The following is a 56489-nucleotide window of genomic DNA, read 5'->3' as shown; positions in this document are numbered from 1 at the left end:
ACTCGCGCAAAAACTTCTTGCCCGTCATACGCATGCCCCAGCGCAGCGGCGGCTTGAACGCGCCGGCGAACTGCTTGAGCGGCGCGTCGCCGCGGAACAGGTACATCGGGTTGACCAGCGAGCTGCCCGCGGTCAATTCGATCGCGTCCAGCCCGCCGTCTTCCTCCAGCCACTTGGCGGTCCTCAGCGATTCCTCCGTGCTGATGCCACCGCGAACGCCGTCGGCCATGTTCAGCTTGGCGGTCACCGCGATCGGTGTGCCTTCCTTTTCGACCGCGCGCCGGACGGCCATCACCATGCCGCGGGCGACCTTCGCCCGGTTCTGCAGCGATCCGCCGAACTCGTCGTCGCGGCGATTGATCAGCGGGGACAAAAACGAACTCGCCAAGTAGTTGTGGCCCAAATGGATTTCGACGGCGTCGAAGCCGGCTTCGATGGCCAGCCGCGCGGCGTTGGCGTGCCCGGCGATGACCTCGTCGATGTCCTCGCGGGTTGCCTTCTTGGCGAACCGCATTCCGATCGGGTTGAAGAACCGCACCGGCGCCAGCGCCTTGGCTTTGTTCGACTTAGCGTTGGCCACCGGGCCGGCGTGGCCGATCTGCGCGCTGACCGCCGCGCCCTCGGCGTGGATCGCGTCGGTGAGCCGGCGGAACCCCGGCACCGCCTCCGGCCGCATCCAGATCCCGTTGCCCTCGGTGCGCCCGCCGGGGGAGACGGCGCAGTAGGCGACGGTCGTCATGCCGACCCCGCCGGCGGCCGGCAGCCGGTGGTATTCGATGAGGTCGTCGGTCACCAGCGCGTCCGGCGTGCGCGCCTCGAACGTGGCGGACTTGATAGTGCGGTTACGCAGCGTGATCGGACCGAGCTTCGCGGGGCTGAAGACGTCCGGAGGGGTAGACATACCGGGAGCCTAATGGCGATCGCAAGCGCGGCGAAGCCGGGCGCGGCGGGTCGCCATCATCGATCTAATGGCGATCGCGAGCGCGGCGTAGCCGGGCGCGGCGGGTCGCCATCATCGATATCTGCCAGACTGTCAGCGTGGGAGCAATCACGCTGGACGGCAAGGCCACCCGCGACGAAATCTTCGTCGACCTCAAACAGCGCGTGGCCGCACTCACCGCATCGGGACGCACCCCCGGATTGGGCACCATCCTGGTGGGCGAGGACCCGGGTTCGCAGGCTTACGTGCGGGGCAAGCACGCCGACTGCGCCAAGGTCGGGATCACCTCGATTCGCCGCGACCTGCCCGCCGACATCAGCACCGCCGCGCTCAACGACACCATCGACGAGCTGAACGCGAACCCCGACTGCACCGGTTATATCGTGCAGTTGCCGTTGCCCAAGCACCTGGACGAGAACGCGGCGCTGGAGCGGGTCGACCCGAACAAGGACGCCGACGGGCTGCACCCGACCAACCTGGGCCGGCTGGTGCTCAACAATCCGGCCCCGCTGCCGTGCACGCCGCGCGGCATCGTGCATCTGCTGCGCCGCTACGACGTCGAGATCGCCGGGGCGCACGTGGTCGTCATCGGCCGCGGTGTGACGGTCGGTCGCCCGCTGGGGCTGCTGCTGACCCGCCGTTCCGAGAACGCCACGGTGACGTTGTGCCACACCGGGACTCGCGATCTGCCGGCGTTGACCCGGCAGGCCGACATCATCGTGGCGGCCGTCGGGGTTCCGCACCTGCTGACCGCCGACATGGTGCGTCCCGGCGCCGCGGTGCTCGACGTGGGGGTCAGCCGGACCGACGACGGACTCGTCGGCGATGTGCACCCCGATGTGTGGGACGTCGCCGGCCATGTGTCACCCAACCCCGGCGGTGTGGGCCCGTTGACCCGCGCGTTCCTGCTGACCAACGTCGTCGAGCTGGCCGAGCGGGAATGACCGCGCGGACCGTGCTGCGGGCCCAATGGCCGATTCTGTTGGTGGGCCTGATCTTTGCCACGGCGCTGGCCTTGGTGGGGGCCAACTTCTGGCGCCGCGGTTCGCTGTTGATCGGCATCGGCGTGGGCGTGGCCGCGCTGCTGCGACTGGTGCTGTCCGAGGAGCGGGCCGGTCTACTGGTGGTGCGCGGCAAGGGAATCGACTTCATCACCACCGCGGTGGTCGGCGCGGCGATGGTCTACATCGCGTGGACGATCGACCCGCTGGGCACCGTTTAGAAACTCGGCAGCGCCGGAACCTGTCCGGGCAGCTGCCCGGCCATGCCCGGGATCTGGCCCGTCATTCCGGGGACCTGGCCCGCCATGCCCGGGATTTGGCCCGTCATCCCCGGGATCTGACCTGCCATCCCCGGGATCTGTCCGGGCATTCCCGGAACCTGCGGCATGGCGCCGGACAGGTTGCCGCTGGCGATGTTCGCCATCTCCTGGGGGCAATACGTCTGGATCGCGATCGTGGTGAACATGCTGGCCATCTGTGGGGACATGCCCCGGCCGGAGATGCTGGACGCGGCCGCGGCGAAGCTGCCGCCCGGTTGCGAAAGCATCGGGCAGATCGATTCGCCGACGGCCATCGCGTTTCCGGGTTCGCCGAAGTCGATGCCCGCGTGATTGAGCGCGTCGATGAAGTCGTCGCCGTTGCCCTCCGCTTCGGCCGGCGCCGCGAAGGCCGAGGCCACCGTGAGCAGGCCGGCCACCGCGGCGAGCAGGCGAATCGGGAGGGGCTGATGACGCAAAACCCAGATCCCCCGATGAGTTCGTGCAAGTGCCTTCACGCCAGCCTCCCCGTCCGCATGGAGTGCACCGACGGCACTCGAATCACGCTACGAACTCTGATCTATCACTGTCACGTTTACGAAACGGTGCGGTAAAGGTTCGCACAATAAGCGTTTCGTGAGGTCGGTGCGTTCGCGATGGGGCTTATTGAGCGGGCGGTTCGGGCAGGCGGATCGGTGGCCGCCGCGGCTCCGACGACGGTGCGCCGGGCGCGCACGCCAAGCGGTGCAAAGGTTCTCGATGGGCGACTGGGTCAAGTATCGGCGGGCGCACCGTCGGCCTTCTCGCCATTCCGCGGAGGCCACGTCCCGTGGAGTGGTGTAAGTAGCGCCGCCGATTCGCTTGAGCCTCTGCGGTTTCCACCGCCTGCTGTCATCGCGCCCCAGCCGCCACCGTGAGCTGCGCCTAAAGTCTCTTCTCCGAAGTAGTGTGACTCCCGTCGTGGGGCTTGTCGTAGCGCCGTCAGCGGTGCCATCGCTCGGTGTTTGCTGAAGGCCGCCGATAATCCGGCTGATCCACTCGGTGTAAACCCTCGTGATAGGTATTTTCTGGCCGGCTGAAGTAGGTCCACAACAAGATCGCGCGCGGCGACTTAACCTCGCGACCGTTGTAGAGCACGCTGACTTCCGAGCTGTGCAGCGGAGCGTCCCATGCTGGCTTCCAGTCCGGATCGGTGATGCGCGACTCGATCCAGTCGATGAGTTCCGGTATCTCCACGTCGGTGACTATGCAGGCGGCCGAGGCGAGACTGGTGTCGTCGTCGAGCCCGTACCAGTCGAGAACGAAGTACGTCGGACGGTCGTATTCGCCGCCGACGAGGCGCTCGTCTACCTCCTCGATTCTCATATTGACAGTCCTAACCCGGGTAGCGCCCCCGTGGAGTGGTGCAATTCGAGCGGGCGTTTCGCCTGAGGCTCTGCGAGTTTCCACTATGCCGTGATCGCGGCGGGGACGGCAACGGACTCGTCGTTGGAGTCTTGGGCGGGTTTGAGAAGCGCCAGTGTGGTTTCGGAAGCGCGATGCTCCTCTCGGTAGTGATACTTGGTCGATTCACCACAGAGACTCACGCGATGGCCCCTCCACATTCGGGACCGACACGCCGCTGCGATTTACACCACCTTGCTGGACGCAACCCCCGCGGACGCGTTTTCGAATACGGAAAACGCATACCGAAATCCCTTGTTTCACTGCGGTTTCTGTGGTCACATTGCGCCGTTTTTTGTCGGTGTGTGTCGATAGTTTGGCGGTGTGAGTTCCACTGGTCTGCCCGATGTCGACGCGGTGTTCGACGCGCTCGATGCCGACCTGGACCGCGCCTGCGCGTTGGTGCTCGACGCGTTGAACGTCCAGCAGCAGCTGGCGGTGTTGGAGCGCTGTGAGAGGCTGCGCCGGCGCATCCCGGTCATCGAGCATCCGCTGCTCAATTCGCTTGCCCGCCAAGCCCCCTCGCAGGAACTCGGCGGCGGGCTACCCCACGCTTTGACCGAACGCACCCTGATCAGCCGTCACGAGGCGTCTCGGCGCATCAAGGAAGCCCGCGACCTGGGACCCCGCCACGGACTGACCGGTGAACCCCTGCCGCCGGCCCTGCCCGCCACCGCCGCGGCCCAGCGCGTCGGAGACCTGGGCGCCGGTCAGGTGGCCGTGATCCGCAAGTTCTGCCGCCAGCTGCCCGGCTGGGTCGACGCCGCGGCCCGCGAGTTTGCCGAAGCCCAACTGGCCGGGTTCGGAACCCAGTTCGGCCCCGAACACCTCACCGAGCTGGCCCGCGGAATGTCCAATGTCCTCAATCCTGATGGCATCTTCACCGATGAGGACCGGGCCCGTAGCCGTGGCGTGACCCTGGGCCCCCAGCAAGCCGACGGCATGTCGCAGCTGCGTGGCCTGATCACCCCCGAGCTGCGCGCCACCGTCGAAGCCGTGGAAGCCAAACTCGGCGCCCCGGGGATGTGCAACCCTCTCGACGACACCCCGTGTGTCGACGGGACCCCCAGCCAAGCCGCCATCGACCGGGATACGCGCTCGAAGGCTCAACGCGGTCACGACGCCCTGCTGGCCGCACTGCGCGCGCTGCTGGCCTCCGGGGAGTTGGGTCAGCACAACGGGTTACCCGCCTCCATCATCGTCACCACCACCCTGGCCGAGTTGGAGGCCGCCGCCGGGCGCGGCCTGACCGGCGGGGGCACCATCCTGCCGATGAGTGAGGTGATCCGCCTGGGCCGCCACGCGCACCACTACTTGGCGATCTTCGACAAGGGCAAGGCCCTGGCGTTGTATCACACCAAACGGCTGGCTTCCCCGGGGCAGCGGATCGTGTTGTACGCCAAGGACCGCGGCTGCACCGCCCCAGGCTGCGGGGTTAAGGGCTACTACTGCGAAGTGCATCACGTCACCGACTACGCCACCTCCCATACCACCGACATCGACGACCTCACCTTCGCCTGCGGCCCACACCACCGCCTGCTCCAACCCCGCGGCTGGACCACCCGCAAGAACGCCAAAGGCGAGACCGAATGGAAACCACCACCGCACCTCGAGCGCAATCGGCCATGCACCAACACCTTTCACCATCCGGAGAAACTGCTGCGTGACGAGGACGATGACGGGTGGTAACCGGGCTGGGGTACTTCAACGACGGCGATCAGGCTTCCGAGAAGTCGGGCACTGTGATCGCGCCGTCCTCGGCTAGCGCGAACCCAGGGTTGTGGGCGATTTCCCACGCGTGACCATCGGGATCGCGGAACGCGCCCGCGTACCCGCCGTAGAACGTCTCGGCAGCGGCGCGTGTGATGGTGGCTCCGGCATCTGTTGCCGCGGCCAGGATCTCGTCCACCTCGGCGCGCGACCGCACGTTGTGAGCCATGGCGATGCCGCCGAAGCCGTCATCGCCTTGGTCGGCGATGCCGAGATCGGCCGAAAGCTTCTCTCGCGCCCACAGACTCACGGCGAGGCCGCCGGCCTGAAAGAAGACCGTTTCCTGCACCACTTGACCGTGCCAGCCGAGGCGCGCATAGAAGCGGCGGGCGCGATGCAGGTCGGCGACGCCCAGGGTGATGAGACTCAGTCGCTGCTCCATGCGACGAGACACTACGCAAGCGCTCAGCCGGCCAGCGTCGCCCGGGTGCACATGGTGACATAGGGCAGCGCCAGGCCGGTCGCATTCGCCAGCGCCGGATGGGTGGCCAGCAACTCGCGCACCTCGTCGAGCGTCCTGGAGCGAACCTCAGTCGGCGACGTGATGCAGTAACTGCGCGACGCGACGAGGTCGATCAACGCTTGCGGCGTAAGGTAACTCGTCCACTCGACCTGATGCTGCGCGAGGTCGGTAAACGGCTCGGGCAGCTGCACCTGGGTGCGGCCGCCGTCGCCGTCACTGCCGATGATCCGGCCCAGCTCGCGCACCCAGCCCAGCCGTTCGTCGCGGGTGTTCCACACCAGGCCCAGCCGCCCGCCCGGCCGCAGCACGCGGGCCACCTCGGGTATCGCGCGCTCGGGGTCCACCCAATGCCAGGCCTGGGCCACCAGCACCACGTCAACGCTGTTGTCTTCCAACGGAATCTCTTCCGCCGTGCCCAGCAGCGCGCGGGTCTCGGGTAGCGAGGTCCGCAACACTTCCAGCATGCCCGGGATCGGGTCGACGGCCACCACGTCCAGGCCGCGCTCCACCAGCCGGGTCGTCAGCTTGCCGGTGCCCGCACCCAGATCGAGCACCTGGCGCGCGCCGACCGGCAACAGCCAGTCGATCGCCTCCGGGGGATAGGAGGGGCGGCCACGCTCATAGGCCGCGGCCGCCGAGCCGAATGACAAAGAACGGTCCTGCCGCGAGCGGGTCACCGTTGCGACGTGCCTTCCCTGCTGTCCGCGTCGGCCAACACCAGTGTCTTGCGGATCAATTCGCCGACCGCATCGACTTCCACCAGGAAGCCGTCGTGCCCGCAATCGGAGTCGACCACCTGCAGGCCGGTGCAGCCCGGCAGGTGCTCCGCCAGCTCCTCCTGCAGGCGCAGCGGGTACAGCCGGTCGGACGCGATGCCGCCCACCACCACCGGGACCGGGCACCCACCCAGCGCCTGGGCCACCCCGCCGCGCCCCCGGCCGACGTCGTGACTGTTCAGCGCCTCGGTCAACACCACGTAGCTGCCCGCGTCGAAGCGCTCGAGCAGCTTGTCGCCTTGGTACTCCAGGTAGCTCTGCACCGCGTAGCGGCCGCCGTCGGCCGGATCCTCGTCGCCCTGCCCGTCATTGGCGAACCGGGTGTCGAGGTCCACCTCACCGCGGTAGGTCAGATGCGCGAAGCGCCGCGCGATCGCCAGTCCGGTGTCGGGCGCCAGCCCGGTGTCGTGATAGTCGCCACCCTGCCAGTTCGGGTCGGCCTTGATGGCAGCGATCTGCGTGGACTGGGTGCCGATCTGGTCGGCGGTGGCGCGCGCGCCCACGGCCAGCAGCAGCCCGGCCCGGACCCGGTTTGGGTGGCCGACCATCCACTCCAAAGCCCTTGCGCCGCCCATGGATCCACCGACCACCGCGGCGACCTCGTCGATCCCCAGCGCGGCCAGCGCGGCGATGTCGGCCTGCACCTGGTCGCGGATCGAAATCCGCGGGAACCTTGAGCCCCAGGGCTTTCCGTCCCGCCGCCGCGAGCTGGGCCCGGTGGAGCCGCGGCAACCGCCGAGCACGTTGGTGGCCACCGCGCACCAGCGGTCGGTGTCGATCGGCGCGCCCGGGCCGACCATGCCGTCCCACCAGCCGCCGGTGGGATGTCCGGGCCCGGCCGGCCCGGTGATATGCGAGTCACCGGTCAGGGCGTGCAGCACCACCATCACGTTGTCGCGTGTCGGCGACAACTCGCCCCAGCGCTGGATGGCGATGTGCACGTCGTCGATGACCGCGCCGCTCTCGGTGGTCAGCGCGCCGATATGGACGAAGCCGATTTCGCCTTCGTCAGGCAGCGTTTGGGTGGGCACGTCGGAGATCGTCATGGGCAGGATTCCTTTAGAACGCCGCCACGGCCTTCGGATCGGTGCCGGACGCCCCCGCGGCCGCACCGAATCTGGCTGCCGCGGCGAAGCCGAGCTCCAGGTCGGCGAGGATGTCGTCGATCCCCTCGATGCCGACGGCCAGCCGCACCAGCCCCGGGCTGACCCCGGTGCTCAGCTGCTCCTGCGGGGACAGCTGGGCGTGCGTCGTGGACGCCGGATGAATCACCAGCGAACGCACGTCGCCGATGTTGGCGACGTGGCTGTGCAACTTCAGCGCGTTCACGAAGGCCTTGCCGGCATCGACACCGCCGGCCAGTTCGAACGACAGCACCGCCCCGGTTCCCTTGGGCGCCAGCTTCTTTGCCCGTTCATGCCAGGGCGAGCCGGGCAGTCCGGCGTAGTTCACCGACAGCACGCCCTCGTGGCCCGCCAAGAACTCGGCCACGCGTTGCGCGTTGGCGACGTGACGTTCCATGCGCAGGCTCAGCGTCTCGATGCCCTGGGCGACCAGGAACGCGTTGAACGGTGCGGCGGCCGAACCGAGGTCGCGCAGCAGCTGCACGCGCGCCTTGAGCGCGTAGGCCGGCGGGCCGAGCTCGGCGAACACCACGCCGTGGTAGCTCGGGTCGGGTGTGGTGAATCCCGGGAACCGGCCCTGCGTCCAGTCGAAGGTGCCGCCGTCGACGACGACCCCGGCGATCGCCGAGCCGTGGCCGCCGAGGTACTTGGTGGCCGAGTGCACGACGATGTCCGCGCCGTGCCGAAACGGCTGGATCAGGTAGGGCGTGGCGACCGTGTTGTCGACGATCAGCGGGACGCCGTTGTCGTGGGCGACCCCGGCGACGCCGGGGATGTCCAGGATGTCGATCTGCGGGTTGGAAATGGTCTCGGCGAAGAAGGCTTTGGTGTTCGGTTGCGCCGCGGCCCGCCACGAATCCAGATCGTCGGGGTCTTCCACGAAGGTGACCTCGATTCCGAGCTTGGCCAGCGAGTAGTGGAACAGGTTGTAGGTCCCGCCGTAGAGCCTGGGGCTCGAGACGATGTGATCTCCGGCACACGCCAGGTTCAAGATCGCGAACGTCGCCGCCGCCTGGCCGGAGCTCAGGAACAGCGCCGCCACACCGCCCTCGAGCGCGGCGATGCGCTGCTCGACGACGTCGGTGGTCGGGTTGCCGATCCGGGTGTAGATGTTGCCCGGAACCTCCAACCCGAACAGGGCGGCGGCGTGCGTGGTGTCGTCGAAGACGTAGGAGGTGGTCTGGTAGATCGGCAGGGCGCGGGCGTTGGTGGCCGGGTCGGGCTGCTGGCCGGCGTGCACCTGCTTGGTCTCGAACGACCAATGCGCGGTCGGATCCGTGTTGTCGCTGGTAGTACCGTTGTCGGAACTCACGTGGGTTGGCTCTCTCCTGGGATATGGGCTCGGGTCTCAGCGGTCTCTCGGTGGCCGGCCGACTAGCAGCGGCGGACGATTGCGCACATCGGCCGATCCGTAAGGGTGAGCGGAGCCGAAGGAGCTGGACAGAAGCACATCACGTGTCCCCTCTAGTCAGGGGTCCGTTATGGCGGACCCGCGCTTGCCGTGCAGCCTGTGGCTACATAGACCTGGTCATCACCCGGGGCACCCCACCGCGGTTGGAGGGTTGCCGGCCAGCAAGCCGGGGCTTGATGCTGGCGCTCATGACCAATACGAAGATTATCGTACTGTGCCGACCCGCCGCCAACCGTGGCGGTGCACATGCAGGTCGACACCTGTCCAAACACCCTTGATAACGTGGCAGTTAGATTGCTGAGCCCCCCACAGAATTGTCCGATATCGAAGATCTTGCCGCCGGGAGAGAGACCGTGAGCGCCGAACAGCCGACCGTCATCTACACGCTGACCGACGAGGCGCCGCTGCTGGCGACCTACGCGTTCCTGCCGATCGTGCGTGCCTTCGCCGAACCCGCGGGGATCAAGATCAAGACCAGCGACATCTCGGTGGCGGCCCGGATCCTCGCCGAGTTCCCCGAACACCTGACCGAAGAGCAGCGGGTCCCGGACAACCTCGCGGAGCTGGGCCGGCTGACGAAGCTGGCCGACACCAACATCATCAAGCTGCCGAACATCAGCGCCTCGGTGCCCCAGCTGATCGCCGCCGTCAAGGAGCTGCAAGGCAAGGGATTCAAGATTCCGGACTTTCCGCAGAGCCCGAAGACCGACGAGGACAGGGAGATTCGCGACCGCTACGCCAAGTGCCTCGGCAGCGCGGTGAACCCGGTACTGCGACAAGGCAACTCGGACCGGCGCGCACCCAAGGCCGTCAAGGAGTACGCGCGCAAGCACCCGCACAGCATGGCGGAATGGTCGCCGGCGTCACGCACGCACGTCGCGACCATGAAGGGCGGCGACTTCTACCACGGCGAGAAGTCGATGACGCTGGACCGCGCGCGCAACGTGAAGATGGAGCTCGAGACCGAGAGCGGCAAGACGATCGTGCTCAAGCCCATGGTCTCGCTGCGCACGGGCGACGTCATCGACTCCATGTACATGAGCAAGAAGGCCCTCATCGAGTTCTACGAGGAGCAGATGCAGGACGCCTACGAGACGGGCGTGATGTTCTCGCTGCACGTCAAGGCGACGATGATGAAGGTCTCGCACCCCATCGTCTTCGGGCACGCCGTGAAGATCTTCTACAAGGAGGCCTTCGCCAAGCACCAGGAGCTCTTCGACGAACTCGGCGTCGACGTCAACAACGGATTGGTCGACCTGTACAGCAAGATCGAGGCGCTGCCCGCGTCGCTGCACGACGAGATCATCCGCGACCTGCACGCGTGCCACGAGCACCGCCCCGAGCTGGCCATGGTCGATTCGGCCAAGGGCATCACCAACTTTCACTCGCCCAGCGACGTGATCGTCGACGCGTCGATGCCGGCGATGATCCGTGCGGGCGGCAAGATGTGGGGCGCCGACGGGCGGCAGAAGGACACCAAGGCCGTCAACCCGGAGTCCACGTTCTCCCGGATCTACCAAGAGATCATCAACTTCTGCAAGACGCACGGCGCGTTCGATCCCGCGACCATGGGCACGGTCCCCAACGTCGGGCTGATGGCGCAGCAGGCCGAGGAATACGGCTCGCACGACAAGACATTCGAGATCCCCGAGAGCGGCGTCGCCAACATCGTCGACCTCGACACCGGGGAAGTCCTGCTGACCCAGAACGTGGAAACCGGCGACATCTGGCGCATGCCCATCGTCCGCGACGAACCGATCCGCGACTGGGTCAAGCTGGCCGTCAACCGGGCACGCAACTCGGGCATGACCGTGGTCTTCTGGCTGGACACCGAACGCCCGCACGAGGTCGAGCTGCGCAAGAAGGTCAAGGAATACCTGAAGGAGCACGACACCGAGGGCCTGCAGATCCAGATCATGCCGCAGGTGTGGGCCATGCGGTACACGCTCGAGCGCGCGATGCGCGGCCAGGACACCATCGCCGCGACCGGAAACATCCTGCGCGACTACCTCACCGACCTGTTCCCGATCCTGGAGCTGGGCACCAGCGCCAAGATGCTGTCCATCGTGCCGTTGATGGCCGGCGGCGGAATGTACGAGACCGGCGCGGGCGGCTCGGCCCCCAAGCACGTCCATCAACTCGTCGAGGAGAACCACCTGCGCTGGGATTCCCTCGGTGAATTCCTCGCTCTGGGAGCGTGTTTCGAGGACATCGGCATCAAGACCGACAACGAGCGCGCCAAGCTGCTGGGCAAGACGCTGGATTCCGCGATCGGAAAGCTGTTGGACAACAACAAGAGTCCGTCGCGCAAGACGGGTGAACTCGACAACCGGGGCAGCCAGTTCTATCTGGCGCTGTACTGGGCGCAGGAACTCGCCGCGCAAAACGACGACGAGGAGTTGCGCGAGCGCTTCGCCAAGCTGGCCGAGTCGTTGGGCGAGAACGAGGACACCATCGTGGCCGAGCTCGCCGAGGTGCAGGGTGAGACGGTCGACATCGGCGGGTACTACTACCCCGACAGCGAGAAGACGACGGCGGTGATGCGGCCGAGCAAGACGTTCAACGAGGTGCTCGCCGCCGCACAAGGCTGACGCCGCAGGAAGGCACCGATGTCGAGCCCGGGTTCCAAAGAAGCCAAGATCAAGGTCAAGGGCCGCGTGGTCGAGCTCGACGGCGACGAGATGACCCGCGTCATCTGGAAGCTGATCAAGGAGATGTTGATCCTTCCGCACCTCGACATCGATCTGGATTACTACGACCTGGGCATCGAGCACCGCGACCGCACCGACGACCAGGTGACGATCGACGCGGCCTACGCCATCAAGAAGCACGGCGTGGGCGTCAAGTGCGCGACGATCACCCCCGACGAGGCCCGCGTCTCCGAGTTCAACCTCAAGAAGATGTGGCTTTCGCCGAACGGGACGATCCGGAACATCTTGGGCGGCACCATCTTCCGCGAACCGATCGTCATTTCCAACGTGCCGCGCCTGGTTCCGGGCTGGACCAAGCCGATCGTCATCGGCCGCCACGCGTTCGGCGACCAGTACCGCGCGACCAACTTCAAGGTCGACAAGCCCGGCACCGTCGCCATCACGTTCACCCCCGCCGATGGCAGCGAGCCGATGGTGCACGAGATGGTGTCCATCCCCGAGGACGGCGGCGTGGTGATGGGGATGTACAACTTCAAGGACTCCGTGCGCGACTTCGCGCGCGCGTCGTTCAAGTACGGCCTGAACGCGAAATGGCCGGTGTACCTGTCGACCAAGAACACCATCCTCAAGGCCTACGACGGCATGTTCAAGGACGAGTTCCAGCGCATCTACGACGAGGAATTCAAGGAAGACTTCGAGGCCGAGGGCCTGACTTACGAGCACCGGCTGATCGACGACATGGTGGCCGCCTGCCTCAAGTGGGAGGGCGGCTACGTGTGGGCGTGCAAGAACTACGACGGCGACGTGCAGTCCGACGCCATCGCTCAGGGCTACGGCTCGCTGGGGTTGATGACCTCGGTGCTGATGACCGCCGACGGCAAGACGGTCGAGGCCGAGGCCGCGCACGGCACGGTCACCCGGCACTTCCGGCAGTATCAGGCCGGCAAACCGACCTCCACCAACCCGATCGCCTCGATCTTCGCCTGGACGCGCGGGCTGGCGCACCGCGGCAAGCTGGACGACACCCCCGAGGTGATCGAGTTCGCGCAGACGCTGGAAAACGTCATCGTCTCCACCGTCGAGAGCGGGAAGATGACCAAGGACCTCGCCATCCTGATCGGCCCCGATCAACAGTGGCAGCAGAGCGAGGAATTCCTCGACTCGATCGCCGAGAACCTAAAAAAGGAGCTGGCTAACTAGCCGGCGGCCGGTGCCGCTCGGAGAGCCGGTCCGGGCCCGCGGCGCACTCGTCGATGAAGTCGGCGATGGCCGCGGTGATGCGTTCGGGCGCCTCGAACATCGGCACGTGCCCGACGCCGTCGAGCTTGGTGATCTTCGTTCCCTCGGGCAAGAAGTTGGTGAAATGGCGGCTGAACCTGCTCGGCGGCACCACCCGGTCCTTCTCGCACAGCACCAGCTGCACGGGCACCGCGGTCTGCGCCAGCTCCAGCAGCCCGGGCTGCAGCAGCGACTTGATCAGCAGCTGGAAATAGGCCGGGCAGTGCGCGGCGTCATCGACCACGCCGCGCAGTTGCTCCACGCTGACCCCCTCCGGGGTGGCGCTCAGCGGCAGGGTCGCCAGGCGGCGGCTCAGCGGCAGCCGCAGCGCCCGCGGGCCCAGCAGCCGGGCCAGTCCCAGGACCGGCATCCCGGCGATGAACTTGCTGATGACCTCGAATTTGACCGGGCTCCAGCGCGTCCAGCCGCCCGCGGCGCCGACGCCGGTGACGCTGCGCGCCCGCCCGCGGCGCTCGAGCTCGAAGGCCACCCAGCCGCCCAGCGAGTTGCCCACCAGGTGCGCGGACTCCCAGCCGAGTTCGTCGAGCTGACGCTCGACATGGTCGGCCAGCACCGACGAGCTCAGCAGCCAGGTGCCCGCATAGGGTCCGCCGTTGTGCCCGGCCATGGTCGGGGCGAAGACCTCGTAACGGCCGGTGTCGGCGAGCCGCGGCGCCACCGGATCCCACACCGTCTGCGACATCAGGAACCCGTGCAGCAGCACGACCGGCTCTCCGGAACCATCCTCGGGGCCAAGGTGGGTCGGGCGACGGGCCGAAGGCGACGGCGAGTGAGCGGAGCTCACGAGCGAGGAGCCGAGCAGACGAGGTTGCGCATAATCCGACATTAAAGGCGGTACCGCCGGTACCGCAACACGGCCTGATCGCGGGCGCGCGGCTGGCCGCACACTCGGCGCCGAACGTGCGGGTGGCCGCACACTGAGCGCCCGCCGCCGCACGTGAAAAGATCGGTGCATCATGAGCACCGCTACCGGATCCAGCCGCATTTTCTCCGGCGTGCAGCCCACGTCCGATTCGCTTCACCTGGGTAACGCGTTGGGCGCCCTCACCCAGTGGGTCGACCTGCAGGACGACCATGACGCGTACTTCTGCGTGGTCGACCTGCATGCCATCACCGTCGCCCAGGATCCCGAGGCGCTGCGGCGGCGGACCCTGGTCACCGCCGCCCAATACCTGGCCCTGGGCATCGACCCGGCCCGCAGCACCGTCTTCGTGCAGAGCCACGTGCCCGGCCACACCCAGCTGGCCTGGGTGCTGGGCTGCTTCACCGGCTTCGGGCAGGCGTCGCGGATGACGCAGTTCAAGGACAAGTCGCTGCGCCAGGGCGCCGACTCCACCACCGTGGGTTTATTCACCTACCCGGTGCTGCAGGCCGCCGACGTGCTGGCCTACGACACCGGCCTGGTGCCGGTGGGCGAAGACCAGCGCCAGCATCTCGAGCTGGCCCGCGACGTGGCGCAGCGGTTCAACGCCCGATTCCCGGACACGTTCGTGGTGCCGGACATGCTGATCCCCAAGGCGACCGCGAAGATCTACGACCTGTCCGACCCGACGTCGAAGATGAGCAAATCCGCGGCCACCGACGCCGGGCTGATCAACCTGCTCGACGATCCGGCGTTGTCGGCCAAGAAGATTCGTTCGGCGGTGACCGACAGCGAGCGCGAGATCCGCTTCGACACCGACGCCAAGCCCGGCGTCTCCAACCTGCTGACCATCCAGTCCGCGGTCAGCGGCATCGGCGTCGACAAGCTCGTCGAGGGCTATGCCGGAAGGGGTTACGGCGATTTAAAGAAGGACACCGCGGAGGCGGTGGTCGAGTTCGTCACCCCGATCAAGGCCCGCGTCGACGAACTGACGGCCGACTTGGCCGAATTGGAGGCCATCTTGGCGGCCGGAGCCGAACGGGCCCAGGATGTCGCCGGGAAAACGGTCCAACGGGTTTACGATCGGCTTGGGTTCCTTCCGCAACGGAGGTAAGAAGTTCCACCATGAGCGAGCCGGCCAAGGAAGGCATTCTTGATCGGCTGCGGGCCCGGTACGGGTGGCTCGACCATGTCATCCGCGCCTACCAGCGTTTCGACGAACGCAACGGCGGGTTCTTTGCCGCCGGACTCACCTATTACACGATTTTCGCGTTGTTTCCGTTGCTCATGGTCGGTTTCGCGGTGTTCGGATTCGTGCTGGCCCGCCGGCCCCACCTGCTGAGCACGATCGACGATCACATACGGTCCCAGGTGTCGGGCACGCTGGGAAATCAGCTGCAGGAGTTGATGAACTCGGCGATCGACGCCCGGACTTCGGTCGGTGTCATCGGTCTGGTCACCGCGGTGTGGGCGGGCCTGGGCTGGATTTCACACCTGCGCCAAGCGCTGACCGAGATGTGGTGGGACTCGCAGGCCGAGTCGACGGGCTTCGTGCGCAGCAAGTTCTCCGATCTGCTGGCGATGGTGGGGACGTTCGCGGTGATCGTGGCCACCGTCGCGCTGACCACCATCGGCCACGCCGCACCCATGGCCACACTGCTGAAATGGCTTGGCGTACCGCAGTTTGCGGTGTTCGACTGGCTCTTCTGGGTTTTCTCGATCCTGATCGCGACGTTCGTGTCGTGGCTGCTGTTCACGTGGATGATCGCGCGCCTGCCCCGGGAAAAGGTCAGTTTCGTCGATTCGATGCGGGCCGGGCTGATCGCGGCCGTCGGCTTCGAAGTGTTCAAACAGGTGGGGTCGATCTATCTGAAGACGGTGTTGCGCAGCCCCGCGGGCGCGGCCTTCGGCCCGGTGCTGGGGTTGATGGTGTTCGCTTACATCACCGCCTATCTCGTCCTGTTCTGCACCGCGTGGGGGGCGACGGCGTCCACCGATCCGCGCGACCGCCACGTCGAGCCCCCCGCTCCGGCGATCATCGCGCCGCGGGTGCACATGGACGAGGGCCTGGGCACTCGCCAGACGCTGACCGCGATGACCCTGGGAGCCGTTGGGGCGCTGGCCCTTTCCCGAATCGCCGGGCTTGCCCGCCGTGGCCGCTAGCTGATCACCTTCAAACCCGCGATGCAGGCCACGATCCCGGCAATCAGCAACAGCTTGGTCAACGACGCCGGTTCGTCGCCGATGACCGCCGCGTAGCCCACCGTGAGCACGGCCCCGATGCCGACCCATACCGCATAGCTGGTTCCGACCGGCAGGGTGCGCATCGCGGTCGCCAGTCCGGCCATCGAAAGCGCCAGCGCGACAACGAAGACCAGCGAGGGGCCGAGCCGGGAGAAGCCGTCGGACTTGTTCAGGGCGGTCGCCCACACCGCCTCCAAGACCCCCGACGCGATCAAGACGAGCCATGCCATTGCGCACCTCCACGGCGCCGTCTTGTCGCTGGCCGGGTACGGGGCCCCTCGTCCGGTGTCAGGTGCTGACGTCTCTGATGATAACGCTCAGAGCCAGTCGCCGCGCACCATGACGGCGGTCACCCGCAAATCACGGTCGAGCACCACAAGATTGGCGTTATAGCCGGGCCGCAGGCTGCCCACGCGATCGAGCCCCAGCGCGCGCGCCGGCGTCGCCGACGTCACCTGAACCGCCGCGGCCAGCCCGGCGTCGGCGGCCACCCTGGCGAACAACTGATCCAGGGTGGCCGTGCTGCCCGCGATCGTCGACGTCCCCTGCACCCGCGCGACGCCGGAAACCACATCGATGCGCACCGCGCCGAGTCGATACGCGCCGTCGGCGCCGCCCGCTGCGGCGATCGCGTCGGTGATCACCGCGACCCGGTCCACGCCGGCCGCCTCGATGACCGCGCGCGCCACGTCCCGGTGCAGGTGCACGCCGTCGGCGATGAGCTCGACGGTCACCCGTGAATCCCGCAGCAACGCGAGCGCCGGGCCGGGCTCGCGGTGATGCAGCGGCGGCATCGCATTGAACAGATGCGTGCCGACCGTGGCGCCCAACGCGATGGCGTGCCGGGTCTGCTCGTAGCTCGCGTCGGTATGTCCCACCGCCACAACGACTCCCGCGTCCACGAAGCGCCGGATCGCGGCGTCGGCCCCGGGCAGCTCCGGCGCCAGGGTGACCATCTTGATCGCATCGCCGCCGGCGGCCAGCACCGCGTCGATCTCCGTTGGGTCCGGGTCGCGCATCTGAGCGGGGTCATGGGCCCCGCAGCGCGCCCGGCTCAGCCAGGGGCCTTCGAGATGAATGCCCGCGACGGTGCCCCGCCTGGTGGCGTCGGTGAGTGCGCGCACCCCGCTGAGCAATTCCGGGGGGGCGGCGGTCACCAGGCTGGCCAACGTGGTGGTGGTGCCGTGGCGCCGGTGGAAGGCAGCGGCGTCGCCGATGCCGTCGGCGTCGGTGTAGGAGGCCCCACCGCCGCCGTGCACGTGCATGTCGATAAACCCCGGCGCCACAGCGCAATCCGGGAAGTCCCGGTCGGGCGGGCGGGGCGGCGGCCCGGGCGCGCAGGCCGCGATTTGCCCGGCGGAGGTCTCGAGCCAGCCCGGCCGGCAGATCCGCCCGTCCAGGACCATGGTTCCCGCGGCGATCAGCCCCACCGGCCGCCGTTCTCCCAGAAGTGGCGGATGTCCTCGAGCTGGCGGCCCTTGGTCTCCGGCGCATACCGATAGACGAAGGCGAAAGCGATCAACGCGAGCGCGGCGAACGCCGCGAAAGTGCCTGCGCCGCCGAATGAATGCAGGATGGTCAGGAAGACGGCGGCGATGATGGCGTTGGCCACCAGGTTGGAGGTCAGCATCGTGCTCGACCCAAGCGACCGCAGCCGGGACGGGAAGCTTTCGCTGGCGTACACCCAGCCCAGCGAGCCGAAACCCATGGTGTAGCCGAAGATGAACAGCAGCACGCCCGCGAACCCGGCGACCGCGCCGCCGATCCCACGGCCGAACACGGCCATCAGCACGACGTCGGCGGCGATCATCATGGCGGTGCCGCACAACAGGATTGGCCGTCGGCCCACCCGGTCGACCAGCAGCAGCGCCGTCCCGACGGCGGCCAACCCGGCCACCTGCACCAGCGCCGGCAACCCCAGCAGCGCGAAATTGCCGGTGAAGCCCATGGCCTGAAATATCCGGGGGCTGTAATAGATGATCGCGTTGATGCCGGTGATCTGGATCAGGAAGCCGAGTACGACGACGAAGATGGTGGCCCGAAGATAGGGCCTGCGAACCATTTCCGGCAGCATCTCGGAGAGGCGGCCGCTGCCCTCACTGACCGCGCGGCCGATATCGGCCAGCTCCTCGTCGACCCGCGCGTCGGGCTCCACCCGCAGCAGCGCCCGCCGGGCGTCGTCAACCCGGCCTTTGAGCAGGTACCACCGGGCCGTGTCCGGCATCCGAATCACCAACGGCGCCAACAGGAGTGCGGGCACGCAGGCCAGCCCCAGCATCCACCGCCAGCTGTGCGTGCCGGCCAGCAGGTAGCCGGTCAAATAACCGACGATGAGCCCGCTGACGATCGCCAGCTGGTAGGCCGTGAGCAGCGAGCCCCGCACCGCGGTCGGCGCCGATTCGGCCACGTACACCGGGACGACCACCACCGTCACACCGATGGTCAGGCCGACGAGCAGCCGCGCCGCCAGCAGCATCGGCAGCGACACCGAGAACGCGGCCAGCAGCGCGAAAGCCGCGTAGGCGAACAGGATCAGTACCACCGACCTTTTCCTGCCGATCACGTTGGCCAGCACGCCGGCGCCGAGCGCCCCGATGATCTGGCCGAACACCACCATCGTCGTCAGCAGTTCCTGCTGCCGGGTGGACAGCCCGAAGTCCTCGGTGACGAACAACTGCGCGCCCGCGATGATGGACAGGTCGTAGCCGTAGATGAGGCCCACGCTGGCGGCGGTCAGCCCGACCAGCAGGCCGCTCCGCGATCCGGTGGCCACCGGCGGTCAGCGGTGCTGGGGTCGACGGTTCATCGAGCGCGCGGCCATGATCAAGCTAAACACGATGATGGCGCCGATGACAGCGACGCCCACCCGGACCGGCATGGCATCCGCCGAACCGATGATCGCCCCCGCGGCAGCGTTGGTGGCGAGCCGGTCGGCGGCGGTGTCGCTCTTGGCCGGCGCCAGCGAGGGGTCGGGCGCGACCAGTGAGCCGACCTGAGTGCCCTGCGGGGTGGCGAATCCGTAGTCCAGCAGATGCGCGGCCTGCTCCCACGGCGCGATCGGCTGCCGCGTCCCGTGCAGCAGCACCGCCACCAACCGCCGCCCGTCGTGGTTGGCCGCGCCCACGAACGTCTGGCCCGCGTCGTCGGTGTAGCCGGTCTTGCCGCCCAGGGCGCCGGGATACTTGTAGAGCAGCTGGTTGTCGTTCTCCAGCTCGTAGCCGGGGTGGTCGCCGTGGCCGGGGAAGTCGAAGGTCCGGGTCGCGACGATGTTGGCGAACGTGGGGTTCTGCCACGCGTAGCGATAGAACAGCCCGATGTCGTAGGCCGAGGTGCTCATGCCGGGCGCGTCCAGCCCCGACGGCGTCGCCACCCGGGTGTCCTGGCCGCCCAGCTTGGCGGCGAGCACGTTGATCTTCTCCAGCGCTTGCTGCATGCCGCCGAGCTGCATGGCCAGCGCGTGGGCGGCGTCGTTGCCGGAGTGCATCAGCAGGCCGTGCAGCAGCTGGTTGACGGTGAACACGCCGCCTTCCTGGACGCCGACCTTGGTGCCCTCGGCGGCCGCGTCGTCGGCGGTTCCGGAAACCGACTTGTTCAGGTTGAGCGTGTTGATGGCGGCCATCGCCACCAGCACCTTGATGATGCTGGCCGGGCGGTGGCGCCCGTGCGGGTCTTTGGCGGCGATGACCGCGCCGCTGTCCAGGTCCGCCACCAGCCAGGCCTCGGCGGACACGTCGCCCGGGAGCGGCGGCGTATTCGGCGCGGCGACGATGCCGCAACCGCCCAGCGCGTCACCGCCGACGGGCTTGGCGGGCACCGCCAGCGGGATCGGGGGGTCGCCGGCGGTGGGGACCTCCGACGAATCCACCGCCGCCGGGGTGTTCACCTTGTACGGGCAGTTCGTGGGTGCGGCGTTGGGTTCGGCGCCTGGTTCGGCCCTGGCGAGCGGCAAGGCAATCGTGGCCGGGGCGGCCATCAGGAAAAGCGCCGCTGCCAGGCATGATGCGGAACGTAACAGGGTCATCGTCTGTGCACATTAAGCGATCGGACGCCCGAATCCGGGGAGCCGCGCTGTGACTGATGAGACGGAAGTTACGAATTCCCCGGCGCGCGGGGCTCGCGTCGAACCCCTAGACTGACGGCTATTCCAAACGATGGGTTGTGGTCTCAGTTGCGGTCCCAGTTCCGGGGGGCCCGCGATGGCGCTGGCGCGTCGGGTCCCCGGCCGCTGAAGGATCTGCTCGCGCAGGTCGAGAAGGCAACGCAGGTTCGGCGGTCGGGGCTTGATCAGGTGTTGGCGGAACTGCAAGCGCATCGCGACACCACGACCGATCCCGACCTGCGGTCCGCGCTCGCGTGGCTGTGCAACGCGCAAACGCGGATCGCGAGCAACCCGACGCCGGCGCATTCCCGAGACGTATTGCTGGCCGCGTACGAGGTCAAGCGGGTCCTCGCTACAGCCACCGGCTAGCTCGATCACAGCGTGGTGGCTGCCACCGGACCGGGTTGATACGCGGTTCGCGCGCCATGCCCAGGACGTCAGAGTCGCGGTTGGATCTCCGTGAGCACCCCGCGAAGGATCGATTCGATGGTGTCGAATTCGGCCTGGCCGCTGATCAGCGGCGGCGCCAGCTGAATGACGGAATCGCCGCGGTCGTCGGTGCGGCAATACAACCCGGCCTCGAACAGGGACGAGCCGACCCGGGCCAGCAGCGGCCGGCGCTCGGCGTCGCTGAACGTCTGCTTGGTCGCCTTGTCCTTGACCAGCTCCACGCCGTAGAAGAAACCCTCGCCGCGCACGTCGCCGACGATCGGCAGGTCGAGGAGCTTTTCCAGGGTGGCGCGGAAGGCCGGCGCGTCGGCCCTGACGTGATCGTTGAGCCCCTCGCGCTCGAAGATATCGAGGTTGGCCAGCCCGACGGCCGCCGAAACCGGGTGGCCGCCAAAGGTATAGCCGTGCGGGAACATCGTCGCGCCGTCGTTGAACGGCTCGAACAAGCGCTCGCTGGCGATCATGGCGCCGATCGGTGAGTAGCCCGACGTCATTCCCTTGGCGCAGGTGATCATGTCCGGCACGTAGCCGAAGTCGTCACAGGCGAACATCGACCCGATGCGGCCGAACGCGCAGATCACCTCGTCGGAAACCAGCAGCACGTCGTATTCGTCGCAGATCTCGCGCACCCGCCCGAAATAGCCTGGGGGAGGCGGGATGCTGCCGCCGGCGTTCTGCACCGGCTCCAGAAAAACCGCCGCCACGGTGTCGGGGCCCTCGAAGTCGATCGCCTCGGCGATGCGGTCCGCGGCCCACCGCCCGAAGGTCTTCGGGTCGGTGTCGAAAGGTTCCGGCGCCCGATAGAAGTTGGTGTTGGGCACCCGGAAGCCGCCCGGCGTTACCGGCTCGAACGGCGCCTTGTAGCGGGGCAGTCCGGTGATCGCCAGGGCGCCCTGGGTGCTGCCGTGGTAGGCGACCGATCGCGAAATCACCTTGTGCTTACCGGGTTTGCCGGTGAGCTTGAAGTACTGCTTGGCCAGTTTCCACGCGGTCTCGACGGCCTCGGTGCCGCCGGTGGTGAAGAACACCCGGTTCAGATCGCCCGGCGTGTAGCCCGCGAGACGCTCGGCGAGCTCGATCGCCGTGGGGGTGGCATACCCCCACAGCGGGAAGAACGCCAGAGTCTCGGCCTGCCGCGCCGCGACCTCGGCGAGCTCGGTGCGGCCGTGGCCGACCTGCACGGTGAACAGCCCGGACAGGCCGTCGAGGTAGCTCTTGCCGCGGTCGTCGAAGATGGTGACGCCCTCGCCGCGGGTGATGATCGGCGGCGTGACTCCCGGGCCGTGCCGGGAGAAGTGCAGCCACAGGTTGTCGGTCATGGTGCGTGCGACTCTAACGCTCGGTTCGATTGCCCGGCTCCCAACTCGCGCCGTTCGGCGCTCGCCGTCGCCGCGCTGGGCTGCCGGCGTGGTGCGCCGCGCGGCTCATCTTTCGATCGGACAGATTGTATTGCTCCACCGATATTCGACATGGCCGCATGGCGGCGGCGCCCTGGCGCAGACGTGGTCGGGCATCGCCCGCTGAGCTGGCGCGATGCGCGATCGGTTCGGGCCGCTTGCGTGAGGTGGAGGTGGCGCCGGGATAGGGCAGCCCCTCCCATTGCCGACTTTGGCTCCGGTTCCCCACCCGCGTCGACGGCGATATCTTGCCGTGTATGCCTATAGATGACACTGTTTCTTACAAGGAAACGCTCCTGCTGGGTGGGCCGCTGAGTGCGGCGCAGAAGAGTCTGCAATTGATCGAGGCGCTGGCTGAGGCGGGACGTCCGCTCGGGGTCAGTGACATCGCTCGACGGGTCGGTTCTGCGCGTGGGACGGTGCACAAACAGCTGGCCGGATTGATCGCATCGGGCTGGGTCGAGCAGGACCTCGACGGGCGCTACGGCCTGACCCTGAAGGTGGCTCGGCTGGGCAATGCCGCGTTGGAACAGGCGGGGCTCGGACAGCGCATTCATTCGCTCCTCCAGCAGGTCGCGGCCCGGGTCAACGAGACGGTTTCGATTGCCGCACTGGGTGGCGATGCGGCGCTGATCATCCAGCGCGCCGAGTCCTCGCAGGTGCTGCATGCCGACATTCGGGTGGGTACCCGGGTAGCGCTCGACGGTGGCGCGTCGGGCCTCGTGTTATCGACGTTCGCACTCAACGAGGCCGAGCGTGACGAGCTGCGCAGTCGCGGAATCGCCGTTGCCCCAGAGGAAGTCGTCACCGCTGTCGAACGGGCGGGGGTCGCATACACCGTCGATAAGGTCGCGTCGGGAATCTCGGCGGTCTCGATTCCGCTCTACGACTCGCTTCGCTTCAAGACCGTCGCACTGACGATTTCGGGCCCGACACAGCGCCTCGATCCGGTCGTCGCGGAGCACGCATTGCGGCAGGGGCGTGAACACATCGTCCAAGCGATGTCCGTTGCCGTGATTGGTGAGGCGGCGCGTAGTGACTAGGCAGGCAGGCGCGCTGCGCGGCGTGATCGGTGCCGTGCTGACACCCTTCACCAGCTCGGGGTCCGTCGATGAGGTCAGGCTGGGCGGTGAGCTCGATCTACTGGTTGAGCACTGTGATGCGCTCAGCGTGTTGGCCGCCGAGGCATCCGAGTATCGGGCTTTGTCACCGGCGAGCAGGCGCAGGACCCTGGTCGCAGCGATCGAGCGCATCGGACGCCGGTCCTTGGTGTTGGCCGGGGCGACCGCGGGCTCCCTTTCCGAGACCGCGGAGCTCGCCGAACTCGCCGCCGCACATGGCGCGGACTTCATTCAGGTGTTGATACCGCGCCGGACGTGGGGTGGAGATCCCTCGCCCGATGAGTTGGTCGGCTGGACCAACGCCTTGGTCGAGGCGTCGCCGCTGCCGGTCGTGCTGTACCACAACCCCGGACATGGCGCCGACCCATCGCTGGAGACTCTGATCGAGATGTGCGCCGTTCCTGGCGTTGTCGCGCTGAAAGACAGTTCCCGCAACATCGCTCGGGTGCTGCGCGCGGTCGAGGAGATCCACCACGCCGGGCACGCCGCATACTTCGCCACGATCCAGCCGTTGTTGAGCGTGCTGTTGTCCGGCGGCGCGGGCGCGATGACGCCACCGCCGGCCACCCTGCTGGCGGCGAGCATTCGCGATGCGGTTGCCGACGGCGATCTGCGCCGGGCTACGGACCTACAGCGGAACGCCGCGACCTTCCCCGTGCGCTGGTCGGCCAGGTACGGGCTAGTGCCGGTGATGAAGGCGGCCGGGAATGAACTCGGTTACGACCTCGGCGATCCGGCGCCGCCGTTTTTCGCGGTGGCAGAGGATGACCGCCGCGCAATCGTGGCGTCCGTCGCCGCCTGGCCGCGCGTGACCGCGGCCGGCACCGCGACCGGCCGCGCATAGTCCAGCGCGTTCACACCAACGAGGAGGTCGCACATGCAGACAATTCGCCGCATCGGAACCCGCGAAGCGGAGAGGGTGATCGCCGGCGCGCGCCGGCGGGCCGGGCAGATCGGCGTGCCGATGTGCATTGCCGTGGTCGACGAAAGCGGAACACTCGTGCAGTTCATCCGGGAGGACGGCGCGAAGCTCACCAGCGTGTCGATTGCCATCGACAAGGCCTTCACCGGCGCGGGTGCCCGTAACTTGACGAGCTTCTACGGCCAGGTGTCCCAGCCGGGGGCACCGGCATGGGGCATCGACAAGACCAATGGCGGGCGCTTCTCGGTGATCGGCGGCGGCGCGCCGATAGTCGAAAACGGTGTCGTCGTCGGTGGTGTCGGCGTCAGCGGCGGCACCGCATCGCAGGACGAGGACGTAGCGCTGGCCGGCGTGGCCGAACTCGAATCGACCGACGCGAACCTGACCACGGTGGGACGCTCGTGACCGAGTGGCTGCCGCGCGATGCCCCACGGGCGCGCCGCCGCGGGTTCATCGGGGCCTACCTCGGCTGGCTGTTCGACGGATATGAGACCTTCGCGACCGTGCTGGTCGCCAGGACAGCCGTCGACGACCTGGTCGGCCCGCATACCGCTGTCGACCACCCGCTGTATGTGGGCGCAATTCTGTCGACGACGCTGGTCTCCTGGGCCGCGGGCGGGCTGGCGTCGGGTGTGCTCGCCGACCGCTTCGGCCGCCGCCGTGTCTTGCTGTGGTCGATCCTCTGGTACGCGGTTTTCGCCGGGTTGACAGCAGTGTCGCCGACCTACGTGGCCTTGATTGTCTTCCGCTTCCTGACCGGCTTCGGCATGGGCGCGGAGTGGGGTGCCGGCAGCTCGCTGGTGTCGGAGATCTCCGATCCACGCCGCCGCGGTGTACGTATTGCATTGTTGCAGAGTGGTTTTGGGCTTGGCTTCCTGGTCGCCACCGGAGCATGGCAGGTCATCAACGTCGGTGGCAGCGCCGACTGGCGATGGATGTATCTGCTCGGGGTGGCGCCGGCGCTGCTGGCAGGGTTCATCCGGCGCGGTGTTTCCGATCCGCAGCTGTGGAACGACTCGGACCGCCGCCGTCGTGACTCGATCGATCGCCTCGCGCGGGGCGAGGCGATCAGCGGCATCGACCGCGAGCTGGCCCGGCCGCTGTTGGTGCAGCTCCTCGGACGAGCCAAGTTCCGTAACCAGGTAGCGGTACTGCTGGTGGGGGCGCTCGCCAGCACGCTGGGTTGGTGGGCGGTATCGACGTGGATTCCGGCGTTTACGGGGCAGAAGCTGGGCGGGCGCGTGAGCGACCTGCCGACCTGGATCACTCTGGTCAATGTCGCCTACAACCTTGCCGGGGTCATCGGCTACCTGGCGATGGGGTGGCTCGCGGATTCTGTCGGGCGCAAGCCGGTGATCACCGCGTACTTCGCCGCGTCGGTGGTCACGACGCCGCTGTTATTCCATCTCCCGGAGAGCTGCGCAGCGCTGATCGGATTCGCGGCGCTCAACGGGTTTTTCACGCTCGGGCAGTGGACCTGGATGGCGTTGTATCCCAGCGAAGTCTTCCCCACACAGATCCGGGCGACCGCAATGACGGTGGTGTTCAACACCGCTCGGTTGGCAGCCGCGGCCGGTGCTCTTCTCACCCCCGTGCTGATCACCGCGTTCGGGTCGATCAGCACGGCGGCGATCGTGATCGGCTGCACGTCGTACGCGCTCGGGATGTTCGTCGCGCCGTTCCTCGGTCCGGAAACCCGCGGTCGAGCGTTGCCGGGTGTGCACACCCCGACCGATTCGGATCGCGAGCAGGCCGAGAAACCAGACTTGCCGCACGGCGTCGCGGTGGCGGAGGCATGACGATGAGCAATGCGTACCCGTCGCAGCCACCCTCGCCACGGCGCGCGAATCCCGAACTCCGCCATCCTTTCTCACCCGCCGAGGATCCGTCGAGCCCGTTGGCGCGCGTCTGCCGACAGCCGCTGATGTTGGGGCTGTTCTTGCCTACTCAGACCGGCGGCTTTTCGCAGTCGACGTTGCCACGCGCGACGCGCTGGGAGTTCGAGTACAACCGCGACCTGACGCTGCAGGCCGAGAGGTTCGAGTTCGACTTCGTGTTCGGACTGCAGCAGTGGACCGGTAAGGGTGGTTTCGGGGGCGAGATGAGCTACCGGGAAAACTTCCTCGACCCGTTCATTTCGACGGTTGCGCTTGCACCGCTGACCGAGCGGATCTTGACCATCTCGACCGTCCATGTCCTGTACGGCAATTGGCATCCGCTGCATCTCGCGCGATTCGCGGCGACCGCAGACCACATCGCCGGCGGTCGCTTCGGCTTGAACATCGTGACCGGGTATGACGCGCGCGAGCCGTTGATGTTCGGTATGCACCGCGTCGACCACGACGAGCGCTACGCCCGAGCCGATGAGTTCACCGCGATCATGGAAGACCTGTGGGCCGGTGTGGACAACCTCACCTACGACGGCAACTGGTACAGCCTGGACGGCGCATACGTGTCGCCGCGACCAACCCACGGCCGGCCGATCATGGTCTCGGCCAGCGCTTCACCCGCCGGTTTCACATTCGCGGCCAAGCATTCCGACATCGTGTTCACCTCCAGTCCGGCCGGCCCCGTATTCGACCGCGCAATCGAGCACCTGCCCGATCAGACCGCCCAGATCCGAGCCGCGTACCACCGCCACGGCCGCTCGCCCGGCAAGACGATCATCTTCCCGCTGGTGATCTGCCGCGAAACCGACGCCGAAGCCGTCGCTTACCGCGACGAGATCGTCGCCCGCCCCGATCTCGGTTCGATCGCGGCCTACGACGCCAGGCACCGCGACGGTGACGCGCTAGCGTGGCCCGAGCACGTCAGCGCCGACCGGATCCTTGGCGGCCACCTGCAGATCGTCGGTGGACCAGTCACCGTCGCCGACCAGCTGGAGAAACTGCACTGTGCCGGGATCGACGGAGTCCAGATCGGCTTCTACGACTACGAGCCAGAACTCGCGTTCTTCGCCGAGGCGGTCATCCCGCTGCTCGAGGCGCGCGGATTGCGGCTACCGAGGTCGAACTCATGAGTCCCCAGGGCTCGGCAGATGGATCACTGGTGTTGATGGCGACAATCATGGGCCTGGGTTTCCACCACGGCGCCTGGCGTGCACGTCAAGCGCCGGCCACCGATTACCTGACGGCCGCGATGTATCAAGACGCGGCGCGGACCGCCGAACGCGGCAAGCTGCACGCGGTGTTTCTTGCCGATACCCTCACCAACGCCGAGGAAGGCACCGACCGCCCGGCGCTCGGCGCGATGGACCCGGCGGTCGTCCTCGCGGCTATGGCCACGGTGACCGATCGGGTGGGGCTGATCGGCACGGCATCAACAACATTCACCGAACCATTCGAATTGGCTCGGCGCTTTGCGACGCTGGACCACCTCAGCGGCGGGCGCGCGGGCTGGAACGCGGTCACCACCTTCGTGCCCGATGTCGCCGAGAACTTCGGCGGCGCGCGACTGCCCGATCGCGCGCAGCGCTACGACCGTGCCCGCGAATTCATCGACGTGGTTCTCGGCTTGTGGTCCAGTTGGGATCCGGGAGCTTTGATCGGCGACGCGGCCAGCGCAACGTTCGCCGCCGCCCACGGCGTTCGCCCAATCAACCACATCGGGAAGCATTTCCGAGTCAAAGGACCCTTGCCGCTGCCGCGCACCCCGCAGGGGAGGCCCGCGGTGATCCAGGCCGGCTCGTCCGCGGCGGGCCAGGACCTCGCCGGCCGCTACTCCGACGTTGTCTTCACCGCGCAAAACGTGCTCGAAGCGGCCATCAACTTCAGGGACAAGATTCGCGAACGGGCACGCGCCCACGGCCGCGAACCCGACCGCGTCAAAGTCGTTCCCGGACTGCTGGCAATTCTCGGTGAGACCGACGAGGACGCGCATCGCCGCAAGTGCGAACTCGACGAACTCGGTGGTGTGGGGCCGGAACTGAAAAAGCTGGCACGGCGAATCGGCGTGCCAGTCAGCGCGCTGGACCTCGACGCCCCGCTACCCTTGCATCTGCTCGAGAACGACGAAAAATTCGCCGGCTCAGTTGGATTTCGTGCCGCTGCTGTGACGCTCGCGGTGCGGGAGCGGCTGACCGTCCGAGAGCTGCTGCGCCGCAACGGCGGTGGTCATCTACAAGTGGTCGGTACCGCCGAGCAGGTGGCAGACACCATTGCGTTGTGGCACCGATGCGGCGCGGCCGACGGCTTCAACCTGATGATCGACTCCATCCCCACCGGCCTTGTTGACGCGGTCGAGCGACTGGTCCCTGTCTTGCAGGATCGAGGGTTGTTTCACACCGACTACGCACACACCACGCTGCGAGCCAATTTAGGAGTTGCCGATGACCGAGCCCAGACCTGACGACCGCGCGGTCCGCCTCGAACTGGCTGACACGGTAGCGACGATCACCTTCGATGCGCCGCACCGCGGCAACCGGTTCACCGTCGCGACCATGCTCGCCTTGATCACCGCGCTGGAGCGCGCATCCGGGCAAGCCGTCGTTCTGGTACTGCGTGCCACCGGCCCCGACTTCTCTTTCGGGCGAGACTCAAGCGAGCGCATTCCCGGCCTGTCGAACGTCGAGGCGTTGCGACTGATCACCAGTGTCAACGCGCTCTTGCGGAACTTCACGGGCGTCAGCATTGCTGTGGTCCAAGGACATGCCCTTGGCTTCGGAGCGGGACTGGCACTGCAGTCGGACATCACGCTCGCGACCGAGGACGCCGTGCTCGGGTTCGACGAAATCCTGCATGGTCTGGCGCCGCTCGTGGTCGTCGACTACCTACGCAGCTACGTCGGGCCCAAGCTTGCCACCGAGCTCGTAGTTACCGGCCGACTGTTGACCGCGATAGAAGCACAGCGGGTCGGCATGGTGAACCGCATCGTGCCCACGCGGTCGCTGGCGAGCGAAGCTGATGCCTTGGTCGACCACCTCCGTCGACGGCCGGCTGGTGCGCTGCGGCTGCTGAAACGCTTCACGCACGACACCGTGGCCGGTGCCGTGACCGATCCGGGTGAGGAAGCGATCACTCGTCTGGATAACTGGCTGTCGGCTGGCCGTCCAGATGTGCCGCCCGCCCCAGCGGCGGTGCTGGCGATGCCCTGAAAACTCCCGTTAATGGGCTACTTGGTTACAGGTCAACACTTTTCACGAATACCCGAGAGGGGAACGGCAACGGAAAAGATTTAGGTTATAGCAACAGCCGGGCCATGACGCCATCGTCGGTCCGGCAGCCAACCGGCCGGAAGTGATAACTGGCCCGCACTGAATTCGCAGTCCCAAAAATGCTTTTTGCCCGCCGACATGTCGTGGCAATCATTCTTAGGTGTTTCACCGCCGCTCGGACTTGGGCCGTGAATTATCCAGCAGCATAACGCCTTTAGCCTACTACTTGTAGCGGGATAACGGCTAAAGTCATTGGGGTGCAGTGATATTCACGCCAGCGCCACAGTACTCTGCTGTTGTTGATCCAGCGCTTCTGCTCACAATGGGTTCGTCGACAAACGTTAGATACAAACATGTTTCACAACTATTCCAGCCGACCCGAAACTTGTCGGATCGCATCAAGGGGAATAAAACCATTACCGCCATGATCCATTGCAACTTATGCTCGGTGACACGAGACTAGCCGGATCTGTTTCCGCAAATCCGTTGTCTGACAATCAATCAACGGCGTATACCTTCCCGCTCTGACAAGTATATGGCCGGCGATAGCACGTATCAAAGGGTTAAAGCACATGGATTTTGGGGCGTTACCCCCGGAAATTAATTCAGGCCGGATGTATGCCGGGCCCGGACCGGCGCCGCTGCTGGATGCGGCCGCATCGTGGGATGAGCTGGCTGCCGAATTGCGCTCGGCGGCAACGTTATATAGCTCGGTCATCGACGAGCTCGCAAGCCGGTCGTGGCAAGGGCCGTCGTCGGTGTCGATGACCCGGGCGGCGGCACCGTTCATAGCGTGGATGGCCAGCGCCGCGGCCAAATCGGAATTGACGGCCAATCAGGCCCGCACCGCTGCCGTGGCGTATGAGACGGGGTTTGCGGCCACCGTCCCCCCGCCGGTTGTCTCAGCCAACCGCAGCAGGTTGGCGGCGCTGGTCGCTACCAACCTGCTGGGACAAAATACCCCGGCGATCGCGGCGACCGAAGCTGAATATGCGGAGATGTGGGCCCAGGATGCCACCGCAATGTACGCCTACGCCGAATCATCGGCTGCCGCCGCCCAACTCGTGCCGTTCACCACGCCGCCGCTGACCACCACCGACTCCGGAATTGCAGGCCAGTCGGCCACGCTCGCTCGCACCAGCGCCGACTCGGCCAGTTCGAGCGCGCAGTCGCAACTGTCCCAGCTGAGCTCGCAGCTGACCGGTGCACTCCAAACCCTCGCCACCGGCACCAGTACCAGCACGACCTCGACACCGTCGTGGTTGTCGGGACTCGAAACCGACCTGTCAAACCTGTCCACGATCGTGTCCACCCTTACCGGCAACTACAGCCCGATCGGCGTGCTCAGCATTCCCGGCGGTTGGTGGCTGACCACCCAGCCGATTCTCGGTTTGGCTCAAAACGGGCCGGGCGTAGTGAGTCTGCTGTCCGGAGCCAAGCCCATCACCGGAGCGCTGGCACCACTGGCCACTGAACTCAGTTCGGTTGCCGTGAATCCGACAGGGTCCGCTGCCACCTCGCTTGCAGCGGCCGTGGGACGCGCGGACGCGATCGGTGCGCTGTCGGTACCGCCGCGGTGGGCCATCGCCAGTCCCCAGATCAGGCCGGTTGTCAGCGCGTTGACAACCGATTTCGCCGTTCCGGAGGCCGCCCTCAGTGGCGAGACGCTCCAATTCGAAGAGATGGCCATGTCAAGTCTGCTCGGACGCGGAATCGGCGCTGTTGGCGGCCGCGCGGTCAGCGTCGGCGCGGCTCGTACCGCCGGCGGCGCAGCTTCAGCCGATGCGGCCGGCACCACGATGATCGTTGTCGTCCCACCCGCGAAGGAGTGACAGTGGTTCGCTCTGGTCGAGGTCTGAGTTCGAAAAACATTATGTAGCAGTGCTATTCAACGATAGCAAAGGCGGGGACGCCATGAAGATAGTAGCTGAAAGCAGGAATTGCAATGGATTTCGGTGCCTTACCACCAGAGATTAACTCCGCGCGAATGTATGCCGGTGCTGGGCCAGAATCAATGCTGGTCGCTGCAGCGACCTGGGATGAGCTCGCCGATGAGGTGGAATCGGCGGCGGAATCGTACAGATCGGTGATCTCCGCGCTCGTCAGCGGGCCCTGGACAGGGCCGTCAGCGGCATCGATGGCGGGGGCGGCTGCGCCGTATGCGGTTTGGCTGTCGCAGACCGCTGCCCAAGCCCACGAGGCGGCGATTCAAGCCACGGCGGCGGCCGAGGCTTATGCAACCGCGTTCGCGGCCACCGTTGCACCATCAGTGGTCGCGGCCAATCGCAGCCTGCTGGCCGCGCTGTTGGCCACCAACATCCTCGGGCAAAACGCCGCGGCTATCGCCGCCACCGAAGCCGACTACGCCCACATGTGGGCCCAAGATGCCGCCGCGATGTACACCTACGCTGCGGCCTCGGCGGCTGCCACCCGACTGACCGCGTTTTCGGCGCCACCGCAAACCACCAACCCGGCAGGGTCTGAGGCCGAAGCCAGGGCAGCCGCCGAAGACGCAGCGTCGTCCACCGGCACCGGCGCTCAGTCGGGTCTTTCCGGTGGGCCACTGGATTGGCTGTCGCAGCTTCTGCAAGAGCTCGCTAATGCCAGCACGTCGTACAACACCACCGTCGGAAAGCTGCTGAACAGCCTGACGGGATCGTCATCGACAACGTCGATCTATCAGTCGATGATGGGCATCCTCGGTTCTTTCGGCAGAGTCAATCTGTTAGCCAATGACATCACCAGCATCCCCAGCATGAGTTTTGCCGAAACCAGGGCGTTCTTCCACCCCGTTGTCGCGGTATCCGAGATAGCAAAATCCACACTCGGAGCCGGACTACATCCCCTCTCGCCTGCGGCCGGGGAAGTGAGGGCCGGGCCCATGTCGGCTGGGCTAGGACAAGCCACCACGCTGGGAAGGCTGTCCGTGCCACCGAGCTGGACGGCGAATGGCCCGGCGATCCGGCTGACCTCGGCCCCAATGCCTCAAATCGCCCAGCCCGTGGTGCCCGCGATGAATTTCGGTGCGCCCCCAGTTGTCCCAGGCGCGGTAGGCAGCGCAACAGGAAGCGCCATTGGGTCACGTCACCGCGTCAACGGCGGGGCCGGTAAACGCAGCCGAGCTGCTGCCGTCGCGATGTCCAACACGCCGGGCGAGCTCGGCGATGTTTTCTCCCACGTGCAGGAGCACCCCGACGCTATCCAGCACTGGCAAGTTAGCTCGGCCGGGCTTGATGACCTGCTCGCCAACTTGTCCGAGAAGCCCGGCATCCACGCGATCCACATTCACGGCCGGTGAAACACGTTCGCCCCACCCGCACGGCCTTCGGCGAAAACCGGCGAGCCTGAACGAATTCTCGATCGGAGGACCATGAAACTGCTGTCGTCAGTGACCGCCCTCGGTGCCGCGATGTTCATCGCCGTTCCCGCTCATGGCGATACCACAACCACCAACTCTGCAACTGGTGCCGACGAAACCTTCCTCGCCGCCCTGCGCACAGCGGGCGTTGGCTACAACAACGCGGACCGGGTGGTCGCGGCCGGTAAAGCCGTCTGCGGATTGCTCGGCGGCGGCGAACCCGGCCTTGAGGTCCTGGAGGACCTCAAGGCCAACAATCCAGGGTTCACTATGGACAGCGCAACACTGTTCGCGGCCATCGCAGCGCGGTCGTACTGCCCCCAGCAAGTGGAATGACCCCACGTGCTCTTGCCGACCTGCGAATCTCCTACGCTGGTGCCATGACCTCAACGCAGGTCAACGAATTTGAGTCGTTGCGGCCGCATCTCATGTCGGTCGCCTACCGGCTGACGGGCACCGTGGCCGACGCCGAGGACATCGTCCAGGATGCCTGGCTGCGCTGGAACCGGCAGAACCCCGAAAAGGGAACAGAGATCACCGACCTGCGGGCGTGGTTGACGACGGTGGTGAGCAGGCTGGGCCTGGACAGGCTGCGCTCGGCCGCGCACCGTCGCGAGACCTACACCGGGAACTGGCTGCCCGAGCCGGTGGTCACCGGGTTCGGCCCCCCTGCTTCCGAAGCCGATCCGCTGTCCGCGGTGGTGGCCGGCGAGGACGCCCGGTTCGTGGCGATGGTGGTGCTGGAGCGGCTCTCGCCGGATCAACGGGTCGCGTTCGTCTTGCACGACGGGTTCGACGTGCCGTTCGCGGACGTGGCCGTGGCCCTGGGCACCAGCGAGGCCGCAGCCCGGCAGCTGGCCTCCCGGGCGCGCAAAGCCGTCGCGGCCGAGCCGCCGCCCGAACCCGACCCGTCGCACAACGAGGTGGTGGGAAAGTTGTTGGCCGCCATGGCCGCCGGTGATCTGGAGGCCGTGGTCTCCTTGCTGCACCCGGACGTCGTTTTTACCGGCGATTCGAATGGCAAGGCGCCCACGGCGGTTCAGGTCATCCACGGCCCGGACAAGGTGGTCCGGTTCATGCTCGGCCTGGCAAACCGCTATGGGCCCGCCTTCTACACGTCCTACCAACCGGGACTGGTCAACGGCGAGCTGGGCATCTACACCGCCGGCTTCCCCGCCGCCGAGGGCTATCGCGAGATGTGCCCGCGGATCATGGCGATGACGGTGCGCGACGGAAAGGTCTGCGCCCTCTGGGATGTCGCCAACCCGGACAAGTTCACCGGGTCTCCGCTGCGGCGAGAGCGGCCTTAAGTCAGTCGAGTCAGGCGCAGATTGGAGAGAGCACATGGCCGGCAGTGTCGCCGAGACGATGGGCAAATTGATGTTCCGCGGTATGGACAAGATCCGCCACCGCAGCGCCTTCGACGTCGGCGCTGCGACTCCACGAGGTAAGGACTTCACCGGTTTCGACCAAACGCGGCAAATCTTGCTGGTGACGTTCAAGCGTTCCGGCGAGGCGATGCCGAGCCCGATCAATCACGGTGTCGCCGACGGAAAGATCTACGTGCGAACGGATGCCTCCACCGGAAAGGTGAAGCGGATCAACAACAATCCGCGTGTCGTTGTGGTGCCGAGCGGTCTCCGCGGCAAGCCCAAGGGGCAAGCGGTGGCCGGGATAGCCAGGATTTTGCCCGAGTCCGAACATGCCCACGCGTACAAGGTCATTGCGGCAAACTGGAGTCTGCCGATGAAATTGTTCGAGCGCAGTCTGGACAAGGGCAGCGCGGCGTTCGGTATTCCGACCACCTACATCGAGATCGAACCTGCCCAAGAGGGTTAATCAGCCCACGCCCTGGCTTGCTAGCCCACGGGCGACGACCCGCTGCGCCCGGCTACGCCGCGCTCGCGATCGTCGCTAGCCCACGGGCGACGACCCGCTGCGCCCGGCTACGCCGCGCTTGCGATCGTCGCTAGCCCACGGGATCCGGCACGCGTCACCGGAATTGAAGCCCTGCTCGGTGATGCCCAGCGCGGAATTCACCCGCGCCCGCATGTTCTCCAACCCGATCTGGTAGGTCAGTTCGAACACCCCGGCGTCGCCGAAGCGGGCCCGCAGATCGTCGACCTGCTCGTCGGTGACGGTGTGCGGGTCGCTGGTCATCGCGTCGGCATACGCGATGGCGGCGCGCTCGTCGTCGTTGAAGGCCGGCGAGGTGGCGTAGTCGTCGATCTCCTTGAGCCGCTCCACGTCCAGGCCGTCCAGGCGCTGCAGCATCGATCCGAAGTCGACGCACCACGAGCAGCCGATCTGCCGCGCGGTCCACAGCACCGCCAGCTCACGCACGCTGGCCGGCAGCGTTTTCGACGCCCGCTCGACCATCGTCTCGTGCATGGCGCTGGCGATCATCAGCTTGCGGTGGTGGGCGGCCACGGCGAACGGTTCGGGAACTTGGCCGTAGCGCCGCCTGGCGACGCGGTACATCGCCCGGATCAGCAATCCGGCGCGCTTGGGGGGCAGGGGCTCGATGCGGGTTTTCTGTGTCATACCCGTCAGACGAGACAGCCCGGCGATGTGTGACGAGCAGACGCGCAATCGCATGTTCGGGGGCCGAACCGTGCGATTCTGCGTCTGGTGGCCGATCAGCGCGAGAACATGATCGCGCGCTTGACCTCTTGGATCGCCTTGGTGATCTGGATGCCGCGCGGGCAGGCCTCGGTGCAGTTGAACGTGGTGCGGCACCGCCACACGCCGTCGACCTCGTTGAGAATGTCCAGGCGCTCGGCGGCGGCCTCGTCGCGGCTGTCGAAGATGAAACGGTGCGCGTTGACGATCGCCGCCGGGCCGTAGTAGCTGCCCTCGTGCCAGAAGATCGGGCAGCTGGTGGTGCACGCCGCGCACAGGATGCACTTGGTGGTGTCGTCGTAGCGGGCGCGGTCGGCCGGGCTCTGAATGCGTTCGCGCGTCGGCGGGTTGCCGGTGGTGATCAGGTACGGCTTGACCGCGCGGTAGGCGTCGAAGAACGGCTCCATGTCGACCACCAGGTCCTTTTCGACCGGCAGCCCGCGGATCGGCTCGACCGTGATGGTCAGCGACTTGCCCGCCTTCTTCGGAAGCAGGTCGCGCATCAGCACCTTGCACGCCAGCCGGTTGACGCCGTTGATCCGCATGGCGTCCGAGCCGCACACACCGTGCGCGCAGGACCGGCGGAAGGTCAGCGTCCCGTCCAGGTAGCTCTTGATGTAGATCAGCAGGTTCAGCATCCGGTCGCTGGGCAGGCAGGGCACCCGAAAGCTTTGCCAGCCACCGGTTTCCGCGTAGGCATCGGGCTGATCGGGGTTGAACCGGGCGATCTTGACGGTCACCATCACCGCCTCGTCGGGAACCGGCGGCAGGGGCGGTTCCAGGCTCTCCACCTGCGGCTCTGCAACGTCCGTCATCAGTACTTCCGCTCCTTGGGTTCGTAGCGCGTCTGCACCACGGGTTTGAAGTCCAGCGCGATGTCGCTCAGCAGATCGCTGCCCTGCTTGTAGGCCATGGTGTGGCGCATGTAGTTGACGTCGTCACGGTTGGGGTAGTCTTCGCGGGCGTGCCCGCCGCGAGACTCCTTGCGGTTCAACGCCCCGACCACCGTGACCTCGGCCAGCTCCAGCAAGAAGCCCAGCTCGATGGCCTCCAGCAGATCGCTGTTGAATCGTTTCCCCTTGTCGTGCACCGTGATTCGGGAATACCGCTCCTTCAACGCGTGGATGTCGGTCAGCGCCTGCTTGAGCGTTTCCTCGGTGCGGAACACCGCGGCGTTGTTGTCCATCGACTGCTGCAACGCGTTGCGGATGTCGGCGACGCGCTCGTTGCCGTGCTCGCTCAGGATGTCGCCCACCCAGCTGACGACCATCGCCGCCGGCTCCGGCGGCATGTCGACGAAGTCGTGCCCCCGTGCGTAATTGGCGGCGGCGATGCCGGCCCGGCGGCCGAACACGTTGATGTCCAGCAGCGAGTTGGTGCCCAGCCGGTTGGCGCCGTGTACCGACACGCACGCGCACTCGCCCGCCGCGTACAGCCCCGGGACTGTGGAGGTGTTGTCCCGCAACACCTGTCCGGTGACGGTGGTGGGGATGCCGCCCATCACGTAGTGACACGTCGGGTACACCGGGACCAGCTCGTGCACCGGGTCCACACCCAGATAGGTGCGGGCGAACTCGGTGATGTCGGGCAGCTTCGCCGCGAGCACATCCTCACCGAGGTGGCGGACGTCGATGTAGACGTAGTCCTTGTGCGGGCCGGCGCCGCGGCCCTCCAGGACCTCCAAAACCATTGAGCGGGCGACGATGTCGCGCGGTGCCAGGTCGACGATCGTCGGGGCGTAGCGTTCCATGAACCGCTCACCCTCGCCGTTGAGCAGCCGGCCACCCTCGCCGCGCACGGCCTCGGAGATCAGGATGCCCAAACCGGCCAATCCGGTCGGATGGAACTGGTGAAACTCCATGTCCTCCAACGGAAGCCCCTTGCGGAAGACGATGCCGATGCCGTCACCGGTCAGGGTGTGCGCGTTGGAGGTGGTCTTGTACATCCGGCCCGACCCGCCGGTCGCGAGGACGATCGCCTTGGCGTGGAAGACGTGGATCTCGCCGGTGGCAAGCTCGTAGGCGACCACACCGGTGGCCACCGGCCCGCTCGGCGTTTGGGTGAGCACCAGGTCCAGCGCGTAGAACTCGTTGAAGAACTGCACGTCGTGGCGGACGCAGTTCTGATACAGCGTCTGCAGGATCATGTGGCCGGTGCGGTCGGCGGCGTAACAGGACCGGCGCACCGGGGCCTTGCCGTGGTCGCGGGTGTGCCCGCCGAAGCGCCGCTGGTCGATGCGGCCCTCGGGGGTGCGGTTGAACGGCATCCCCATCTTTTCCAGGTCGAGCACCGCGTCGATGGCTTCCTTGCACATGATCTCCACCGCGTCCTGGTCGGCCAGGTAGTCGCCGCCCTTGACGGTGTCGAAGGTGTGCCATTCCCAGTTGTCCTCTTCGACGTTGGCCAGCGCCGCGCACATGCCGCCCTGGGCGGCGCCGGTGTGGCTGCGGGTCGGGTAGAGCTTGGTCAGCACCGCGGTGCGCACCCGCGGACCCGCCTCGACCGCGGCGCGCATGCCCGCACCCCCCGCACCGACGATCACCACGTCGTATCGGTGTTGCTGGATCATCGGTCAGCCTCCGATATTCGGGTCGAATGTCAGCAGCACGTAGGTGCCCAGCACCAGCGTGAACCCCATCGACAGCAACAGCAGGCTGTTGAGCCAGAACCGGGTGCTGTCCTTGCGGCTGTAGTCGTCGATGATGGTGCGCAGGCCGTTGCCGCCGTGCAGCTGCGCCAGCCACAGCAGCGCCAGGTCCCAGAACTGCCAGAACGGCGACGCCCAGCGCTGCGCCACGTAGTTGAAGTCGATGCGGTACACGCCGTTGTCCCACATCAGCATGATGAACAGGTGGCCGATCGCCAGCACGAACAGCGCGATGCCCGAGAACCGCATGAACAGCCAGGCGAACTTCTCGAAGTTGGGGATGCCGGCCCGGCGCCGCGGCGAGCGGGGATTGTCCAAGCTGGCGGGCCGGTCGTAGAAGCGCTGTTTGACGGGCGCGGTCTGGCCGCGCGTCAGCTGAAGGTCGGGGCTGCTCATCGGAAGTGCTCCATCATGTGGATGACGGTCACGACGCCGGCCGGGACCATCAGCAGCAGGAACACGACGCCGACGATCCAGAACATCAGCCGCTGGTAACGCGGCCCCTCGGACCAGAAGTCGATCAGGATCACCCGGATGCCGTTCAGGCCGTGGAAGAGCACGGCGGCGATCAGGCCGTATTCCATCAGGCCGACGATCGGCATCTGATAGTCGTGGATCACCGCGTTGTAGGTCTGCGGGCTCACCCGCAGCATCGCGGCGTCCAGGACGTGCACGAACAGGAAAAAGAAGATCGTCGCGCCGCTGATGCGATGCAAAACCCACGACCACATGCCGGGATCGCCCCGGTACAGGGTCCGCGGCGGCCTGCGTTTGCGCGAGGTAGCCGGTACGGGTGCCGCCGGATCCGCGGTTGTCGGTTGTGTAGTCACCCCAGTCCTCACCAGCCTTCTTGCGACCTTCATGCGACCCTCTTGCGGCATAGCGCGACAGTCACGCCGGGCACTTGAGCTTAGCTCGCACACGGTGTGGGTTGCGCCAATGTCCGTCAAGCGAAATGCCGTTTTGCGGCTAGGGTGACTGTCGGAAACGGCCATGGATGAGCGGAGTGGCGCGATGCCGGAGATCGACTGGAAAACGTTGCGGGACAAGGCAATCCAGGCATCGGAAGGGGCCTACGCGCCGTACTCGCGATTCCGGGTCGGTGCGGCCGCGCTGGTCGACGATCACCGGGTGGTCACCGGGTGCAATGTGGAGAACATCTCATATGGCCTTGGTCTCTGTGCCGAGTGCGCCGTGGTGTGCGCCCTGCATTCGACCGGCGGCGGCCGGCTAGTCGCGCTGGCGTGCGTGGATCAGCGGGGATCGGCGCTCATGCCGTGTGGGAGATGCCGCCAGGTGCTGCTGGAACACGGGGGTCCCGAGTTGCTGATCGACCATCCGGGCGGACCGCGCCGGCTCGGCGACCTGCTGCCCGACGCCTTCGGCCCCGACGACCTGGCCGCGGGGCGCGGCTGATGCCGCCCGCCTTCGACGCGCCCACGGTGATCAGGACCAAGCGCGACGGCGGCCGGTTGTCCGACGCCGCCATCGACTGGATCGTCGACGCCTACACCGCCGGCCGGGTGGCCGAGGAACAGATGGCGGCCCTGCTGATGGCGATCCTGTTGCGGGGCATGGATCGCGGCGAGACGGCCCGGTGGACGTCGGCGATGCTGGCCTCGGGCGAGCGGCTCGACTTCAGCGACCTCGGCGTGCCCACGGTCGACAAGCACTCGACCGGCGGGGTGGGGGACAAGATCACCCTGCCCCTGGTGCCCGTCGTCGCCGCGTGCCGCGCGGCGGTGCCGCAGGCGTCGGGCCGCGGGCTCGGCCACACCGGCGGCACCCTGGACAAGCTGGAATCCATCGCCGGGTTCACCGCCGCGCTGTCCAACCGGCAGGTGCGCGACCAACTGCCCGTCGTCGGCGCGGCCATCTTCGCCGCCGGTGACCTCGCCCCGGCCGACGCCAAGCTGTACGCGCTGCGCGACATCACCGCCACCGTCGAGTCACTGCCGCTGATCGCCAGCTCGGTGATGAGCAAGAAGCTGGCCGAGGGCGCCGGCGCGCTGGTGCTCGACGTGAAGGTCGGTTCGGGGGCGTTCACCGACTCGGAGGCGCAGTCCCGCGAGCTGGCGCGCACCATGGTCGAGCTGGGCGCCGCGCACGGGGTGCCCACCCGCGCGCTGCTGACGGACATGAACCGCCCGCTCGGCGCGACCGTCGGCAACGCCCTCGAGGTCGCCGAGGCACTCGAGGTGCTGGCCGGGGGCGGCCCGCCCGACGTGGTCGAGCTGACGGTGCGGTTGGCCTGCGAGATGCTCGAGCTGGCCGGGATCGACGGCCGCGATCCCGCCGAGACGCTGCGCGACGGCACCGCGATGGACCGGTTTCGCCGGCTCATCGCCGCCCAGGGCGGTGATTTGTCGGTGCCGCTGCCGATCGGTCGGCATGCCGAGACCGTGACCGCCGCCCGGGGCGGCACAATGGGCGATATCGACGCGATGGCAGTGGGGCTGGCGGCTTGGCGGCTCGGCGCGGGCAGATCCCGTCCGGGCGAGCGCGTGCAGTTGGGCGCCGGGATCCGGGTGCACCGCCGCCCCGGCGAACCGGTCACGGCCGGCGAGCCGCTGTTCACCCTGTACACCGACACCCCGGAGCGCTTCGGCGCGGCGCTCGCCGAGCTGGACGGCGGCTTCAGCGTCGGCGACACGGCCCCGGCTTCCCGGCCGCTGATCATCGATCGGGTCGTCGCATGACCGCGCCGCTGGGCCTCGAGCAGATCCGCAAGGCACCCAAGGCCCTGCTGCACGACCACCTCGACGGCGGGCTGCGCCCGTCGACCGTGCTCGAGATCGCCGGGCAGACCGGCTACGACGAGCTGCCCGCCACCGACGTCGACGAGCTGGCGACGTGGTTTCGCACGCGTTCGCACAGCGGCTCGCTGGAGCGCTACCTGGAGCCGTTCTCACACACCGTCGCGGTGATGCAGACACCCGAGGCACTGCACCGCGTCGCCTACGAATGCGTCGAAGACCTGGCCGCCGACTCGGTGGTCTACGCCGAGGTCCGGTTCGCGCCCGAGCTGCACATCGACCGCGGCATGTCCTTCGACGCGATCGTCGACGCCGTGCTGGCCGGATTCGCCGACGGCGAGAAGGCCTGTGCCGGCGCCGGCCGTCCGATCGTGGTGCGCCTGCTGGTCACCGCCATGCGGCACGCGGCGGTGTCCCGCGAGATCGCCGAGCTGGCAATCCGGTTCCGGGACAAGGGCGTTGTCGGCTTCGACATCGCCGGCGCCGAGGCCGGCAACCCGCCGACGCGGCACCTCGACGCCTTCGAGTACATGCGAGACCACAACGCGCGCTTCACCATTCACGCCGGCGAGGCCTTCGGCCTGCCGTCCATCCACGAGGCGATCGCGTTCTGCGGCGCCGACCGGCTGGGCCACGGGGTGCGGATCGTCGACGACATCGACGTGCTGCCCGACGGACGGGTGCGCCTGGGTCAGCAGGCGGCGATCCTGCGGGACAAGCGAATTCCGCTGGAACTGTGTCCGAGCTCGAACGTGCAGACCGGCGCCGTCAAGAGCATCGCCGAGCATCCGTTCGACCTGCTGGCCCGCGCCCGATTCCGGGTGACCGTCAACACCGACAACCGGTTGATGAGCGATACCTTCATGAGCCGCGAGATGCTCCGCCTGGTGGAGGCGTTCGGCTACGGCTGGAGCGACCTCGAGCGGTTCACCATCAACGCGATGAAGTCCGCCTTCATCCCGTTCGACGAGCGGCTGGCCATCATCGACGAGGTGATCAAGCCGCGGTACGCGGTGCTGATCGGCTGAGCCGCCGGCGCGGCGTTCTCAGATGTGCCCGGGCATCCCATCGACGGCTCGGCCGCCGGCGCCATCGGCGGTGGCTCCACCATCGGCGGCGGGGCCATGGGCGGCGGTTCTATCGGCGCCGCGGCCATGGGCTCCGGGGGCGGCGGGGCGATGGGCGGCGCCGGGGGCGGCGGGGCGATGGGCGGCGCCGGGGGCGGCGGGGCGTACGGGCCGCCCGCGCACACCGGGTCGCTGGGCATGCTGATGCAGCTCAAGTCCGCGGGGCCGGTGGGAGCGCCGCCCATGGCGTAGGGGCCGCCCTGGCACTGCGCCAGCCCCGGCATCCCCGCACACCGGGGGTCCGACGGATTGGTGGGAAAGCCGGGATCGGGATCGTCGAGCGGCGCGGCGGGCGTGCGCGCGAAGCCGGGCGCCGCGTTCGCCGGGATGGTCGCGCCCGTCGCGGCTGTCCCCATAACCGCTACGGCCACAAGCGTTTTCGTCATTGCGCCGCGAAACCTCGAAGCCGTCAACCAGGTCATCGTTCCCCCCGATATTTGCGGACCCGGGACGGTCCCCGAGTTGTTCGATCAGTCTGCTCCACCGCGGCCAAATCCGGTAGCCCATAAGGGATCCGGCTCGACGGACAGGCCGATGGCACGCACGGTGCCGGCCAGGTGGGTCTGGACCGCCCGCGCCGCTCGGGCCAGATCGCCGTCGCGCAGGGCTTCGGCGATACCCCGGTGTTCTTGCAGGATCGTGGCCACCCGATCGGGGTCGCGCAGCGTCGATTCGCCGATCATCCGCATCTGGCGGTCGCGCAGGGACGCGTAGAAGCCGGAGACGATGGCGTTGCCCGACTCCTGCAGCGTGATGGCGTGGAAGGCGCGGTCGGCCTCCACAAACTCCCGCCAGTCCGCGGCGGCGGCCGCGTCGCGTTGCCGGGCGAGCTCGCCGGACAGGCGCCCGAACATGGAGGCGCACGCGGCGGCGCCGCGCCCGATCACCTTGGCGGCGGCGAACCGCTCCAGCACCAGCCGCGCCTCCATCACGGCGCGCACCTCGTCGGGCGACACCGGAACCACCAGGGCCCCCCGCTGGGGATACAGGCGCAGCAACCCCTCGGCCTCCAGCCGCAAAAAGGCCTCGCGCACGGGGGTGCGCGACATTCCCAGCGCGGTGGCCACGTCGCCCTCGCTGATCAGCTCGCCGCCGGGGTACTCGCCGGTGAGCACCCGCGTCTTGACGTAGTCCAGCGCGCGGTCCTTGGCCGTCCCCGTCCGCTTGTTCCTTGCTGCCACGCCGTCGCCCCTTTGGTAGCTAAGTCGTGTCTCAACCGTCCGCATGACCGTACACCCAAGGCGTCTACCTGCTGTGTTTGACGCTTAGATACAAGATAAATACTATTCCGATACCAGACGTAGTTGAGCACCAAGGGAGACGGACATGCAACAGCTGGCGACGCCCAACCTGGACCCGACGGTGCCCGCGCCGATGGTCAACGTCGCCGAGTACGGGTTCGAAGGCCGGTTCGAAAAGTGGGCCGAGCAGGCCGAATACTTCGAGTACTCCCGGGCCGCCAACCCGATCGGCTCGGGGTTGACCCCGCGGGTGCCGATCAGGCGCTTCGGTCCCGAGCTCTACCTCGACGCGCCGACCGGCGTGATCCCGCTGGACCTGTCCGCCGAGCTGGGCGGCCCGGCCGGCGCGGCGACCAGCCCCGCGCTGCTGGCCAACTTCGTGCGCATCCGCGCGAACGAACAGATCGACACCCACCCCAACGCCACCTCGCAGCTGTATTACGTGCTCTACGGGCGGGGCTTCGCGGCGGTCAACGGCCGCCTGATCGAGTGGGAGAAGGGCGACTTCGTGACGCTGCCCGCCGGCGCGCGCTCGGTGTTCTACGCCGGCACCGACACGGCCATCTACTGGGTGCACGACGAGCCCCTGATGCGCTACCTCGGCGCCGACGCGATCCGGCCCCGGTTCCGCGCGACCAAGTTCCGCCGCGCCGACGCCGTGGCCAAGCTGACCGAGATCGCGTCGCGCTCCGGCGCCAACGAGAAGAGCCGCGTCAGCGTCCTACTGGCCAACGCCGAGCAGGAGCAGACCCTGACCATCACGCACGTGTTGTGGGCCATGTTCGGCGTGCTTCCGCCCCACCAGGTGCAGCGCCCGCACCGGCACCAGTCGGTCGCGCTGGACCTCATCCTGGATGCGCCCCCGGCCGGCTGCTACACGATGCTGGGCACGCGTCTCGACGAGCGCGGCGACATCGTCGATCCCATCCGGGTGGACTGGCAGGCCGGCTGCGCCTTCACCACCCCGCCCGGCATGTGGCACGCCCACTACAACGAGACCGACGAGCCCGCCCACCTGATCCCCGTCCAGGACGCCGGGCTGCAGACCCACCTGCGCAGCCTCGACATCAAGTTCACCCAGCGCCGCGATCTCGCCGCAGGGTGAGCCGGGGCGCGATGCGGCGCCCAGATTTGACGCATAGTGTGGCTCGACATGAAGGTGCCGCTGCTGGGCCCGGTGTCGCTGACTGGATTCCAGAACCCCTGGTTCTTCCTGGCGCTGCTGGCGGTGCTGCTGGTGATCGGCCTCTACGTCGTGCAGCAATTCGCGCGCCGTCGCCGGGTGCTGCGGTTCGCCAACATGGAGGTCCTCGAGCGCGTCGCCCCGTCGCGCCCGAGCCGGTGGCGGCACCTGCCGACCATCCTGCTGGCCGCGTCGCTGGTCCTGCTGACCACGGCGATGGCCGGGCCGACGTCTGACGTCCGGATCCCGCTCAACCGCGCGGTCGTGATGCTCGTCATCGACGTCTCGGAATCGATGGCCTCCAACGACGTTCCGCCCAACCGCCTGGCCGCGGCGAAGGAGGCCGGCAAGCAGTTCGCCGATCAGCTGACGCCCGCGATCAACCTGGGGCTGGTGGAATTCGCGGCGAACGCCACGCTGCTGGTCCCCCCGACGACTAACCGCGGCGCGGTGAAGTCGGGCATCGACAGCCTGCAGCCGGCCCCGAAAACCGCTACGGGAGAAGGCATTTTCACCGCGTTGCAGGCGATCGCGACGGTCGGTTCGGTGATGGGCGGTGGCGAAGGCCCGCCGCCGGCGCGGATCGTGCTGGAGTCCGACGGCGCCGAGAACGTGCCGCTGGACCCCAACGCCCCGCAGGGGGCGTTCACCGCGGCCCGGGCCGCCAAGGGCCAAGGCGTGCAGATATCGACGATCTCGTTCGGCACCCCGTACGGCACCGTCGATTACGAGGGCGCCACCATTCCCGTTCCGGTGGACGATCAGACCCTGCAGAAGATCTGCGAGATCACCGACGGTCAGGCGTTCCACGCCGACAGCCTGGACTCGCTGAGGAACGTGTACACGACGCTGCAGCGCCAAATCGGCTACGAAACCGTCAAGGGCGACGCGAGCCTGGCGTGGATGCTGCTCGGCGCCGTCGTGATGGCCGGCGCCGTGTTGGCCGGCCTGCTGCTGAACCGCAGGCTGCCCGCCTGACACCCCGGGCGGACGGACGTGTTGATCCTTGCGGGACCACTTCGTGGATGGGGTGACAGCACCGTCTGGATCTTGTGGACAACGCAGGTGAGCAGCGGCTTTGCTTAGGCGGCCCTTGACGGAGCGGACATCGTGTTGTTCGGTGAACCGTTCGGCAGTGGTGCCGCTCGCCGGTGGTGTGGGCGTTGAACTACCCCAGGTTTAGTTCCTACTCGGTTGCGAGGGCCGGGGTCGGCTGGCTCGCAGAGGTGTGAGGTGCCGGTGCCGGTGAGGGCGGCCTCGTACTCGGCGGGTGGAACGTAGCCGAGGGCTTCGTGCAGGCGTTCCTGGTTGTACCAGGCCACCTGGCCTGACCCCGATCGGTTGATCCGTAGCTTATGAGAGTCTTGCGGCCCAGGTTGTGGGCAGGAAGGCTCGACAAGATCATGGCGACGAGGAAACGGCACAGTCCAGAACAGGTTGTGCGCAAGCTGATGGCCGCTGACCGGCTGTTGGCCGAGGGTAAGGACACCGCGGCGGTCTGCCGCGAGCTCGGGGGTCTCCGAGGCTACCTATCACCGGTGGCGCAATCAGTTCGGCACCTTCCCGCAGGACACCCGCATCGCCGCGGTGTTTCCCGACGGACCCCAACGCTACTTCGACACCATCTACAACGACGACTACTGCCACCAACACCAGCTGCTGGACTGGCAACCCGTCGCCGAGCCCACCGTCATCACCGACCCCACCCAGCAGGTGGTGACCTCCTGGACTCGAACCAGCACCGTCGTCAACCCCGCACTAATCGCAGCCGCATGAGGAATATCCTCACCCGGTTTCGAGGCTTCGACCGGCCCAGCCAGGTCCTGATGCTCAACCAGTTCGGCATCAACATGGGTTTCTACATGCTGATGCCGTACCTGGCCGGGTACCTGGCTGGCCCGCTCGGGCTGGCCGCCTGGGCCGTCGGGCTGGTGCTAGGAGTGCGTAACTTCTCCCAGCAAGGCATGTTCATCGTGGGCGGCACCCTGGCCGACCGGCTGGGCTACAAGCCATTGATCGTGGCCGGATGCGTGCTACGCACCGGCGGATTCGCGCTGCTGGTGGTGGCTCACTCATTGCCGGCCGTGCTGATCGCCGCCGCGGCAACCGGTTTCGCCGGCGCCTTGTTCAACCCGGCGGTACGCGCCTATCTGGCCGCTGACGCCGGAGATCGCCGGGTGGACGCCTTCGCCATGTTCAACATCTTCTACCAAGCCGGAATCTTGCTGGGCCCGCTGGTCGGACTGACATTGATGGCCCTCGACTTTCGGGTCACCGCGGCGGCTGCGGCGGCGGTGTTCGCCGTGCTCACAGCGGCACAGCTGATGGCGCTGCCCCAAGACCATCACCAACTGGCTCCGCAGAAAACCTCGGTCCTGCACGACTGGCGGATCGTCGTGGGTAACCGGCCGTTCGTGTTGTTCGCGGCGGCGATGATCGGCTGCTACGTGCTGACCTTCCAGGTCTACCTGGCGCTGCCGTTACAAGCATCGATGCTTACCCCGCGGTACCAAACATGGCTAGTCGCAGCGATATTCGCAGTTTCTGGCCTGATCGCCGTCGCGGGCCAGCTACGCATCACCGGTTGGTTCGCCAGCAGGTGGGGCCCCCGGCGCAGCGTGGTCGTCGGACTGATCATCATCGCGGCCTCCTTCCTGCCCTTGACTGTTGTCCCCGATGGCCAGCGGTTCGGGACACCGGTTGCAGTAGCTGCGCTGCTGCTATCAGCGGGCCTGCTCGCGATCGGCTCCGCCGCGGTGTTCCCCTTCGAAATGGACACCGTGGTCACCCTGGCCGGAAACTGGCTCATCGGCACCCACTACGGGTTTTACAACACCATCGTCGGAGCCGGCATCCTCATCGGCAACCTTGCCACCGGGGCCGCTTTCGGTGCCGCACACCGGCTCGGCGCCGGCGGGCTGGTGTGGGCCGGCCTGGCGCTCATCGGCGGCATCGCCGCACTCACCTTGCACCACCTCGATCCCGCCCGCCGCGCCGGACCCGCGTTCTCCGATGCGTGGGTTGGGTCTTGTCCATCAGAAGAAGTCCAGGCGGAAACAGTGGGGAGCAGACCATGACGTTTGTGACTACCCAGCCGACGGCTTTGACGGCGGCGGCTGGCAACCTGCAGGGCATCGGCTCGGCGATGCGCGCCGAAAACGCCGCCGGGGCCGCCCCGACGACCGGGGTGGTGCCTGCCGCCGCCGATGAGGTGTCGGCGTTGACGGCGCTGCAGTTTGCCGCGCACGCGCAGATGTACCAAGCTGTCAGCGCCCAAGCTGCGGTGATCCACGAATTGGTCGCGAAAACCCTTGGCGTCAGCGCTGATTCGTATTCGGTCACCGAAGCCGCCAACGCGGTCGCAGCCGGCTAAACACTCCGAGGCGAAGTGATGGATTTCGCAGCTTTGCCACCCGAAATCAACTCGGCAAGGATCTATGCCGGTCCGGGCCCGGGGCCGATGCTGGCCGCAGCGGCGGCCTGGGCGGGACTCGCCGAGCAGCTATATTCGGAGGCTGCTTCGTATTCCTCGGTGGTTTCAGGGCTGACGAGCGGACCGTGGCTGGGTCCGGCGTCGGCGGCGATGGCCGCCGCGAGCGCCCCTTCGTGGCGTGGATGGACACCACTGCCGCCACGGCACAGCAGACGGCTTCGCAGGCCATGGCGGCCGCGGCCGCCTATGAGGCGGCGTTTGCGATGACGGTGCCGCCACCGGTCATTGCGGCCAACCGCAGCCTGTTGCTGTCGCTGATCGCGACCAACATCCTCGGGCAAAACACGCCCGCGATCGCGGCCACCGAAGCACAGTACGCCATGATGTGGGCCCAGGACGCCGCCGCCATGTACGGCTACGCCGCCGCCTCAGCGACCGCGTCGCTCTTGACCCCGTTCACCCCGCCGCAACCCACCACCAACCCGGCCGGCCTAGCCGGGCAAGGGGCTGCTGTCTCCCAAGCCACCGCCACCTCGGCCAGCACCGACGCGCAGGCGGTCCTGTCACAGGTGACCTCCACGGTGCCCACGGCTCTGCAGCAGCTCGCATCGCCGCTGTCGTCCACGTCCGAGTCGTCCACGGGGTCGCTGTCGTCGCTGAGTTCGACCCTAAGTTCGGTCAATCCGGCGTTATCCATGACAAGTTCGGTCGGCTGGATCTCCAGTGCGCTGCTCTCCAACGCCAACCAGCTGAAATCTCTGATGCCGGCCATCAACGCCGCCAGCACCACAACCTTGAAATGGGGGCTAGCGGGCGCGCTCGCTTCCGGCGCGCTGCGAACACCCGGCTCAGCAGGACTCGGCGGAGCGGCCCTGTCGGCGGGTATGGGCCGGGCGGCCACGGTCGGGACGCTGTCGGTGCCCCAAACCTGGGCCTCCGCGGCCCCGGCAATGAGCGCGGCCGCCGCGGCGCTGCCCAGCACCACCCTGGCCGCCGCTCCAGGAGCCACAGCGGGAGCTCCCGTAAGCATGCTCGGCGCGCCGCTGGCAACGTCGGCCAAATTGACCTTCGCTTCATGCCCCGCCTCAAAGTGGTACCGCCCTCGGCGACCCTCGGGTAATAAGCAGCGCAAATTTAGCGGCTGCCCTTTTCGTTCTAGACCAACAAGCGTCGCGTCACATGCCGCCAAGTCACCGCAACCAGGCAGCACATGAGGCCGTACACCGCGGACGGCGCCTAGTTATCACTAGGCGACCGGTTCGGGCCGGCTGGGCTGGCCTGTATGAATTCAGTCGAAGATGCGGCCAAGGAAGCCGTGCCGACCATAATGATCGTCGCCGTGGTAGCTGCCGTGGTGGCCTTCACCGTGGTGGCCTTCACCGTGGTGGCCTTCTCCGTATCGGCCGTAGTAGGGGTCGGGGGCAGGGTAGGGCGCCTGTGGGGCGTAGTTGGGTGACGGGTATGCGGCAGCCGGTGGCGTCGCCGACTGTTGTTGCTGGTAGTAGGCGGTCTCAGCGTCGATGAGTTGCTCCAACTCACCACGATCGAGGAAGACCCCCCGACACCCGGTACAGCGGTCGATTTCAATCCCCGACCGGCTGTAGGTGGTCATCTCCGACCCACAGCGCGGGCAAACCAATATCGTGTCGCTCATAAGACTTCCTTCGCGTTCGCGTTGTTCCCGATATAGCTGCCGACCACTAGTGCTGTCTGTAATGCCCGTACCCCCGACTTCCGTGGTGTTCGAAGCGCGGCGAGTATGGGTTGCCAGCACCCCAGCCGGCGGGCCGCGGTGCGTGTTGCCAGCCGGGCGGGCGGGTCCCGCCGCGCAACAGCCGCGGCCGGCTCATCAGTTGGCCCAGAGTGAAGCATCGGGTGACGGTGTCCCGAAGCACCGCCTCGGTAGCTTCGTGGTCGCGAGCGCCCAACGATCCCATGGCGGTCACGGGCGTCGCGTCCAGCTGCACCTGCAGTTGTGCGACCAGGCCGCGTAGCTGATTTAGCAGCGTGTCGGCGCCGGCCACGGACCGCTCGAAGTCGGCGGCGGCCAGCTGCAAGCGGTCGAACATGGTCGAGGCGGCACTGTGCATTGCGACCAGATGCGAGGTCGGGCAGGGTTCCACCCGCACCCACCCAGGGAAGTCGGCTGGTAGCGGTGTCTCGGCGGCGACGTCGTAGCCCGGGTCGGTGCTCGCCCGGCGTGCCCGGCCAATCCACGTCGGCACTTCGTTAGCCAGCAACCGGATCTGCTCACTTGTCACCTGCGTGATAAACCCGGCCCTATGAAGCGACCCGGGCTGTTCCTCGGCCTCGACGAACGCCTCGGCCAACGACTGCAGAGCGTAAGCCACCCAGGCGCACAACAGCTGGCCGCTCTCCGCGGGTGACATTGTCGTGGGGGTCAAACCGGCGCTGATGAGTTCGGTCCGCAACCGGTCGGCGGCAAGGATGTCCTCGTAGGCTCCGCCACCGCCCTGTAACAGGGTACGCACCTCTTCGACGGGGACATCGCCGCGCGCTGCAGCCAACATCCGCCCCACCATTGACCACCTCCGGGGCCTCATTCTTCCCACCCTACTGGCCAGCAATGCGGGTACTACTAGGAGCCAAAATTCAGGGCTGATCTCATCGAGCCCTGGGCGTGCATTGAAGCCGCGACTAGAGCATTAAGCCGGGGCGACACCGAGGGTTAGCGTATACCGGCCCAGGGTATGTTACCTCTGTGTCTGTTTTCCAGGTTCTGCGTCGCTTTCCGCGGGGCGCTTGGTGACTGGCCATCATGCGCTGGCTGGGGGCCACGAGTTGGAGTTACGAGTTGGACAGAGTCGGCAGTCAGCGCCTCGGCTATTTCGCGTATCCGCGCCCAGCGAGGCTGTGGCTGGGGCGGCCCGCAGGAACGTGGGAACTTCAGGCACACGACTCCTCTATCGCGACGGCTTCAGAACTGATTAATGGACTCAGACTCGAGTGTGGCGTGGCTGCTTGCCGATGTGGCAAACCCCTGTCTCACCGAAGATGAACGCAGCATGGTTTTCATCGAATTGGGTTGCGGCGAGAATCATCGTGCAATTGAACGCATCCTCGCCGTTGTAGTACAAAACCGCTTACCGCTGCCGGCAGCGCTACTGGATATGCTCACTAACTGGCTGCACCAATACGCCGGTAGCCCCGAAGAGCCGCGGCTGCGCGCCCTGGTTGCAGACATTCAACCTATGTAGGCGATGTAGGCGCAAATGCCCGCTCATCGCAGCAGACCGAAGGATACGGTACCCTATAGGGGTATGGGGCCTATGCGGAGGCGAGTGAAAGCCGCACGCGTCGCCGCCGTCGGGCGGCCGCGGTGGCGTTTTGTCGCCGCGATGGGGGCCATTGCGGCGGCGGTTGCGGTGTGGGTGCTCGTTTTCGGTGGGCACTCCCATTTGCGGTCGCAGCTTCCTGCCTCTCTCCCAGCGCACACCATGGTTAGCTCGCTGGGCAGTGAATTCACGGTCACCGCCGATCATTTGCACCTGTTCAACGCGTCACCACCGGCGGTACACCACTATGAGGCGTTCGTCGCTGGGGTGTTGGCGGACGGGCCCGGCGCTGCGGTGGCTGCTTTAGGTGTTGTGGCGGCGGCGGTGGCCGTTGTGAGTTTGTTGTGGCAGCAAGCCATGGTGGCGGGGCGCGGCCCGCCACGTGGGCTTCCTGCTGCGTTGACCGGTCAAGATCTCTTGACGCGGTTCTGTCTTTCTCGTCGCTGATTGGTCAGCGCCAGGCCGTTTGTGCGGTGTCACGGAACGGCCGGTGGCCGCTGTTCCTGTCGATGGCCGCGCCGTGCGGCCACACGCTAGAAAGCGACGATTCCATGAACAACCCCATCTGGCCTTTGACGTCTTTGACGAGCAGTGGGCCGCGGTATTCGCGGCCGTTGACCCTTGTCCATGGGCAGTAATGGGATTGCTTGCGCAATTCCACAGCCTCGATCACCCGAGCTCAAAAATGTCCTTGTTCAACCAGTGTCAACCCCGTCTCCTCAATGATGATCACGTACCTGGCCGGGTACCTGGCTGGCCCGCTCGGGCATGCGCAGTGGAACCTTGCCGCCGCGGTGAACCGTGCTGTGGCGATGATCGGGTCGCGGTAACGACGACGGATGCTGTAAGCCGGGCGAACCCCCGGCTAAACCTGTCATCGTTTGCTCCCGAGCCGCGCACCCTCGTGGAGATCCTCGAAGAAACCGCGGCCCGCTATCCCGACGCACACGCCCTCGACGACGGCACGGTCACGCTGACCTACCGCGAGCTGATCGCCGATATAGACGACAAGATGGCCGAGCTAGCAGCCGCCGGGATCGGTCGCGGCGACCGCATCGGAATACGCATGCCCTCGGGCAGCAACGCTGTATATGTCGCGATTTTGGCGACGATGGCCGCCGGCGCGACATATGTGCCGGTGGATGCCGAGGATCCCGACCAGCGAGCCGACCTGGTTTTTCATGAGGCGCAGGTAACGGCGGTGATCACTGAGCAGGGGCTGCTGGGTGGTCCCGGCTCTTCGCTAGGACGACAGCCGTCCGCGCCACGGGCCGGCGACGATGCCTGGATCATCTTCACCTCCGGCTCGACCGGGACCCCAAAAGGTGTTGCCGTCACTCATCGCAGCGCAGCGGCATTCGTTGACGCAGAAGCGCAAATATATGTGCAGCACAACCCAATTGGCCCCGGCGACCGGGTGCTGGCGGGATTGTCGGTGGCGTTCGACGCCTCTTGTGAAGAGATGTGGCTGGCGTGGCGAAACGGCGCGTGCCTGGTGCCGGCGCCACGATCGCTGGTGCGCAGCGGCAGGGATTTGGGGCCCTGGCTGATAGCCCGCGGCATCACCGTGGTGTCTACGGTGCCGACACTGGCCGCGCTGTGGTCGACCGAAACTTTGGCGGCGGTCCGGCTGCTGATTGTGGGCGGCGAGGCCTGTCCGCCCGAGCTGGCCGAACGGCTGGCGGTAGAGGGCAGAGAAGTTTGGAACACCTACGGCCCTACCGAAGCCACGGTGGTGTCGTGTGCGGCCAGGCTGACCGGCAGCGGTCCGGTGCGCATCGGGCTGCCGCTGCCCGGCTGGGACCTGGCGGTCATCGACCGCCAGGGCCAACCGGTGCCGGACGGTCAGGTCGGTGAACTGGTGATCGCAGGCGTCGGGTTAGGGCGCTACCTCGATCCGCAGATGGACGCCAACAGATACGCACCGCTGCCCAGTCTGGGCTGGCGCCGCGCCTACCGCAGCGGCGACCTGGTGCGGCGAGAGCCCGAGGGGCTGATCTTCGTCGGCCGTGCCGATAACCAGGTCAAGGTCGGGGGTCGGCGCATCGAGCTGGGCGAGGTGGATTCCGCGCTGGTAAATCTGCCGGGCGTCAGCGTTGCAGCGGCCGCGGTGCGCCGCACAGCCAGCGGCGCACCACTGCTGGTCGGCTACCTCGTGAGCACCGACGCATCGTTTGATCTAGCGGCCGCACGCACAGCGCTGCGCCAAAAGCTGCCCGCCGCATTGGTGCCGCGACTGGTGCTGGTCGACCAGTTACCCACCCGCGCCTCGGGCAAGCTCGACCGGGACGCGTTGCCGTGGCCGGTTGCCGAAACAGCGGGCCCATCGCCGAACCTGGGCGGCACGATGGGCTGGCTGGCCGGCCTGTGGCATCACGTCTTGGGCGCTGCCGTCGACGGCCCGGACACCGACTTCTTCGCCCTTGGTGGTGAATCACTGTCGGCGGCTCAACTGGTGGATGCGCTGCGTCAGCGATATCCGCAAGTCACAATAGCCCAGCTCTACGACCATCCCCGGCTGTCGTCTTTGGCCGGTTTTCTCGACGAGCTCGATCCGCCGGTGCGCGTCGCGCCGCGGGTGGTGCGCCCGACACCGCGATTAACACAGGCCACGCAGGTCTTGCTGTCGCTACCGCTGGCGACACTGACCGGCATGCAATGGGTGACGTGGCTGGCGCTGGCCAGCAATGTTGCCGCGCAGCTGCGTCTGCTGCCATGGCTGGTGACAGTCGACTGGTGGTGGATCATCGCCGGATTTCTGGTGTTCATTACCCCACCGGGGCGCATAGCCATCGCGGTCCTTGCCGCCCGGCTGCTGCTATCCCGTGTGCAGCCGGGCACCTACCGGCGCGGGGGATCTGAACACCTGCGGGTGTGGTTCGTCGAACGCCTCGTGGAGGCCAACATGGTGGAAAACTTGGTCGGCACGCCATGGTTGACGTACTACGCCCGCGCGCTGGGCAACAAGGTCGGCAAGGGCGTGGACCTGCACGCCATGCCGCCGGTGAGCGGGATGCTGACCCTGGGCCACCACAGTGCCATCGAGCCCGAGGTCGATCTGTGCGGGCATTGGGTCGACGGCGACCTGTTCCACATCGGCCCGATCTCGATCGGCAACGACGCGATCGTCGGCGCGCGGACCTCCTTGCTGCCCGGCGCCTCAGTGGGCGACAACGCCCAGATTGCCCCCGGTTCCAGCGTCGTCGGCACAGTGAACAACGGCCAGTATTGGAAGGGCTCACCGGCGGTGATGTCCGGTGCGGCCCGCCAGTGGCCGCCGCACCGCCCGCCACGCGCGCCGCTGTGGGTGGCGGTGTTCGCGCTGACGCCGGCGCTGCTCGGCGCATTGCCGCTGCTGGCTGACTTCACGGGGCTGGCGGTGCTGACCTGGGGGGTGCGTAGCAGCCGCACGCTGCTCGACGCGGTCGCCCCGACCGTGGCCTGGACGCCGGTGGCCGTGTCCGCGACGCTGACGGTGTATGCGGCGCTGACAGTGTTAAGCGTGCGGATGCTGTCGCTGGGGTTGCGTGAGAGCTACCACCCCGTGCACAGCCGGGACGGGTGGCAGCTATGGACCACCGGGCGATTAATGGCCGCCGCGCGCACTCACCTGTTCCCGCTGTATGCCAGCCTGCTCACGCCCTGGTGGTTACGGCTGCTCGGTACCCAGGTGGGGCGCGGCACCGAAATCTCCACGGCCCTGCTCATACCAAAGTTCACCGTCGTCGCCGACGGCGCCTTCCTGGCCGACGACGTCATGGTGGCGTCCTATGAACTGGGCGGCGGATGGATCCAGGCGGCCACCGCCACCATCGGCAACCGCGCGTTCCTCGGCAACTCCAGCATCACTCAGCCGGGCCGCCGGGTGCCCGACGACGCGCTGGTCGCGGTGCTGTCGCTGGCCCCGGATAAGGCCACGACCGGGTCGTCGTGGCTGGGTAGCCCGCCGGTGGCGCTGCGCCGTCGGGCCACCGAGGCGGATGCGGGCCGCACCTACCACCCGTCGCGGCAGCTGATATCGATGCGGGCCGTCGTCGAAACCTGTCGGCTGATTCCCTTGATGGTGACCTTCGCCATCGGAGTCGCCGTCGTGGACGCATTGCAGTGGCTGGCAAGCGAATTCGGCTACGGGTGGGCGGCACTGGGCAGCGGTGTCGTACTGCTGGCGGCCGGCGCAATTGCCGGTATCGCCGCGGTGGCAGCCAAATGGCTGTTGGTCGGCCGCATCCGGGTGATCGAGCGCCCGCTGTGGTCGTCGTTCGTGTGGCGCAACGAGGTGGCCGAGGTCTTCATCGAAACCGTGGCCGCACCCTGGTTCACGCGAACCGCCCGCGGCACGCCGATGCTCAACCTTTGGTTACGTGCGCTGGGCGCCTCCATCGGCCGGGGCGTCTGGTGCGAAACGCACTGGCTGCCCGAGGCCGACCTGGTGACACTGGGCGCAGGCGCCACCGTCAACCGCGGCTCTGTAGTACAGACCCATCTGTTCCACGACAGGATCATGCGCACCGGCACCGTCGTCCTGGAACCGGGAGCCACGCTGGGCCGATACAGTGTGGCGCTGCCAGCGGCCCGGCTGGGTGCCGCCGTCACCGTTGGACCGGCATCGCTGGTCATGCGCGGCGACTACCTGCCATCATCGACCCGCTGGCAGGGAAACCCCGTCGCCCCGTGGACCCCCCACCAGACACACCCCCACCGGGCGCCCGGCAGCCAAACCGAGAAGATCGCCGCATAAGAACGTTTCGGACCGCGCGAGTCCGGTACGCGCCCGCCAGCGGTGGACGGTATTTCATGCCTGCGCCACCATCTGCTGCAGTCGGTGGGGTTGGAGTGGGGTCCGATCGACCCCCATACCGGGATGGCGGAAGTCGCCGGCGTGCACCGCAACACAATCACGGCCTGGTCGCAACGCGCCACCCAACTACGGGAGTGGGCAAGAGCAGAATCTGGTCGTCGACGACGAGGCTGGCGCGACGGCGGCGCAGTTGGCGGCCCCGCAGCAAGCGATACGGCCGCCCAAGCCCGAGCACCTGTCGCGGGCGAGTTAAAACAGTTGTGGGCCAACGACCAACGGGGTTTTGTCGTCGAGGACGCAGCCCAGCTGGCGGCGCGGCGAGTCCGCACATCGACGCGGGTTCGACGTGCACGCCTTGGTCCGCGACGCCGCCACCGGCATCGACAAAGCTGCGTTTACGCGCGCCGATCTGGTGGAAGCGATCGGCGCCCGGATGCCGCCGTCGATTGAAGGCGCCGCGTCCAAGATCGACGGAAACGCGATCCCTCCGCGGTATCTGATCGAGGGTATCGCCGAGCGCATCGGTATGGAATGGCGAGCTTTGAAAAGCGCTGAGGAAACGGATGGCGTGTGGCGAGCAGGTGGCGCTGCGCGGCACGCCGGGTCGCAACCACCACAGATGCGGTCGAGTGTTCCGGCTTGACCG

54 protein-coding genes, 4 pseudogenes and 2 riboswitches (1 of these 60 cut by a window edge) are annotated in these 56489 nt (G+C 67.2%); of the genes and pseudogenes, 36 read left to right on the top strand and 22 right to left on the bottom strand.

The features are described 5' to 3' along the window. On the bottom strand, positions 1 to 901 hold the 5' portion of the coding sequence (locus tag AC0KS4_RS20005) for an NADH:flavin oxidoreductase (protein WP_225329300.1). Its footprint begins 314 nt before the window's first position; 901 of the gene's 1215 nt are visible here — the first part of the coding sequence; the start codon lies at positions 899 to 901; the stop codon falls past the left edge of the window. A gap of 137 nt (positions 902 to 1038) precedes the next feature. Between AC0KS4_RS20005 and AC0KS4_RS20000 the strand changes: the two genes are divergently transcribed. Both AC0KS4_RS20000 and AC0KS4_RS19995 read left to right on the top strand, forming a co-directional pair. After that, positions 1039 to 1884 carry a bifunctional methylenetetrahydrofolate dehydrogenase/methenyltetrahydrofolate cyclohydrolase gene (locus AC0KS4_RS20000; RefSeq protein ID WP_225329301.1) on the top strand — a complete coding sequence of 282 codons (846 nt, stop codon included), beginning with the start codon at positions 1039 to 1041 and terminating at the stop codon, positions 1882 to 1884. Next, on the top strand, positions 1881 to 2162 hold the full coding sequence (locus AC0KS4_RS19995; protein ID WP_225329302.1) for a DUF3017 domain-containing protein: 282 nt from the start codon (positions 1881 to 1883) through the stop codon (positions 2160 to 2162). Before AC0KS4_RS20000 ends, AC0KS4_RS19995 begins: the two co-directional genes overlap by 4 nt. Here AC0KS4_RS19995 and AC0KS4_RS19990 read toward each other — a convergent pair. Then, positions 2159 to 2716 (bottom strand): DUF732 domain-containing protein, encoded by a 558-nt coding sequence (locus tag AC0KS4_RS19990; protein ID WP_238956764.1) that lies wholly within the window; start codon positions 2714 to 2716, stop codon positions 2159 to 2161. The two genes, AC0KS4_RS19995 and AC0KS4_RS19990, sit on opposite strands and share 4 nt — an antisense overlap. 463 nt (positions 2717 to 3179) lie before the next feature. Beyond that, the gene (locus tag AC0KS4_RS19985) at positions 3180 to 3563 is read right to left on the bottom strand and encodes a hypothetical protein (protein WP_238956763.1); all 384 of its coding nucleotides are present in this window, start codon (positions 3561 to 3563) and stop codon (positions 3180 to 3182) included. A 402-nt stretch (positions 3564 to 3965) separates the two neighbouring features. On the opposite strand from AC0KS4_RS19985, the gene AC0KS4_RS19980 reads away from it, so the two are divergent. Continuing rightward, positions 3966 to 5330 carry an HNH endonuclease signature motif containing protein gene (locus AC0KS4_RS19980; RefSeq protein WP_238956762.1) on the top strand — a complete coding sequence of 455 codons (1365 nt, stop codon included), beginning with the start codon at positions 3966 to 3968 and terminating at the stop codon, positions 5328 to 5330. 28 nt (positions 5331 to 5358) lie between these two features. Here the strand turns inward: AC0KS4_RS19980 and AC0KS4_RS19975 are convergent, their stop codons facing one another. From AC0KS4_RS19975 to AC0KS4_RS19960, 4 genes are read right to left on the bottom strand one after another with little or no spacing between them, the layout of a single operon-like run. Next, entirely contained in the window at positions 5359 to 5793 is a 435-nt protein-coding gene (locus tag AC0KS4_RS19975) for a VOC family protein (RefSeq protein WP_238956761.1), read from the bottom strand. A 23-nt stretch (positions 5794 to 5816) separates the two neighbouring features. Then, a complete protein-coding gene (locus AC0KS4_RS19970; RefSeq protein WP_238956760.1) occupies positions 5817 to 6551 on the bottom strand; it encodes a class I SAM-dependent methyltransferase in 735 nt (244 codons plus the stop codon). Further along, positions 6548 to 7696, bottom strand: a complete 1149-nt coding sequence (gene metX, locus AC0KS4_RS19965) for a homoserine O-acetyltransferase MetX (RefSeq protein WP_238956759.1) — start codon at positions 7694 to 7696, stop codon at positions 6548 to 6550. The genes AC0KS4_RS19970 and metX overlap by 4 nt, the downstream gene beginning before the upstream one ends. Before the next feature lie 13 nt (positions 7697 to 7709). After that, the gene (locus tag AC0KS4_RS19960) at positions 7710 to 9086 is read right to left on the bottom strand and encodes a bifunctional o-acetylhomoserine/o-acetylserine sulfhydrylase (protein WP_238956758.1); all 1377 of its coding nucleotides are present in this window, start codon (positions 9084 to 9086) and stop codon (positions 7710 to 7712) included. A 175-nt stretch (positions 9087 to 9261) separates the two neighbouring features. After that, a riboswitch (SAM riboswitch) is annotated at positions 9262 to 9379 on the bottom strand. Positions 9380 to 9538: 159 nt separating this feature from the next. On the opposite strand from AC0KS4_RS19960, the gene AC0KS4_RS19955 reads away from it, so the two are divergent. Continuing rightward, positions 9539 to 11776 carry an NADP-dependent isocitrate dehydrogenase gene (locus tag AC0KS4_RS19955; RefSeq protein ID WP_238956757.1) on the top strand — a complete coding sequence of 746 codons (2238 nt, stop codon included), beginning with the start codon at positions 9539 to 9541 and terminating at the stop codon, positions 11774 to 11776. 18 nt (positions 11777 to 11794) lie between these two features. Beyond that, positions 11795 to 13036 carry an NADP-dependent isocitrate dehydrogenase gene (locus tag AC0KS4_RS19950; RefSeq protein WP_238956756.1) on the top strand — a complete coding sequence of 414 codons (1242 nt, stop codon included), beginning with the start codon at positions 11795 to 11797 and terminating at the stop codon, positions 13034 to 13036. Here the strand turns inward: AC0KS4_RS19950 and AC0KS4_RS19945 are convergent. Next, the gene (locus tag AC0KS4_RS19945; protein WP_238956755.1) at positions 13029 to 13838 is read right to left on the bottom strand and encodes an alpha/beta fold hydrolase; all 810 of its coding nucleotides are present in this window, start codon (positions 13836 to 13838) and stop codon (positions 13029 to 13031) included. The two genes, AC0KS4_RS19950 and AC0KS4_RS19945, sit on opposite strands and share 8 nt — an antisense overlap. A 253-nt stretch (positions 13839 to 14091) precedes the next feature. On the opposite strand from AC0KS4_RS19945, the gene trpS reads away from it, so the two are divergent. Then, positions 14092 to 15111: a tryptophan--tRNA ligase gene (gene trpS, locus AC0KS4_RS19940; RefSeq protein WP_238956754.1), complete on the top strand. Its 1020-nt coding sequence runs from the start codon at positions 14092 to 14094 to the stop codon at positions 15109 to 15111. 11 nt (positions 15112 to 15122) lie between these two features. Continuing rightward, positions 15123 to 16160, top strand: a complete 1038-nt coding sequence (gene yhjD, locus AC0KS4_RS19935) for an inner membrane protein YhjD (RefSeq protein WP_238956753.1) — start codon at positions 15123 to 15125, stop codon at positions 16158 to 16160. Here yhjD and AC0KS4_RS19930 read toward each other — a convergent pair. The 4 genes from AC0KS4_RS19930 to dacB1 all read right to left on the bottom strand — a co-directional run bounded on the left by AC0KS4_RS19930 (position 16157) and on the right by dacB1 (position 20262). Beyond that, positions 16157 to 16471: a DMT family transporter gene (locus tag AC0KS4_RS19930; RefSeq protein WP_225329314.1), complete on the bottom strand. Its 315-nt coding sequence runs from the start codon at positions 16469 to 16471 to the stop codon at positions 16157 to 16159. The two genes, yhjD and AC0KS4_RS19930, sit on opposite strands and share 4 nt — an antisense overlap. A gap of 11 nt (positions 16472 to 16482) precedes the next feature. Then, a riboswitch (guanidine-III (ykkC-III) riboswitch) is annotated at positions 16483 to 16546 on the bottom strand. A 12-nt stretch (positions 16547 to 16558) separates the two neighbouring features. Next, positions 16559 to 17671 carry an N-acetylglucosamine-6-phosphate deacetylase gene (gene nagA / locus AC0KS4_RS19925; protein WP_238956752.1) on the bottom strand — a complete coding sequence of 371 codons (1113 nt, stop codon included), beginning with the start codon at positions 17669 to 17671 and terminating at the stop codon, positions 16559 to 16561. Next, positions 17662 to 19014: a sugar porter family MFS transporter gene (locus tag AC0KS4_RS19920; RefSeq protein ID WP_238956751.1), complete on the bottom strand. Its 1353-nt coding sequence runs from the start codon at positions 19012 to 19014 to the stop codon at positions 17662 to 17664. Before AC0KS4_RS19920 ends, nagA begins: the two co-directional genes overlap by 10 nt. A gap of 6 nt (positions 19015 to 19020) precedes the next feature. After that, positions 19021 to 20262 carry a D-alanyl-D-alanine carboxypeptidase DacB1 gene (dacB1, locus tag AC0KS4_RS19915; RefSeq protein ID WP_225329317.1) on the bottom strand — a complete coding sequence of 414 codons (1242 nt, stop codon included), beginning with the start codon at positions 20260 to 20262 and terminating at the stop codon, positions 19021 to 19023. A 147-nt stretch (positions 20263 to 20409) separates the two neighbouring features. Here dacB1 and AC0KS4_RS19910 point away from each other — a divergent pair, with 147 nt between their 5' ends. Further along, on the top strand, positions 20410 to 20709 hold the full coding sequence (locus AC0KS4_RS19910; protein ID WP_225329318.1) for a hypothetical protein: 300 nt from the start codon (positions 20410 to 20412) through the stop codon (positions 20707 to 20709). A gap of 68 nt (positions 20710 to 20777) precedes the next feature. On the opposite strand, the gene AC0KS4_RS19905 is transcribed toward AC0KS4_RS19910, so the two are convergent. Beyond that, on the bottom strand, positions 20778 to 22139 hold the full coding sequence (locus tag AC0KS4_RS19905; protein ID WP_308193088.1) for an aspartate aminotransferase family protein: 1362 nt from the start codon (positions 22137 to 22139) through the stop codon (positions 20778 to 20780). Between the two features lie 305 nt (positions 22140 to 22444). On the opposite strand from AC0KS4_RS19905, the gene AC0KS4_RS19900 reads away from it, so the two are divergent. From AC0KS4_RS19900 to AC0KS4_RS19845, 12 genes are all read left to right on the top strand, one after another. After that, a complete protein-coding gene (locus tag AC0KS4_RS19900; protein WP_275254197.1) occupies positions 22445 to 23230 on the top strand; it encodes an IclR family transcriptional regulator in 786 nt (261 codons plus the stop codon). Further along, complete coding sequence (locus AC0KS4_RS19895) at positions 23223 to 24152, top strand: dihydrodipicolinate synthase family protein (protein ID WP_238956748.1); 930 nt, start codon at positions 23223 to 23225, stop codon at positions 24150 to 24152. Before AC0KS4_RS19900 ends, AC0KS4_RS19895 begins: the two co-directional genes overlap by 8 nt. Positions 24153 to 24185: 33 nt before the next feature. Continuing rightward, entirely contained in the window at positions 24186 to 24635 is a 450-nt protein-coding gene (locus AC0KS4_RS19890; RefSeq protein ID WP_238956747.1) for a GlcG/HbpS family heme-binding protein, read from the top strand. Further along, positions 24632 to 26029, top strand: a complete 1398-nt coding sequence (locus AC0KS4_RS19885; protein WP_238956746.1) for an MFS transporter — start codon at positions 24632 to 24634, stop codon at positions 26027 to 26029. The genes AC0KS4_RS19890 and AC0KS4_RS19885 overlap by 4 nt, the downstream gene beginning before the upstream one ends. Before the next feature lie 2 nt (positions 26030 to 26031). Next, a complete protein-coding gene (locus tag AC0KS4_RS19880; RefSeq protein ID WP_238956745.1) occupies positions 26032 to 27249 on the top strand; it encodes an LLM class flavin-dependent oxidoreductase in 1218 nt (405 codons plus the stop codon). Next, entirely contained in the window at positions 27246 to 28577 is a 1332-nt protein-coding gene (locus AC0KS4_RS19875) for an NtaA/DmoA family FMN-dependent monooxygenase (protein ID WP_238956744.1), read from the top strand. The genes AC0KS4_RS19880 and AC0KS4_RS19875 overlap by 4 nt, the downstream gene beginning before the upstream one ends. Continuing rightward, positions 28558 to 29322 carry an enoyl-CoA hydratase/isomerase family protein gene (locus AC0KS4_RS19870; RefSeq protein WP_238956743.1) on the top strand — a complete coding sequence of 255 codons (765 nt, stop codon included), beginning with the start codon at positions 28558 to 28560 and terminating at the stop codon, positions 29320 to 29322. The genes AC0KS4_RS19875 and AC0KS4_RS19870 overlap by 20 nt, the downstream gene beginning before the upstream one ends. A 632-nt stretch (positions 29323 to 29954) precedes the next feature. Further along, entirely contained in the window at positions 29955 to 31214 is a 1260-nt protein-coding gene (locus AC0KS4_RS19865; protein ID WP_238956742.1) for a PPE family protein, read from the top strand. 113 nt (positions 31215 to 31327) lie between these two features. Next, positions 31328 to 32680: a PPE family protein gene (locus tag AC0KS4_RS19860; protein ID WP_275254195.1), complete on the top strand. Its 1353-nt coding sequence runs from the start codon at positions 31328 to 31330 to the stop codon at positions 32678 to 32680. A 72-nt stretch (positions 32681 to 32752) separates the two neighbouring features. After that, positions 32753 to 33076, top strand: coding sequence for a DUF732 domain-containing protein (locus AC0KS4_RS19855; protein ID WP_238956741.1), 324 nt, complete (start codon positions 32753 to 32755; stop codon positions 33074 to 33076). A 44-nt stretch (positions 33077 to 33120) separates the two neighbouring features. Continuing rightward, the gene (locus AC0KS4_RS19850; protein WP_238956740.1) at positions 33121 to 34050 is read left to right on the top strand and encodes a sigma-70 family RNA polymerase sigma factor; all 930 of its coding nucleotides are present in this window, start codon (positions 33121 to 33123) and stop codon (positions 34048 to 34050) included. A gap of 34 nt (positions 34051 to 34084) precedes the next feature. Then, positions 34085 to 34579 (top strand): PPOX class F420-dependent oxidoreductase, encoded by a 495-nt coding sequence (locus AC0KS4_RS19845; protein ID WP_225329321.1) that lies wholly within the window; start codon positions 34085 to 34087, stop codon positions 34577 to 34579. A 75-nt stretch (positions 34580 to 34654) separates the two neighbouring features. Here AC0KS4_RS19845 and AC0KS4_RS19840 read toward each other — a convergent pair. The 5 genes and pseudogenes from AC0KS4_RS19840 to sdhC form a co-directional block, all read right to left on the bottom strand. After that, positions 34655 to 35329, bottom strand: a pseudogene (locus AC0KS4_RS19840) (carboxymuconolactone decarboxylase family protein); the annotation flags it as partial. A gap of 50 nt (positions 35330 to 35379) precedes the next feature. After that, positions 35380 to 36177 carry a succinate dehydrogenase iron-sulfur subunit gene (locus AC0KS4_RS19835; protein ID WP_225329322.1) on the bottom strand — a complete coding sequence of 266 codons (798 nt, stop codon included), beginning with the start codon at positions 36175 to 36177 and terminating at the stop codon, positions 35380 to 35382. Beyond that, positions 36177 to 37931 (bottom strand): succinate dehydrogenase flavoprotein subunit, encoded by a 1755-nt coding sequence (gene sdhA / locus AC0KS4_RS19830; RefSeq protein ID WP_225329323.1) that lies wholly within the window; start codon positions 37929 to 37931, stop codon positions 36177 to 36179. The genes AC0KS4_RS19835 and sdhA overlap by 1 nt, the downstream gene beginning before the upstream one ends. A gap of 3 nt (positions 37932 to 37934) precedes the next feature. Continuing rightward, a complete protein-coding gene (locus AC0KS4_RS19825; RefSeq protein ID WP_225329324.1) occupies positions 37935 to 38405 on the bottom strand; it encodes a succinate dehydrogenase hydrophobic membrane anchor subunit in 471 nt (156 codons plus the stop codon). Continuing rightward, on the bottom strand, positions 38402 to 38740 hold the full coding sequence (gene sdhC, locus AC0KS4_RS19820) for a succinate dehydrogenase, cytochrome b556 subunit (protein WP_008260009.1): 339 nt from the start codon (positions 38738 to 38740) through the stop codon (positions 38402 to 38404). Before sdhC ends, AC0KS4_RS19825 begins: the two co-directional genes overlap by 4 nt. Before the next feature lie 283 nt (positions 38741 to 39023). Between sdhC and AC0KS4_RS19815 the strand changes: the two genes are divergently transcribed. From AC0KS4_RS19815 to AC0KS4_RS19800, 4 genes are read left to right on the top strand one after another with little or no spacing between them, the layout of a single operon-like run. Further along, complete coding sequence (locus tag AC0KS4_RS19815; protein WP_238957375.1) at positions 39024 to 39425, top strand: cytidine deaminase; 402 nt, start codon at positions 39024 to 39026, stop codon at positions 39423 to 39425. Next, on the top strand, positions 39425 to 40708 hold the full coding sequence (locus AC0KS4_RS19810) for a thymidine phosphorylase (RefSeq protein ID WP_425326331.1): 1284 nt from the start codon (positions 39425 to 39427) through the stop codon (positions 40706 to 40708). The genes AC0KS4_RS19815 and AC0KS4_RS19810 overlap by 1 nt, the downstream gene beginning before the upstream one ends. Further along, entirely contained in the window at positions 40705 to 41793 is a 1089-nt protein-coding gene (locus AC0KS4_RS19805) for an adenosine deaminase (RefSeq protein ID WP_238956739.1), read from the top strand. Before AC0KS4_RS19810 ends, AC0KS4_RS19805 begins: the two co-directional genes overlap by 4 nt. A gap of 24 nt (positions 41794 to 41817) precedes the next feature. Next, entirely contained in the window at positions 41818 to 42084 is a 267-nt protein-coding gene (locus tag AC0KS4_RS19800) for a hypothetical protein (RefSeq protein ID WP_238956738.1), read from the top strand. A 278-nt stretch (positions 42085 to 42362) separates the two neighbouring features. Here AC0KS4_RS19800 and AC0KS4_RS19795 read toward each other — a convergent pair whose 3' ends face one another. Next, positions 42363 to 43073 carry a GntR family transcriptional regulator gene (locus AC0KS4_RS19795; RefSeq protein WP_225329327.1) on the bottom strand — a complete coding sequence of 237 codons (711 nt, stop codon included), beginning with the start codon at positions 43071 to 43073 and terminating at the stop codon, positions 42363 to 42365. 145 nt (positions 43074 to 43218) lie between these two features. Between AC0KS4_RS19795 and AC0KS4_RS19790 the strand changes: the two genes are divergently transcribed. The 7 genes and pseudogenes from AC0KS4_RS19790 (at position 43219) to AC0KS4_RS19760 (ending at position 48869) form a co-directional block, all read left to right on the top strand. After that, positions 43219 to 44238, top strand: a complete 1020-nt coding sequence (locus AC0KS4_RS19790; RefSeq protein ID WP_238956737.1) for a cupin domain-containing protein — start codon at positions 43219 to 43221, stop codon at positions 44236 to 44238. Between the two features lie 48 nt (positions 44239 to 44286). Beyond that, entirely contained in the window at positions 44287 to 45294 is a 1008-nt protein-coding gene (locus tag AC0KS4_RS19785; protein WP_238956736.1) for a VWA domain-containing protein, read from the top strand. Positions 45295 to 45719: 425 nt separating this feature from the next. Then, a pseudogene (locus AC0KS4_RS19780) lies at positions 45720 to 45873 on the top strand (transposase); the annotation flags it as partial. Then, positions 45874 to 46092 (top strand): annotated as a pseudogene (locus AC0KS4_RS19775) (pyridoxal-5'-phosphate-dependent protein subunit beta); the annotation flags it as partial. Then, positions 46089 to 47393, top strand: coding sequence for an MFS transporter (locus tag AC0KS4_RS19770; protein ID WP_238956735.1), 1305 nt, complete (start codon positions 46089 to 46091; stop codon positions 47391 to 47393). The pseudogene AC0KS4_RS19775 and the gene AC0KS4_RS19770, both read left to right, overlap by 4 nt. After that, the gene (locus tag AC0KS4_RS19765; protein WP_238956734.1) at positions 47390 to 47689 is read left to right on the top strand and encodes a PE family protein; all 300 of its coding nucleotides are present in this window, start codon (positions 47390 to 47392) and stop codon (positions 47687 to 47689) included. Before AC0KS4_RS19770 ends, AC0KS4_RS19765 begins: the two co-directional genes overlap by 4 nt. Positions 47690 to 47707: 18 nt before the next feature. Continuing rightward, a pseudogene (locus tag AC0KS4_RS19760) lies at positions 47708 to 48869 on the top strand (PPE family protein). Between the two features lie 168 nt (positions 48870 to 49037). On the opposite strand, the gene AC0KS4_RS19755 reads toward AC0KS4_RS19760, so the two are convergent. Both AC0KS4_RS19755 and AC0KS4_RS19750 read right to left on the bottom strand, forming a co-directional pair. Continuing rightward, a complete protein-coding gene (locus tag AC0KS4_RS19755; protein WP_186273491.1) occupies positions 49038 to 49403 on the bottom strand; it encodes a TFIIB-type zinc ribbon-containing protein in 366 nt (121 codons plus the stop codon). A gap of 46 nt (positions 49404 to 49449) precedes the next feature. Continuing rightward, a complete protein-coding gene (locus AC0KS4_RS19750; protein WP_238956733.1) occupies positions 49450 to 50280 on the bottom strand; it encodes a hypothetical protein in 831 nt (276 codons plus the stop codon). Positions 50281 to 50718: 438 nt separating this feature from the next. Here AC0KS4_RS19750 and AC0KS4_RS19745 point away from each other — a divergent pair, with 438 nt between their 5' ends. Next, positions 50719 to 50967: a tryptophanase gene (locus AC0KS4_RS19745; protein ID WP_238956732.1), complete on the top strand. Its 249-nt coding sequence runs from the start codon at positions 50719 to 50721 to the stop codon at positions 50965 to 50967. 15 nt (positions 50968 to 50982) lie between these two features. Then, complete coding sequence (lpqS, locus tag AC0KS4_RS19740; protein WP_472408526.1) at positions 50983 to 51492, top strand: putative copper homeostasis (lipo)protein LpqS; 510 nt, start codon at positions 50983 to 50985, stop codon at positions 51490 to 51492. A gap of 4 nt (positions 51493 to 51496) precedes the next feature. Here lpqS and AC0KS4_RS19735 read toward each other — a convergent pair whose 3' ends face one another. After that, positions 51497 to 51718: a hypothetical protein gene (locus AC0KS4_RS19735; RefSeq protein ID WP_238956731.1), complete on the bottom strand. Its 222-nt coding sequence runs from the start codon at positions 51716 to 51718 to the stop codon at positions 51497 to 51499. Positions 51719 to 51949: 231 nt separating this feature from the next. On the opposite strand from AC0KS4_RS19735, the gene AC0KS4_RS19730 reads away from it, so the two are divergent. The 3 genes from AC0KS4_RS19730 to AC0KS4_RS19720 are packed head-to-tail and all read left to right on the top strand — an operon-like array spanning position 51950 to position 56486. Continuing rightward, the gene (locus tag AC0KS4_RS19730; RefSeq protein ID WP_238956730.1) at positions 51950 to 55783 is read left to right on the top strand and encodes a Pls/PosA family non-ribosomal peptide synthetase; all 3834 of its coding nucleotides are present in this window, start codon (positions 51950 to 51952) and stop codon (positions 55781 to 55783) included. Between the two features lie 42 nt (positions 55784 to 55825). Further along, positions 55826 to 56293 (top strand): relaxase domain-containing protein, encoded by a 468-nt coding sequence (locus tag AC0KS4_RS19725; protein WP_425326330.1) that lies wholly within the window; start codon positions 55826 to 55828, stop codon positions 56291 to 56293. After that, a complete protein-coding gene (locus AC0KS4_RS19720; protein ID WP_472408550.1) occupies positions 56190 to 56486 on the top strand; it encodes a hypothetical protein in 297 nt (98 codons plus the stop codon). The genes AC0KS4_RS19725 and AC0KS4_RS19720 overlap by 104 nt, the downstream gene beginning before the upstream one ends. The last annotated feature ends 3 nt before the right edge of the window (positions 56487 to 56489 follow it).

Source organism: Mycobacterium sp. NTMscope_MAC_12, assembly GCF_976985675.1.
The sequence above is the reverse complement of the archived record's forward strand: the minus strand, read 5'-3'. Positions and strand labels throughout refer to the sequence as shown.

Bases quoted from the DNA above. Each gene is read 5' to 3' on its own strand.
- AC0KS4_RS19815 (WP_238957375.1), top strand. From the start codon at position 39,024: ATGCCGGAGATCGACTGGAAAACGTTGCGGGACAAGGCAATCCAGGCA.
- sdhC (WP_008260009.1), bottom strand. From the start codon at position 38,740: ATGTGGTCGTGGGTTTTGCATCGCATCAGCGGCGCGACGATCTTCTTT.
- AC0KS4_RS19770 (WP_238956735.1), top strand. From the start codon at position 46,089: ATGAGGAATATCCTCACCCGGTTTCGAGGCTTCGACCGGCCCAGCCAG.
- AC0KS4_RS19825 (WP_225329324.1), bottom strand. From the start codon at position 38,405: ATGAGCAGCCCCGACCTTCAGCTGACGCGCGGCCAGACCGCGCCCGTC.
- AC0KS4_RS19790 (WP_238956737.1), top strand. From the start codon at position 43,219: ATGCAACAGCTGGCGACGCCCAACCTGGACCCGACGGTGCCCGCGCCG.
- AC0KS4_RS19755 (WP_186273491.1), bottom strand. From the start codon at position 49,403: ATGAGCGACACGATATTGGTTTGCCCGCGCTGTGGGTCGGAGATGACC.
- AC0KS4_RS19900 (WP_275254197.1), top strand. From the start codon at position 22,445: ATGCCTATAGATGACACTGTTTCTTACAAGGAAACGCTCCTGCTGGGT.
- metX (WP_238956759.1), bottom strand. From the start codon at position 7,696: ATGACGATCTCCGACGTGCCCACCCAAACGCTGCCTGACGAAGGCGAA.
- AC0KS4_RS19810 (WP_425326331.1), top strand. From the start codon at position 39,425: ATGCCGCCCGCCTTCGACGCGCCCACGGTGATCAGGACCAAGCGCGAC.
- AC0KS4_RS19765 (WP_238956734.1), top strand. From the start codon at position 47,390: ATGACGTTTGTGACTACCCAGCCGACGGCTTTGACGGCGGCGGCTGGC.
- AC0KS4_RS19865 (WP_238956742.1), top strand. From the start codon at position 29,955: ATGGATTTTGGGGCGTTACCCCCGGAAATTAATTCAGGCCGGATGTAT.
- AC0KS4_RS19880 (WP_238956745.1), top strand. From the start codon at position 26,032: ATGAGCAATGCGTACCCGTCGCAGCCACCCTCGCCACGGCGCGCGAAT.
- AC0KS4_RS19950 (WP_238956756.1), top strand. From the start codon at position 11,795: ATGTCGAGCCCGGGTTCCAAAGAAGCCAAGATCAAGGTCAAGGGCCGC.
- AC0KS4_RS19835 (WP_225329322.1), bottom strand. From the start codon at position 36,177: ATGACGGACGTTGCAGAGCCGCAGGTGGAGAGCCTGGAACCGCCCCTG.
- AC0KS4_RS19995 (WP_225329302.1), top strand. From the start codon at position 1,881: ATGACCGCGCGGACCGTGCTGCGGGCCCAATGGCCGATTCTGTTGGTG.
- dacB1 (WP_225329317.1), bottom strand. From the start codon at position 20,262: ATGACCCTGTTACGTTCCGCATCATGCCTGGCAGCGGCGCTTTTCCTG.
- AC0KS4_RS19875 (WP_238956744.1), top strand. From the start codon at position 27,246: ATGAGTCCCCAGGGCTCGGCAGATGGATCACTGGTGTTGATGGCGACA.
- yhjD (WP_238956753.1), top strand. From the start codon at position 15,123: ATGAGCGAGCCGGCCAAGGAAGGCATTCTTGATCGGCTGCGGGCCCGG.
- AC0KS4_RS19985 (WP_238956763.1), bottom strand. From the start codon at position 3,563: ATGAGAATCGAGGAGGTAGACGAGCGCCTCGTCGGCGGCGAATACGAC.
- AC0KS4_RS19750 (WP_238956733.1), bottom strand. From the start codon at position 50,280: ATGTTGGCTGCAGCGCGCGGCGATGTCCCCGTCGAAGAGGTGCGTACC.
- AC0KS4_RS19855 (WP_238956741.1), top strand. From the start codon at position 32,753: ATGAAACTGCTGTCGTCAGTGACCGCCCTCGGTGCCGCGATGTTCATC.
- AC0KS4_RS19785 (WP_238956736.1), top strand. From the start codon at position 44,287: ATGAAGGTGCCGCTGCTGGGCCCGGTGTCGCTGACTGGATTCCAGAAC.
- sdhA (WP_225329323.1), bottom strand. From the start codon at position 37,931: ATGATCCAGCAACACCGATACGACGTGGTGATCGTCGGTGCGGGGGGT.
- AC0KS4_RS19845 (WP_225329321.1), top strand. From the start codon at position 34,085: ATGGCCGGCAGTGTCGCCGAGACGATGGGCAAATTGATGTTCCGCGGT.
- AC0KS4_RS19890 (WP_238956747.1), top strand. From the start codon at position 24,186: ATGCAGACAATTCGCCGCATCGGAACCCGCGAAGCGGAGAGGGTGATC.
- AC0KS4_RS19805 (WP_238956739.1), top strand. From the start codon at position 40,705: ATGACCGCGCCGCTGGGCCTCGAGCAGATCCGCAAGGCACCCAAGGCC.
- AC0KS4_RS19975 (WP_238956761.1), bottom strand. From the start codon at position 5,793: ATGGAGCAGCGACTGAGTCTCATCACCCTGGGCGTCGCCGACCTGCAT.
- AC0KS4_RS19870 (WP_238956743.1), top strand. From the start codon at position 28,558: ATGACCGAGCCCAGACCTGACGACCGCGCGGTCCGCCTCGAACTGGCT.
- lpqS (WP_472408526.1), top strand. From the start codon at position 50,983: ATGCCCGCTCATCGCAGCAGACCGAAGGATACGGTACCCTATAGGGGT.
- AC0KS4_RS19930 (WP_225329314.1), bottom strand. From the start codon at position 16,471: ATGGCATGGCTCGTCTTGATCGCGTCGGGGGTCTTGGAGGCGGTGTGG.
- trpS (WP_238956754.1), top strand. From the start codon at position 14,092: ATGAGCACCGCTACCGGATCCAGCCGCATTTTCTCCGGCGTGCAGCCC.
- AC0KS4_RS19860 (WP_275254195.1), top strand. From the start codon at position 31,328: ATGGATTTCGGTGCCTTACCACCAGAGATTAACTCCGCGCGAATGTAT.
- AC0KS4_RS19850 (WP_238956740.1), top strand. From the start codon at position 33,121: ATGACCTCAACGCAGGTCAACGAATTTGAGTCGTTGCGGCCGCATCTC.